Origin of the sequence: Marinifilum fragile (genome assembly GCF_963677365.1) — a bacterium.
Taxonomy (GTDB): domain Bacteria; phylum Bacteroidota; class Bacteroidia; order Bacteroidales; family Marinifilaceae; genus Marinifilum; species Marinifilum fragile.
The window spans coordinates 4,671,392-4,729,062 of record NZ_OY781962.1 but is presented as its reverse complement, the minus strand read 5'-3'; the positions used below and the strand labels follow the sequence as shown (position 1 = coordinate 4,729,062).

41 protein-coding genes and 1 riboswitch (2 of these 42 running past the window's edge) are annotated in these 57,671 nt (G+C 35.6%); of the genes, 17 read left to right on the top strand and 24 right to left on the bottom strand.

The features are described 5' to 3' along the window. The 3 genes from ACKPCA_RS19220 to ACKPCA_RS19210 all read left to right on the top strand — a co-directional run. A protein-coding gene (locus ACKPCA_RS19220; protein WP_321280542.1) for a 3-hydroxyacyl-CoA dehydrogenase/enoyl-CoA hydratase family protein crosses the window boundary here: on the top strand, positions 1–67 show its final stretch. Its footprint begins 2,333 nt before the window's first position; 67 of the gene's 2,400 nt are visible here — the last part of the coding sequence; its start codon lies beyond the left edge, outside the window; its stop codon occupies positions 65–67. A 47-nt stretch (positions 68–114) separates the two neighbouring features. After that, positions 115–1,290 (top strand): acetyl-CoA C-acyltransferase, encoded by a 1,176-nt coding sequence (locus tag ACKPCA_RS19215; protein WP_321280540.1) that lies wholly within the window; start codon positions 115–117, stop codon positions 1,288–1,290. 104 nt (positions 1,291–1,394) lie between these two features. Further along, positions 1,395–3,179, top strand: coding sequence for an acyl-CoA dehydrogenase family protein (locus tag ACKPCA_RS19210; RefSeq protein WP_321280539.1), 1,785 nt, complete (start codon positions 1,395–1,397; stop codon positions 3,177–3,179). Positions 3,180–3,356: 177 nt separating this feature from the next. Here ACKPCA_RS19210 and ACKPCA_RS19205 read toward each other — a convergent pair whose 3' ends face one another. Continuing rightward, entirely contained in the window at positions 3,357–4,376 is a 1,020-nt protein-coding gene (locus ACKPCA_RS19205) for a hypothetical protein (protein ID WP_321280538.1), read from the bottom strand. Positions 4,377–4,763: 387 nt separating this feature from the next. Next, complete coding sequence (locus ACKPCA_RS19200; protein WP_321280537.1) at positions 4,764–5,135, bottom strand: DUF6249 domain-containing protein; 372 nt, start codon at positions 5,133–5,135, stop codon at positions 4,764–4,766. A 364-nt stretch (positions 5,136–5,499) separates the two neighbouring features. Between ACKPCA_RS19200 and ACKPCA_RS19195 the strand changes: the two genes are divergently transcribed. Together ACKPCA_RS19195 and ACKPCA_RS19190 are read left to right on the top strand one after the other, a co-directional pair. After that, on the top strand, positions 5,500–6,063 hold the full coding sequence (locus ACKPCA_RS19195) for an RNA polymerase sigma factor (RefSeq protein ID WP_321280535.1): 564 nt from the start codon (positions 5,500–5,502) through the stop codon (positions 6,061–6,063). A gap of 5 nt (positions 6,064–6,068) precedes the next feature. After that, positions 6,069–6,443, top strand: coding sequence for a hypothetical protein (locus tag ACKPCA_RS19190; protein WP_321280534.1), 375 nt, complete (start codon positions 6,069–6,071; stop codon positions 6,441–6,443). Between the two features lie 111 nt (positions 6,444–6,554). On the opposite strand, the gene ACKPCA_RS19185 is transcribed toward ACKPCA_RS19190, so the two are convergent. Further along, positions 6,555–6,902 carry a hypothetical protein gene (locus ACKPCA_RS19185; RefSeq protein ID WP_321280533.1) on the bottom strand — a complete coding sequence of 116 codons (348 nt, stop codon included), beginning with the start codon at positions 6,900–6,902 and terminating at the stop codon, positions 6,555–6,557. A gap of 196 nt (positions 6,903–7,098) precedes the next feature. Beyond that, positions 7,099–10,389 (bottom strand): WD40/YVTN/BNR-like repeat-containing protein, encoded by a 3,291-nt coding sequence (locus tag ACKPCA_RS19180; protein ID WP_321280531.1) that lies wholly within the window; start codon positions 10,387–10,389, stop codon positions 7,099–7,101. 289 nt (positions 10,390–10,678) lie between these two features. On the opposite strand from ACKPCA_RS19180, the gene ACKPCA_RS19175 reads away from it, so the two are divergent. Next, positions 10,679–11,128 carry a hypothetical protein gene (locus ACKPCA_RS19175; RefSeq protein WP_054714586.1) on the top strand — a complete coding sequence of 150 codons (450 nt, stop codon included), beginning with the start codon at positions 10,679–10,681 and terminating at the stop codon, positions 11,126–11,128. 61 nt (positions 11,129–11,189) lie between these two features. Here the strand turns inward: ACKPCA_RS19175 and ACKPCA_RS19170 are convergent, their stop codons facing one another. After that, positions 11,190–12,125 (bottom strand): glucosaminidase domain-containing protein, encoded by a 936-nt coding sequence (locus tag ACKPCA_RS19170; protein WP_321280529.1) that lies wholly within the window; start codon positions 12,123–12,125, stop codon positions 11,190–11,192. Between the two features lie 257 nt (positions 12,126–12,382). Between ACKPCA_RS19170 and ACKPCA_RS19165 the strand changes: the two genes are divergently transcribed. Next, positions 12,383–12,868 (top strand): cytidine deaminase, encoded by a 486-nt coding sequence (locus ACKPCA_RS19165; RefSeq protein ID WP_321280528.1) that lies wholly within the window; start codon positions 12,383–12,385, stop codon positions 12,866–12,868. 34 nt (positions 12,869–12,902) lie between these two features. Here ACKPCA_RS19165 and ACKPCA_RS19160 read toward each other — a convergent pair whose 3' ends face one another. Together ACKPCA_RS19160 and panB are read right to left on the bottom strand one after the other, a co-directional pair. Then, positions 12,903–13,604 carry an RluA family pseudouridine synthase gene (locus tag ACKPCA_RS19160; RefSeq protein ID WP_054714580.1) on the bottom strand — a complete coding sequence of 234 codons (702 nt, stop codon included), beginning with the start codon at positions 13,602–13,604 and terminating at the stop codon, positions 12,903–12,905. 38 nt (positions 13,605–13,642) lie between these two features. Beyond that, positions 13,643–14,461, bottom strand: a complete 819-nt coding sequence (panB, locus tag ACKPCA_RS19155) for a 3-methyl-2-oxobutanoate hydroxymethyltransferase (protein ID WP_054714577.1) — start codon at positions 14,459–14,461, stop codon at positions 13,643–13,645. 355 nt (positions 14,462–14,816) lie between these two features. Between panB and dnaK the strand changes: the two genes are divergently transcribed. Then, entirely contained in the window at positions 14,817–16,721 is a 1,905-nt protein-coding gene (dnaK, locus tag ACKPCA_RS19150) for a molecular chaperone DnaK (RefSeq protein ID WP_321280525.1), read from the top strand. 88 nt (positions 16,722–16,809) lie between these two features. Here the strand turns inward: dnaK and ACKPCA_RS19145 are convergent, their stop codons facing one another. After that, positions 16,810–17,493 carry a hypothetical protein gene (locus tag ACKPCA_RS19145; protein ID WP_321280523.1) on the bottom strand — a complete coding sequence of 228 codons (684 nt, stop codon included), beginning with the start codon at positions 17,491–17,493 and terminating at the stop codon, positions 16,810–16,812. A 371-nt stretch (positions 17,494–17,864) separates the two neighbouring features. Between ACKPCA_RS19145 and ACKPCA_RS19140 the strand changes: the two genes are divergently transcribed. Genes ACKPCA_RS19140 through ACKPCA_RS19120 form a run of 5 tightly spaced genes read left to right on the top strand, consistent with a single transcriptional unit; the run spans position 17,865 to position 23,603 of the window. Then, the gene (locus ACKPCA_RS19140) at positions 17,865–18,674 is read left to right on the top strand and encodes a toxin-antitoxin system YwqK family antitoxin (protein ID WP_321280521.1); all 810 of its coding nucleotides are present in this window, start codon (positions 17,865–17,867) and stop codon (positions 18,672–18,674) included. A 17-nt stretch (positions 18,675–18,691) separates the two neighbouring features. Further along, positions 18,692–20,083: an exodeoxyribonuclease VII large subunit gene (xseA, locus tag ACKPCA_RS19135; protein ID WP_321280517.1), complete on the top strand. Its 1,392-nt coding sequence runs from the start codon at positions 18,692–18,694 to the stop codon at positions 20,081–20,083. Then, positions 20,084–20,284 carry an exodeoxyribonuclease VII small subunit gene (gene xseB / locus ACKPCA_RS19130; RefSeq protein ID WP_120238735.1) on the top strand — a complete coding sequence of 67 codons (201 nt, stop codon included), beginning with the start codon at positions 20,084–20,086 and terminating at the stop codon, positions 20,282–20,284. It begins immediately after the preceding gene. Continuing rightward, positions 20,277–21,701, top strand: a complete 1,425-nt coding sequence (gene dacB, locus ACKPCA_RS19125) for a D-alanyl-D-alanine carboxypeptidase/D-alanyl-D-alanine endopeptidase (RefSeq protein ID WP_321280514.1) — start codon at positions 20,277–20,279, stop codon at positions 21,699–21,701. The genes xseB and dacB overlap by 8 nt, the downstream gene beginning before the upstream one ends. 39 nt (positions 21,702–21,740) lie before the next feature. Further along, on the top strand, positions 21,741–23,603 hold the full coding sequence (locus ACKPCA_RS19120; protein ID WP_321280513.1) for a sensor histidine kinase: 1,863 nt from the start codon (positions 21,741–21,743) through the stop codon (positions 23,601–23,603). 53 nt (positions 23,604–23,656) lie between these two features. Here ACKPCA_RS19120 and ACKPCA_RS19115 read toward each other — a convergent pair whose 3' ends face one another. From ACKPCA_RS19115 to trxA (ACKPCA_RS19090), 6 genes are all read right to left on the bottom strand, one after another. Continuing rightward, positions 23,657–24,922, bottom strand: a complete 1,266-nt coding sequence (locus ACKPCA_RS19115) for a DcaP family trimeric outer membrane transporter (RefSeq protein ID WP_321280511.1) — start codon at positions 24,920–24,922, stop codon at positions 23,657–23,659. A gap of 396 nt (positions 24,923–25,318) precedes the next feature. Next, complete coding sequence (locus tag ACKPCA_RS19110; protein ID WP_321280509.1) at positions 25,319–25,942, bottom strand: thiamine diphosphokinase; 624 nt, start codon at positions 25,940–25,942, stop codon at positions 25,319–25,321. A 40-nt stretch (positions 25,943–25,982) separates the two neighbouring features. Then, a complete protein-coding gene (gene pnuC / locus ACKPCA_RS19105) occupies positions 25,983–26,579 on the bottom strand; it encodes a nicotinamide riboside transporter PnuC (protein WP_321280508.1) in 597 nt (198 codons plus the stop codon). A gap of 51 nt (positions 26,580–26,630) precedes the next feature. Continuing rightward, complete coding sequence (locus ACKPCA_RS19100) at positions 26,631–29,096, bottom strand: TonB-dependent receptor (protein ID WP_321280507.1); 2,466 nt, start codon at positions 29,094–29,096, stop codon at positions 26,631–26,633. A 64-nt stretch (positions 29,097–29,160) separates the two neighbouring features. Next, positions 29,161–29,256, bottom strand: a riboswitch (TPP riboswitch). A 93-nt stretch (positions 29,257–29,349) separates the two neighbouring features. Then, complete coding sequence (gene trxA, locus ACKPCA_RS19095) at positions 29,350–29,790, bottom strand: thioredoxin (RefSeq protein ID WP_083464485.1); 441 nt, start codon at positions 29,788–29,790, stop codon at positions 29,350–29,352. A gap of 187 nt (positions 29,791–29,977) precedes the next feature. Further along, on the bottom strand, positions 29,978–30,340 hold the full coding sequence (gene trxA, locus ACKPCA_RS19090; RefSeq protein WP_054714541.1) for a thioredoxin: 363 nt from the start codon (positions 30,338–30,340) through the stop codon (positions 29,978–29,980). Between the two features lie 210 nt (positions 30,341–30,550). Between trxA (ACKPCA_RS19090) and ACKPCA_RS19085 the strand changes: the two genes are divergently transcribed. Together ACKPCA_RS19085 and ACKPCA_RS19080 are read left to right on the top strand one after the other, a co-directional pair. Then, on the top strand, positions 30,551–31,972 hold the full coding sequence (locus ACKPCA_RS19085; RefSeq protein WP_321280504.1) for a CCA tRNA nucleotidyltransferase: 1,422 nt from the start codon (positions 30,551–30,553) through the stop codon (positions 31,970–31,972). A gap of 134 nt (positions 31,973–32,106) precedes the next feature. Further along, positions 32,107–33,561, top strand: a complete 1,455-nt coding sequence (locus tag ACKPCA_RS19080; RefSeq protein ID WP_321280503.1) for a monomeric [FeFe] hydrogenase — start codon at positions 32,107–32,109, stop codon at positions 33,559–33,561. A gap of 194 nt (positions 33,562–33,755) precedes the next feature. On the opposite strand, the gene ACKPCA_RS19075 is transcribed toward ACKPCA_RS19080, so the two are convergent. From ACKPCA_RS19075 to ACKPCA_RS19030, 10 genes are all read right to left on the bottom strand, one after another. Next, entirely contained in the window at positions 33,756–34,808 is a 1,053-nt protein-coding gene (locus ACKPCA_RS19075; protein WP_321280501.1) for an endonuclease/exonuclease/phosphatase family protein, read from the bottom strand. Further along, the gene (locus ACKPCA_RS19070; protein ID WP_321280499.1) at positions 34,805–36,157 is read right to left on the bottom strand and encodes a hypothetical protein; all 1,353 of its coding nucleotides are present in this window, start codon (positions 36,155–36,157) and stop codon (positions 34,805–34,807) included. The genes ACKPCA_RS19075 and ACKPCA_RS19070 overlap by 4 nt, the downstream gene beginning before the upstream one ends. 77 nt (positions 36,158–36,234) lie before the next feature. After that, positions 36,235–37,296, bottom strand: coding sequence for a PorP/SprF family type IX secretion system membrane protein (locus ACKPCA_RS19065; RefSeq protein WP_321280498.1), 1,062 nt, complete (start codon positions 37,294–37,296; stop codon positions 36,235–36,237). A 36-nt stretch (positions 37,297–37,332) separates the two neighbouring features. After that, positions 37,333–46,881, bottom strand: coding sequence for a T9SS type B sorting domain-containing protein (locus ACKPCA_RS19060; protein ID WP_321280496.1), 9,549 nt, complete (start codon positions 46,879–46,881; stop codon positions 37,333–37,335). Positions 46,882–47,209: 328 nt separating this feature from the next. Further along, positions 47,210–48,454, bottom strand: a complete 1,245-nt coding sequence (locus ACKPCA_RS19055) for a hypothetical protein (protein ID WP_321280495.1) — start codon at positions 48,452–48,454, stop codon at positions 47,210–47,212. Positions 48,455–48,528: 74 nt separating this feature from the next. Next, positions 48,529–48,819 (bottom strand): hypothetical protein, encoded by a 291-nt coding sequence (locus ACKPCA_RS19050; protein ID WP_321280494.1) that lies wholly within the window; start codon positions 48,817–48,819, stop codon positions 48,529–48,531. 27 nt (positions 48,820–48,846) lie between these two features. Next, on the bottom strand, positions 48,847–51,285 hold the full coding sequence (locus tag ACKPCA_RS19045; protein WP_321280493.1) for an FtsX-like permease family protein: 2,439 nt from the start codon (positions 51,283–51,285) through the stop codon (positions 48,847–48,849). Positions 51,286–51,327: 42 nt separating this feature from the next. After that, positions 51,328–52,011, bottom strand: coding sequence for an ABC transporter ATP-binding protein (locus ACKPCA_RS19040; protein ID WP_054714515.1), 684 nt, complete (start codon positions 52,009–52,011; stop codon positions 51,328–51,330). Between the two features lie 18 nt (positions 52,012–52,029). Further along, positions 52,030–54,378 carry an ABC transporter permease gene (locus tag ACKPCA_RS19035; protein WP_321280491.1) on the bottom strand — a complete coding sequence of 783 codons (2,349 nt, stop codon included), beginning with the start codon at positions 54,376–54,378 and terminating at the stop codon, positions 52,030–52,032. A gap of 4 nt (positions 54,379–54,382) precedes the next feature. Beyond that, positions 54,383–55,633 carry an efflux RND transporter periplasmic adaptor subunit gene (locus ACKPCA_RS19030; RefSeq protein ID WP_321280490.1) on the bottom strand — a complete coding sequence of 417 codons (1,251 nt, stop codon included), beginning with the start codon at positions 55,631–55,633 and terminating at the stop codon, positions 54,383–54,385. Between the two features lie 249 nt (positions 55,634–55,882). Between ACKPCA_RS19030 and ACKPCA_RS19025 the strand changes: the two genes are divergently transcribed. Then, a complete protein-coding gene (locus tag ACKPCA_RS19025) occupies positions 55,883–57,262 on the top strand; it encodes a sigma-54-dependent transcriptional regulator (RefSeq protein ID WP_321280488.1) in 1,380 nt (459 codons plus the stop codon). Continuing rightward, positions 57,252–57,671, top strand: partial view of a sensor histidine kinase gene (locus tag ACKPCA_RS19020; protein ID WP_321280486.1) — the 5' portion only. 939 nt of this gene lie beyond the right edge of the window; the window shows 420 of its 1,359 coding nt (coding positions 1–420); its start codon is at positions 57,252–57,254; its stop codon lies beyond the right edge, outside the window. The genes ACKPCA_RS19025 and ACKPCA_RS19020 overlap by 11 nt, the downstream gene beginning before the upstream one ends.

Below are 57,671 nucleotides of genomic sequence, written 5' to 3'. Positions count from 1 at the left end.
TCAACAAAAGAAAACACTGGAAAGAATGCAAAGTTTACTCCAAAAAGGAAAAATTCTTCGAAACTAATTCTTGGTGATTGATAATTGTTTACTGATAACTGAAAATTGAAAAATATGAACGCATATATTGTAGCCGCATATAGAACTGCTGTAGGCAAAGCAAAAAAAGGAAAGCTCCGCTTGATTAGGCCAGATGATATGGCCGCACAAGTAGTACAACACATTCTGGAAAAAATGTCAAGTTTGGATCCTCTGATTATTGAGGATGTAATTGTTGGTAATGCCACACCTGAAGCCGAACAAGGATTAAATATAGGCAGAATGATTTCTTTAATGGGATTGGATAATATTCAAGTCCCTGGAATGACTGTGAACCGTTACTGCTCTTCTGGTCTGGAAGCAATTGCCATTGCTGCATCGAAAATAGAAGCTGGATTGGCCGATTGCATTCTTGCTGGTGGTGTGGAGATGATGTCGCTTATGCCAATGGGTGGCTGGCGATTGGTTCCCAATCTGGGAATAGCAAAATCGAATCCCGATTACTATTGGAACATGGGAATTACAGCAGAAGCCTTGCAGAAAAAGTATAAAATCTCGAGAGAGGATCAAGATGAATTTGCATTTCATTCGCATAGAAAAGCTTTAGAAGCATTGGCAGCGAACCGTTTTGTAGATGAAATTGTTCCCATTACAGTATTGGAGACTTTTGTGAACAGCAAAGAGAAAGCTGATACCAAAGAACATATTGTTGCCACCGATGAAGGCCCAAGAGCTGATACCAGTATAGAAGGCTTGTCGAAATTAAGACCAGTATTCGATCAATATGGTACTGTTACGGCTGGTAATTCTTCGCAAACCTCTGATGGAGCAGCCTTTGTTTTGGTGGTTTCCGAAAAGATGTTGAAACAATTGAATGTAGAACCAATTGCTCGTTTTGTTTCTTATGCAGTAGCCGGTGTAGAGCCAAAACACATGGGCATTGGACCTGTTGAAGCCATTCCTAAAGTATTAAAACGATCAGGAATGAACTTGAATCAAATAGAACAGATCGAATTGAACGAAGCATTTGCAGTTCAAGTCTTATCTGTAATGAGAGAGTTGGATCTAAATCCTGAAATCACCAATGTAAATGGTGGAGCAATTGCTTTAGGACACCCATTGGGATGTACAGGAACAAAACTTTCGGTTCAGCTCTTACACGAAATGAAGAAAAGAAAACAAAAATACGGCATGGTTACCATGTGTGTGGGATCAGGACAAGGGGCCGCCGGTATTTTTGAGATCTTATAAGTTTTGTGAACACCCCTCTGTCCTTTGGACATCTCCCCTAAAGGGGAGTAATAAAAAATGGAGGTAAGACCATTTATAATTCATAACTCATAATTTATTGCCCTATGGAAAAGATAAAAACTGTAAAAGGCGGTCAGTTTCTGGTAAAAGAAACCATGCCACAAGATATTTTTATTCCGGAAGAGATATCGGAAGAACAAAAAATGATCATGGAAACCTGCAGAGATTTTCAGGAAAAAGAAATATTTCCAATGCAGGACAGAATTGATAAACAGGAAGAAGGCTTAATGACTGATTTACTTGATAAAGCTGGTGAATTGGGACTACTTGGAATTGCAATTCCTGAAGAGTATGGTGGATTTGGTCAGGATATGAATACCTCCATGCTGAGTACTGAGGTAATGGGAACCTACAGCTCTTTTGCCGTGGCTTATGCGGCTCATGTGGGAATTGGAACGCTTCCTATCCTCTACTATGGAACACAAGAACAAAAAGAAAAATATTTACCAATGCTTGCCAGTGGCGAATACAAAGGAGCTTATTGTTTGACGGAGCCAGGGGCAGGATCGGATGCCAATTCAGGTAAGAGTAAAGCAAAACTTTCGGAAGATGGTTCGAAATACATTCTCAACGGACAAAAGATGTGGATCACCAATGGTGGTTTTGCTGATATTTACACAGTGTTCGCCAAGATTGATGATGATAAGAACTTAAGTGCTTTCATTGTAGAAAAAGACTTTCCAGGAATTAGTTTAGGACAGGAAGAAAAGAAAATGGGGATTAAAGGTTCTTCAACCTGCATGATGTTCTTCGAAAATTGTGAAATTCCTATTGAAAACCTTCTGGGAGAAAGAGGTGAAGGTTTTAAGATGGCCTTGAATATTTTGAACAATGGAAGAATTAAATTGGCTGCTGCCGTTTTAGGTGCTGGAAAAAAGGTAATTTCCAATTCCATTAACTATGCCAACGAACGCATTCAGTTTGGTACCGAGATTGCCAATTTTGGGGCTATCCAGTATAAAATTGCCGAGCAAGCCATTCGAACCTATGCTATTGAATCCGCCATTTATCGTTGCAGTAACGACATTCAGAACACCAAGCATCATTTGATAGAAGAAGGCATGAGTAAGGAACAAGCATCTGTTCTGGCTCAGAAGGAGTTTGCTGCCGAAGCTGCCATTTTAAAGGTTGCTGCATCCGAGGCTTTGGATTATGTGGTGGATGAAGGCGTGCAGATTTATGGTGGTATGGGATACTCTGCCGAAGCACCAATGGAACGAGCCTATCGCGATGCTCGTATCAACAGAATTTTTGAGGGAACCAACGAAATTAACCGCATGTTGGTAGTAGATTACCTTTTGCGCAAGGCCTTTAAAAATGAATTACCATTGTTGGCTGCTTCTCAATCGGTGGCCAAGGAGTTAATGTCTATTCCTGATTTTGGAGAAGAAGATACCAGTCTGCTTGCCACTGAAACAAAATTGATAAAAGGCTTTAAAAAAGCAGCTTTACTGGTAGCTGGTGCAGCTGCACAAAAGTTCATGCAAAAGCTAAGTAAGGAGCAGGAAATCCTAATAAACATCTCAGATATCATTGCCGACTGCTATCAGGCAGAATCTTTATTGCTGCGCGTTAAAAAGTTGGTAGAAAGCAAAGGAGAAAATGCCTGCAAGGAACAAATTGCCATGTGTAAGGTCTTCTTTTACGATGCAGCCGATCGAATTCATAAAAATGCAAAAGATGCTGCCAATAGCATTTCATCGGGCGATGAACTGCGCATGATGCTTTTGGGATTGAAACGCTTTACCAAACACAGCGGCCTAAACAGCAAAGAAGAACGCCGAATGATTGCCAGGAAATTAATCGAGGAAAATAAGTATTGTTTCTAACTTACAACAACTTGTAAACTATATTCTAACAGAGGCCTTTCAAAAAGTAATATCTGCACAATCAACGAATTCCCCCCTTAAATTCCCTTTAAGGTAAGGATGAAACCGAATTTCAAATCAAATACTGCAAACTTTACTTTTTGAAAGGCCTCTGTTAGTTATTTTTAATCTTACCGATTAATTTTTCATTTGACTTTCGATGCGTTCATTAAGAATTTTTCTTAGAGCCAAATTTGTATGTTCGCATTTCTCAAAATTCTCCTCAATATATTCAACTAGGTTAATTTGTGTATTTTTCTGAACTTTTAGCAATTGTTTGATTTGCTCCATCCCAAATTTTTCTTTCCAATAAATCATCGTCAACTGAGCTAGCGCATACACATCTTTTCGCTTCATATTTGCTTCAACAAAAACAGGTGGATCCAAATATTTTTCGAAACCATCATTTTTTATCATCTCTAAAACATTTTGGGCGGTTATCGATTTTTTAATCATATTACCATTTCCCAAAGCAGTGGCAATACCTTCATCAATAAACGTATTTCCACTCCCAAATTCAAAGGCATAAATATGAACCAACTCGTGAACATGATTAACGGTTTCTACCGCTTTAATTGCTCTATAACGAGCCTTCCCAGCTCCTTTTTCAAATTCGCTAACAATATTTTCAGCTTCGTCCCCAACTAATGCATAGTAATATTTAAAATTATCCAAATCTATCCCAAATTCTTTACTCAGTCTTTCATTCTCTAAAGCAAATTTTTCAGCCTCTTTAAGTGTTTCCTCCGTTAATGGTGAACTGCTCACATAGGTAACATTTTTAATTTTGGTTTTAATCCAGCTAGATGTTAATACTTCAAGCAGCTCATTTTCATCCATTGTCATCACCCAGTTATTGTTAATTTTTTTAAATGCCATCCAGATCTTAAAACCATATATTTTAAAAAATATACGCCCCGAATTCCCATAAATTTCCTGCGAAACCGCACTCATTTCCTTAACAATGTTTGAACCAGGTTTAACAAAGTTATATATGCTTGAAAAATCAATAGGATCAATAAAGCTTCTGGCTTCATCCATTGATGTAGTCTCTATATATTTTTTCCACCTTTCTATTAAAACATTTTCGTTAGCAGCCATCACAGACTGACAGATCCCTATTATCAAAATAGTTAATAATAAAATTTTATTTCGCATGTTCATTTTATTTGTTTGAGGCGCAAATTTAGCAATATCACTTTCATAATTTACAGACATAATGAATATTTTGCATTCCAAGTCAATATTTTTGTTGTCTTGTCTGACTCAGATGCTAAGATTCATAACTCGCAAGGGTATTTCTTTGACTCGGACGCCAATATTGGTTACTCGGACGGGTGTTGAGTTAACTCGGATGGGTATTCTGGTGACTCAAATGGGCATTTGAGTTACTCAGACGGGTATTTTGGTAACAAGACGGTAACTTTATTAACTCGGATCGGTAAATACTGGGCTACCGCGGTTTTTATTTTACTAAATGTTACAAACAAAAAAAAGCTGCTCAAAATGAATTGAACAGCTTCCTTACATTGGGATATTTCTATTTTATTCTTTCGCTTTTTTGCTCATGATCACATAGTACAACAAGAAACCAATGGAAGTAAATACAAAGAAAATTCCGAAAGGCATTGCACTTCTGTAACTTTTAAACTCAGGATTATAAGCTCCCAGCAACTCTAATACGATAAATCCAAGTCCGCCAAAGAATGCTACCAATCCCCATTTTAAGGCTGGATACTGATCATATTGCACTTGTTTTTTCACTTCTATCTCAGTGTTTTGATCTAAAATCTCTGCTCGGTCGAAATGACCAGTTTTAATAATTTTTCTTTTTAGAAAATGTGAAGACAATATTTTTACAAATGTGATGATTGAGAAAAACACCACTGCGGCCATTAATAATTCTCCAATATGCATAATTTCAATTTTAAGTTTTTCAATCTGTTTTGCTTAGTAGACCATGGTGGTTTTAAAAAGGTTGCAGCTTGGGTAATTTTTTTTGAAATATTTTACCTCATCCCCTAGCCCCTTCTCCTGATGGCTAAACCATATACACAAATATAAGTGCACTCTATCATCAATTAAAATCCTTACATTTCTTTATAGACGTTTCCCTTTTTAAGGGAGAGTTTAAAAATTAAACGATTGTATAGTTAATTCTTTGTCCCATTAAAATCATGCAAATTAATACGTCTAAAATTAGCTCCAGAAAGAGCTCTTCAAAAAACATTAAAATTTTCTGCAACCTATTTCTTACCTTGCTTGTCTACTGCAACAGAAGATGAAGGAAACAGAGCTGATAAATCAGATAAATAACGGCAGTCCACAGGCCTTTCGGTTTTTGGTGAAGCAATACGAGCGCCTTGTATTTCATGTTGCGGCACGCTTGCTTAACCAGCAGGAGGATTTGGAGGATATCTGCCAGGAGGTATTTATTAAGGTGCATCAGAAATTGCCTGAATTTAGAGGAGATTCGAAGCTTTCAACATGGATTGCAACCATTGCTTATCGGGTTACCATTAATCATTTGAAAAAACGAAAGCCCGATACCAATATTGATGACAATGAACAAGATTTTTTACATTCGGATATGATAACGGAGGAACATCCGCAAAAAATTGCAGAATCGAATGAATTAAAATTTCACCTTCGAAAAATGATTGATAAATTACCAGTACAATACAAAACTGTTTTAAGTTTGTATCACCTGGAAGAGATGGGCTATAATGAAATAGTTGAAATTACGGGCTTACCCGTTGGAACAGTAAAAAATTACATTTTCAGAGCAAGGAAAATGTTGAAAGAATTGATAGAGAAAAGTGAGTTGGTACAAATTAAATACTAATTGATATGCATAGCTACAGGGGAAAACATACTGAGGAAGAGTTCCAAAATGTGGATCAATTGCTAAAGGAAATTTTGGAGGATGATTTCGAGCTAAATATTCCAATTGATTTTGCTGATAATGTGGTGGAAAAAGTGGAGAAGCGAAAATCAATTAAAGAGGCTTTATTGCGCCACCTGATGATGTCGCTAGGCTTATTTGTGATTATGGCCTTTACCGTTGCTTTCTTGTTCTACTTTGAACTGAAAGAGGCAAGCATTCTTCTTGATTTCGTCATTCAATTTAAATATCCAATTGCCTTTGTATTGTTTATTATTACTGCCATTCAACTGGCCGATTCTTTCCTTTTAAGCAGAACCAAAGATCAGCTTGGAGAATGATTTAATATCAAGTATTAATAAAAGTAGAGACAAGGCACTGCCTTGTCTCTACCCAAAATACAAAAGGGATAAGCCGCAATTGACTTATCCCTTTTTCTATGGCTTTAACTTCTATTTCTCTTTAGTATCATTTGGGTGGTCAGGTTTCTTTTCCTCTTCCTCCTTGGAGTATGGTGCATCGGTTCCCACAATTTTCATATTTCGATAATCATTCGGATTTAAATATATTCCAGTTCGCGTTACATTTGCAATATTTGCATAATTGTAGGTAAGTACTACCATTTCATTATTATCCAAATCGATAATGGTTTGCATTATTGCATGTTCGGTTCCCGATTGAGAAATAAAAAGTGCATTTTTCGGAACATTTACATTGGCAGGTGGAGAAACAATGGTTTGTGTCATCTGACAGGATGCCATCAATATCACTCCCAAACAATAGAAGATTATTTTTTTCATGATTTGATTATATTGATTACAGATTAGTTTATCGTTAAATTCTTCACGGCTAATTTTACCACTAAAACAATGCCAAAAATTACACAATTTTAATTGATTTTATACAAATAAATATTCCATAAAAAGAGACAAGGCAATGCCTTGTCTCTACATTAAAAACAACTGTATTTCAATTTCTATAATCTCTTATTAAGTTTTACTCTACTGTGTAAGTTGGAATTCGTCCTGGTGTCCAAGGAGCACCTTGTTTTTCCAATTCAGCTTCCACCCACTTCATATCATCAGCCAATTTCTGCAATCTCTTCAATGCTGCAGGGAACTCCTCTTTCAATATCTCGAACTGATCTTTCTGAGTTTGCGTAACTCCTGAAGTACTTGCCCAATGGGTGCCAACAATATTGTTGATTCTATTTGAAATTGGAATCTGTGCCGGAGGTATTTCCTCCCAGCTTGCTCTTGCCGGAACACCTTCGAACAAGAATTCAATTTCATTTAACTCGGCTGATAATTCCTCAACTTTTACGGATACATTCGCATCAATTCCTGGAGTTTGTACCAGAGCAGTTTTTATGGCAGCTATTTTGGCTTTATAAGATTCTACCAATTGCATACTTCCCTGAATCGCCTTTAACATACGTGCCACTTTTTGCTGAAATTGCACCAATTCTTCTCGGTTCTCGGCTGGCAATGTTCTATTGTTTAAAGTAACTGCTTTAAATTTCATGCCTTCTGCCAACATTTCGTATTTCCCATTGGTTACCATTCCCATTTCAAGCTGATAGTTGCCTGGCATTACAAACATGCCCGATCTGGCTTTATTAGTAGGCTTAAACTCTTTGTCCTTAACTGGTGAAACCGAAGGAAATTTTAAGTCCCAATTCACGCGATTAATTCCTTTTTTTGCACTTGTACTAATCTTACTTATTTCTTCACCATCCATATCCTTAATGGTGAACAATAGGTAAGGTGCAATTTCTTTCTTCTCATCTTCCAACTCTTTCCAACTTGGTTGAGGAATGAATTCACCTTTCTCAAACAACTCTTTTTCTTTCTTCTGACGAGCCTGCTTCGCTGTTGTTGGTACTTCCTTTAGGTAGTAATTAAATGTAGCACCAAAGGCCGGGTTAGGAGCTGTAAAATAAGTATGCCCCATACTTCCTTTTCCACCTTTCTGAATGTACATTAAAGCATCTTTTATAGGGAATAATTCAGCTTCCTTTTCAATCAATTCTAAATCTACTGATCTCAATGGAGAATAATCATCTAAAATAAAGAAGCCACGACCAAAGCTTGCCGCCACCAAATCGCATTCACGTTCCTGAATGGTTAAATCGCGCACTGCAATGGTTGGAATGCCAGCTTTTAATTGTATCCAATTCTTACCATCATTTCTAGTAAAAAAGATCCCAAACTCAGTTCCCACAAACAGTAAATTCAGATCTTTAAAATCTTGCTCAATGGTATGTACTGTTCCATTTTCTGGCAAATTACCAGCTATATTGGTCCATGTTTTCCCCTTATCAGTACTCTTTAAAAGGTATGGTTTAAAATCATCTCTCTTTCTGTTATCAAAAGATGCATAAACAACATTCTCATCGTGTTTCGAAGGCATAATATCACTCACGTAAGTGTATTGAGGAATTCCAGGGAATGTAGCATGTTTCATCCATGCATTTCCACCTTGTTCACTTACCTGAATTAATCCATCGTCGGTTCCTACGTATAATAGATTCTCATTCTTTGGAGATTCTGCTATAGAAACAATGGTTCCAAACTGCGAAGTGGAAACATGTTTTTTTACGGCATCGGCACTCCAATATTTTCCCATTACCTTAAACGAATCTCGATCTTTACCTGTTGTTAAATCATCACTGATCACTTCCCATGAATTTCCACGATCATTACTTCGGAATACTTTATTGGCAGCAACGTACAATCGAGTATGTTTGTGTGCCGATAAAATCATAGGGGCATTCCAATTCCATTTGTATGCCTTCTCGCCTTTTCTTTCGCGAGGTTTGATGCTAATTCTTTCTCCACTTTGTTTATCGTATCGAAACGAGTTACCATACTGGTATTCACAATAAACAATATTCGGATCCTTTGAATCGATTTGGGCCCAGAAACCATCTCCTCCAAGAATTGGTTCCCATTCGTCGTTGGTTACTCCTTTTCGGCTAATATTTTGAGACGGTCCTCCAAGTGTATTATTGTCTTGAGTTCCACCGTATACATTGTAAAAAGGTAGCGCATTATCTACTTGAACTCTATAAAACTGGGTTACCGATAAATTCGACTTAAATACATAAGTTTCACCTGCATCATAACTTTCGTAGATACCTCCATCGCCACCAATCATGAAATGTTTGGTATCGCAAGGATCAATCCAAAGTGCATGATCATCAACATGGCGATTTTTCAAACCAAGTCGTTTCCAGGTCTTACCACCATCTTCAGTATAATGACTAAAAGTTTCAACGGAGTAAACTTTATCAACATCTACTGGATCGCAGTAAATTTCATTGTAATATTGTCCACTACTTGCATGATCACTCATTTTAGACCATGATTCACCTCTATCTGTAGAGCGATAGAAACCACTTCCTGTAGCCGCCTCAATAATAGCATAAACATAGTTGTGATTTACCGGAGACACAGCAATGCCCATTCCTCCAATATGTCCCTTAGGCAATCCCGACTTTAGTTTGCGCCAATTTTCCCCTCCATCTGTTGATTTGTATATGGCTGATTCTGGTCCCCCATTAATTTTTGCATAAACATGACGACGTCTCTGTTCTGATGTTGCGTACATCACATCAGGATCTACAGGATCGATGATTACATTGTTTACCCCAGTGTTCTCACTGATATTAAGAACTTCTTTCCAGTTCTTACCACCATCGGTTGTTTTGTACAAGCCACGATCACCTCCAGGTCCCCAAGCCGAACCTTCCGCTGCTACAAATACAATATCTGAGTTACGAGGATCGATTACAATTCCTCCAATATGACGCGAATCTTTCAAACCCATATTTTTCCAACTCTTTCCGCCATCCATGGTTTTATATACGCCATCGCCATAACCCAAGGCTCGCTGGTGGTTGTTCTCACCTGTACCAGCCCATACCACATTGCTGTTATTCGGGTCCATAGTTACTACTCCAATCGAGTAAGATCCATACTTATCGAAAACAGGTTCCCAAGTGGTACCGTTGTTAATGGTTTTGAAAATATTTCCACTCGAAACTGCCACATAGTATTCACTATGCTTATTCGGATTAACTGCAAAATCCGAAATTCGCCCCGAAGTAGTCGCAGGACCAATTCCCCTAAATTTTAATCCGCTAACTAAACTTGAATTGATTAAGGAATCTTTTGTCTGTTCGTTAGTCTTTTTCTTTGCCAAAACAGATTGAGTTGGTAGAATTAAGCCTATTAATGCCAAAACTACAAACATCCGCTTTAGGCCACTTTTGAAAGTATTCATATGATTGGTTTTAGGATGAGTTGAAGTGCTATTTGGTTGAAGGTAGTCACTACAACATGTATGTTTTATTATGAATCCTGAATTTATGTGATTCTCAGTTAATTTCCTAACCAAAACATGCTTATCTAACCCAACAATTGTTTCTTTCATTTAAGCAATAGCATCCTTCCCTTCATCTGTTCTCCAACATAGATAAGAAATAGAAAAAAATATACATTTAAGACTTACAAGTCTTTTATTGCCAATAATAGTAATATCTGACTTTTTCGTTAACTAAATTAAGATGATCATGAATATAGAATTTAAAGAACTGGATCTTAAAATTGCCAGGCACATGCAAAAATTATCGATACCGGCAATTAGAATATCTTTTGCTGTAATATTTGTCTGGTTTGGAATATTAAAGCCAATAGGACTATCAGCTGCCATACCATTGGTAAAATCAACAGTTAGCTGGATGCCATTGTTTGATGCTGAAACTTGGGTTGATATTATTGGATGGTGGGAAGTATTGATAGGAGTTTTCTTCTTGTTTAAAAGAAGTACACGCATAGCCATAGGATTATTATTCCTTCAGATGACAGGAACCTTTATGCCCTTATTTATGCTTCCTGAAGTCACATTTCAAGGAGGAAATATTTTACTTCCTACTCTCGAAGGCCAATATGTAATCAAAAACATCATGATTATATCAGCTGCACTCACAATAGGCGGGAGTCTGATCTATTCGAAAAAATAGCTCTACAAAAAAATCCGGTTCTTAAGAACCGGATTTTACTCATATCACTTTTAGTTATTGACTATCTTTTCTTTTTGCGCAACCAAATACGCTCACCTGTCTGTACTTCATAATTTTTCTTCACTCCATTGTACTTGCAAAGTCTCTTTAATTTCACACCATACTGCTGCGAAATATCATACAATGATTCTCCTTCGTTAACGCGATGGAAATTATAGCCTCGGGCAGCTTTATTTCTCTTATTATGAAGATATAATCTTTGATCAACCTGTAAAATGTAATTTCTAGGAAGGTCGTTATAACGAAGTAGCTTTTTACGTTCTACTCCCAAATTCTTTTCAATGCTGTAGAAAGTATCGCCTTTTTTAGTTACGATATAATGAATACCGTTGGCAACTTCCAATCGTGCTCCAAACGGATCAATGCTTAAATCACCATCAATATCTGCCAATTCAGTGTCATCAGGTTTGGTTACAATAAAATCTTTGCCCGCACCTTTTCTATCCAATTTATACAGGTATTCAGCTTCGATAATATTTATCAACTTGTGTGCATATTTAGGATCGGTAGCATAACCTGCTTTTTTTAATCCGTGAGCCCAACGTTTGTAGTCATCCGATCGGTATTTAAACAAAAAGGCATAACGAGAACGAGTTGTCAAAAACTTTGAATGGTCTTTGTAAGAATCGTATGGGTTGGTATATTTTCTAAAGCACTCATTTTTTTTATCATCATCGAATTTCATACTCGGTCCAACCCAATCATGACACTTAATTCCAAAGTGATTATTGGCCTTGCGAGCCAAATCAGAATTTCCATTTTGCGACTCTAATATTCCTTGAGCCATTGTGATACTAGCTGGAATACCTGTGCGTTCCATCTCTCTAATGGCCAAATCCTTATATTTTTGAATGTATTCTTTTCTGGTATAATTTTTTGCGAATACGCTTGAACATGTGGCAAGTACAAGCAGTGTGTATAGGATAATTTTCTTCATCAAATTTAAAGTGAAAGCGATAATAAATGAGAAATCAAAATTTATGTATATCTTCGTTCCGATTTCAAAAACAACCATAAAAATATAACAATCCTGTTATCCATTGATATTTCTGTATCAATTTTTATTCACAAGATATTCCGTTGATAAGCTAACGATGATGTTTTAGTAAATATTATCGAAACTATTGTATATTTATGAGTACGAGTAGTTAGTATATAACCAATTACTTAATACTGCTTACTAATGGCTATAAAATGAAGAAAACACAAATTATAACAACGGTTTACGAATACGATTCGATAGACGACCTTTCAAAAGAAGATCAAGCATTGGTAAAACAAGCCAAAGATGCGGCACATCGCTCCTATGCTCCTTATTCAAAATTTAATGTTGGTGCAGCTTTATTGTTGGATAATGGTGAAATTGTACAAGGTAACAATCAGGAAAACTCTGCTTATCCATCGGGCTTATGTGCAGAACGTGTAGCGGTTTTTTATGCCAATGCCAAATATCCCGATGTGCCTGTTAGAGCCATTGCCATTACCTCTAGAACGAATGGTAGCTTTCTGGAAACTCCTGTACCGCCTTGTGGCTCTTGCCGACAAGTTCTACTGGAAACAGAAGACCGATACAATCAAGCCATAAAAGTGATTCTATGTGGCGAGAATAAAATTCGAATTGTAGAAAGCATTAAGCAATTGTTACCGCTTTTCTTTGATAAAGAAATGCTAAACGAATAAAAAAACGGAAGCCATTGGCTTCCGTTCTTAGTATTTAATCTGCTAATTTTTCAAGTTCTCTCCACAAATTATCATCTTGTGGAACTGGAGCTTTAATTCTAATTGGTTCTTGTTTTACCGGATGAATAAAACCAATTTCTCTGGCATGAAGACCAATACCTCCACCATTTTTAGAACGAGGAGCACCATATTTTAAATCGCCGCGAATTGGCATTCCAACTTTTGAAAGCTGAGCTCTAATTTGATGATGGCGACCTGTATGAAGCTTCACCTCCAATAAGAAATACTTCTGTGAGCGAGTCAACAATTTGTAATCAAGTATTGCCTCTTTCGCACCTTTCTTCTCTTTATCGAATACATTGGTACGATTTTTTTCCTGATTTCTTAACAAATAGTGCTTTAATGTTTCCTCTTCCACTCTCGGACAATTTTGAACAATTGCCCAGTAAATCTTATCAATTTGATCAGCCTTTTGCTGAAACATTTTATTCAAACGTGTCAATGCTTTGCTGGTTTTAGCAAAAATAACAACACCGCTTACAGGTCTGTCAATTCTATGAGGTACTCCAAGGTAAACATCTCCTGGTTTATTGTATTTTCTTTTGATGTAAGCCTTTACTTTTTCACTTAAAGGCTCATCCCCTGTTTGATCGCCTTGTACAATATCACCACATCGCTTGTTTATCGCAATGATATGATTGTCCTCATATAATATCTCTAATCTTTCTCTTGCCATCTATTTTTAATTAATAATTATTGATTAATAATTACAAATTAATACTGTTCTCTCTCGTTAGGGAAATCTTTCGATTTCACGTCTCCAATATAAGTTTCAACCGCTCCCTTAATTTCAGCAAACAAGTTATGATATCTTCTTAAGAAACGTGGAGAAAACTCTTGAGTAATTCCCAGCATGTCATGAATAACCAATACTTGTCCGTCAACACCATTACCAGCACCAATTCCAATAATAGGAATAGATACACTTTCGGCAACTTGTTTTGCCAATTTTGCAGGCACCTTCTCCAAAACAATTGCAAAACATCCTGCTTCCTCCAATAGTTTGGCATCTTCAAGCAATTTTTTTGCTTCTTCTTCCTCTTTGGCACGAACGGCATAGGTACCAAACTTATGAATAGATTGTGGAGTTAATCCCAAATGCCCCATTACAGGAATCCCAGCTGATAGAATTCGGTTAACTGATTCTAATACCTCACTCCCACCTTCCAATTTCACAGCATCAGCACTTGCTTCTTTCATGATTCGAATGGAAGAATTCAACGCTTCTTTTGAATTTCCTTGATAAGTACCAAAAGGCAAATCAACAACAACCAAAGCTCTTTGTACAGCACGAACAACCGACGCTCCATGATAAATCATCTGATCTAAAGTAATAGGCAATGTAGTTTCATGTCCTGCCATAACATTAGATGCCGAATCGCCAACCAATATTACATCTATTCCTGCTCTATCAACAATAGTAGCCATTGAATAGTCGTAAGAAGTTAGCATGGAGATTTTTTCTCCCTTCAATTTCATTTCTGAGAGCACATGTGTTGTCACTCTCTTTACCGATTTTTTATGAATTGACATGATCTTATTTTTTTGAATAATAGATAAGTAAGGTGCAATTATCCCAATTCAGTTTTAATTCATACCATTGATATTTTTTAAATGGTATAAGACTGCAAAGGTAAAAGAAAAAAGTGAATGAGAGATTGAGTAACGAATCATTAATGGTAATCATTTATAATTAATAATTGTGTTCTTCTGTCTTTCTGTCAGTAAAACTGTCATGATTTTAGCTGATAAATTTACAATCTGTGCCAGTTTTACATTCGAAACTATAATTTTTGGAATGGCACACGCTTTGATTATTCCCTATCGGATTTAAAAATGATCCGTGAGTGTATTAGAAAAAAATAAGAACATTAAATAAATACTTAAAATGGGTAAAATTATTGGAATCGACTTAGGAACTACCAACTCTTGTGTATCCGTAATGGAAGGTAACGAGCCTGTAGTAATTCCTAACAGTGAAGGAAAAAGAACAACTCCATCTATTGTAGCTTTTGTTGAAGGTGGTGAAAGAAAAGTAGGTGATCCTGCAAAACGTCAGGCAATCACAAACCCATCTAAAACAATTTTCTCTATCAAGAGATTCATGGGTGAAACTTACGATAAAGTAGGTAAAGAAATAGGACGTGTTCCATACAAAGTAATAAAAGGTGACAACAACACTCCACGTGTTGAAATCGACGATAGAAAATATTCTCCACAGGAAATTTCAGCTATGACTCTTCAGAAAATGAAGAAAACTGCTGAGGATTATCTTGGACAAGAAGTAACTGAAGCTGTAATTACAGTTCCTGCTTACTTTAACGATGCACAGCGTCAAGCAACTAAAGAAGCTGGTGAAATTGCTGGTTTAATTGTTAAGCGTATCATCAATGAACCAACAGCTGCTTCTTTGGCATATGGTCTTGATAAGAAAGATCAGGATATGAAAATTGCGGTATTCGACCTTGGTGGTGGTACTTTCGACATTTCAGTTCTTGAATTGGGTGATGGTGTATTCGAAGTAAAATCAACCAATGGTGATACTCACCTTGGTGGTGATGATTTTGACCAGGTAATTATCGACTGGTTGGCTGATGAATTCAACAAAGAAGAAGGAATCGATTTGCGTCAGGATCCTATGGCTCTTCAGCGTTTGAAAGAAGCTGCTGAAAAAGCTAAAGTTGAATTGTCTAGCTCAACCAGCACTGAAATCAACTTGCCATACATTATGCCAGTAAATGGTATTCCAAAACACTTGGTTAAAACTCTTACCCGTGCACAATTCGAGCAATTGGCTGACAGCTTAATTCAAGCTGTAATTGAGCCATGTAGAGCTGCATTGAAAGATGCTGGTGTATCAGCTTCGGAAATCGACGAAGTAATTTTGGTAGGTGGTTCAACTCGTATCCCTGCTATTCAGAATAAAGTACAGGAATTCTTTGGTAAAGCTCCATCAAAAGGTGTAAACCCTGATGAAGTAGTAGCTGTAGGTGCTGCAATTCAAGGTGGTGTATTAACTGGTGAAGTAAAAGACGTTCTTCTTTTGGATGTTACTCCTCTATCATTAGGTATTGAAACTATGGGTGGTGTAATGACCAAATTGATTGAAGCGAACACTACAATCCCAACCAAGAAGACTGAAACCTTTACAACAGCAGCTGACAACCAGCCATCTGTAGAGATTCACATTCTTCAAGGTGAGAGACCAATGGCACAAGGAAACAAAACAATTGGTCGTTTCCACTTAGATAGCATTCCACCAGCACCACGTGGTATTCCACAAATCGAAGTTACTTTCGACATTGATGCGAATGGTATCTTGAATGTATCTGCTAAAGATAAAGGAACAGGTAAAGAACAAAACATCAGAATTGAAGCTTCTTCAGGATTATCTGATGCTGAAATTGAAAGAATGCGAGAAGAAGCCAAGGCTAACGCAGAAGCTGACAACAAAGCAAAAGAAAGAATCGATACTTTGAATAAAGCTGACGGTATGATTTTCCAGACCGAAAAGCAATTGAAAGAAATTGGTGATAAGTTACCAGCTGACAAAAAGCAGCCAATCGAAGATGCTTTGAACAAATTGAAAGAAGCACACAAAGCTCAGGATGTTGATGCTTGTAACGCTGCTATCGATGAGTTGAACAACGTATTCCAAGCTGCATCTCAAGAGATGTACAACGCACAACAACAGCAAGATGGTCAACCAGGTCCTGATGCTGGTGCACAAGCTGGAGGAAAAGCAAAATCAGACGATGAAGTAACTGATGTTGACTTTGAAGAAGTAAAATAATTGAACTTCAGATATATTAAAAATGGCGATCGAAATTCGATCGCCATTTTTTTGCTTGCTATAATAAGTTTATAAACTAACTGTTATACTAAGCAACTTTATCCGGCACTGAGTGCATCCAGAAAGTCTTCACTTTCATTTTAATATAGTTCAGTTCATACTCAACACACTTCATTGGATCATCCTTTCTGTACAAACTTTGTCCAATTTCCATTACATCCTGCATGGTTGCCCAAAGATGATTTAAACAACGGAAAACTTCCTCCTTCAACAATCCACGTGAATTAAGTAGACGATTTAATTCGATACGATCTAGCTTCAAAACCTGATAAATTGATCTAATTCCATCTATTATGGATTGAGCCACATCTTCGTTTTGAGTTGGAATATTTGCCTCAAGTTGTTGCAAAAGATTTGGTACAATCGACAAAATTGAGCTCAAATTCTTCTTCTCAATAATTTCGACAATATAATCGAATTGTTTAATTCTTGATATCGGAAAATAATCCTGTACCTCCAAAATTAAAGTATTCAAACTTTCTATTTTTCGAAATACACCAATCCTGATATTCTGAATTTTCACCCCTTCAGGCCCACAGCAAACAATTTCTTTTGCTTTTCTGATCTGCTCAGAAAAGCGCGCCTTAAACACCTCATCAAATACAGGATAAACTCTTTGAAAGTCCTCAATATCTCTAGAGAAACTGTCGGAGATGAATTTTGCCGCGATAGGCATTTCATCGAAATTAAAAGGAAAATCCATTGTCTCCATACCACCAATTTTGTTAGTTATGCTTTTGTTATTGTTTCTACTTTTTTTGATTCCATTATTCATTTAAGCTTGATGAAATCAAATCTAAAAATGCATTTTCTCACTTCAACTCAATTGCCTCATCACCACTTCAAATAATACATAATTAGAGAAAATCACATTTAATTCGATTCATAAAATACAAAATATCAACACCATCCAAAAAATATTAGAAATGATGTACAACATATTTTTATTATTAATGATTCGAACTTATTGGTTTTTATGGGAAAAGCTCAAGTTTTTTTTATGGCTGTTATAGTTTTATTAGTTTTGTGTTAGCTTGATTATACAGTAATAATAAAATTGCCAAGAAGACAAAAACGAACAAAATGATAAAAAACTTATTTATTCTACTCTTACTTATAACTCCGATGTTTTCTCCAGCTCAAGAAATCAACCAAACAGACAAAAATGGTTTAAAACAAGGAGTTTGGATTAAAAAATACCCAAATGGAAAAATCAAATACAAAGGCTGTTTTCTTGACAACAAACCAAGTGGACGAATAGAACGCTTTCATACCAATGGCAACCTAAAAGCTGTATTAATTTTTTCTGAAAAAGGCATAAAAGCAAAAGCGGAACTTTACAATGAATCAGCCCAGTTAGTTGCGAAGGGAAATTTTATAAAATCGCAGAAGGATAGCATTTGGAACTATTTTGATAAAAAAGGAAATATTCGAGCAAGTGAATCATTCCAAAATGGCATTAAAAATGGACTTAGTGAGTACCGTTTCAAGAATGGTAAAGTTTCAGAATCTATTCATTTTGTTAATGGAAAAAAACATGGCATATGGAAACGTTTTTTTCAAGATGGTAAAACTTATATCGAAGCTGCATATAAAGAAGGTAAATTGGATGGTGGTTTTCAAGCTTTTTATCCCAATGGCATTATTGAGTTTGGTGGAAATTATCACAACAATAAAAAAGCAGGCAATTGGGATCATTACTCTGAGAAAGGAGATTTGCTTTTTACCATTGAATACAAAAATGGTGTGGCTTTGAATCAGAATGAGCTTGATGAACAACAGATGAAAAAACTGGAGCAAATGGAAACTCAGAAAGAAAAATTAATCCATAGTGATCCTGAAAATTACGTAAACGATCCTGATTCATTCTTGCGTTCTCAAATGAGACGATAAACTCTACAAAGGAAACTATGGCAAACAAAGGAATAAGTTTATTTCAATTAAACAATCAAATTAAAGGAGTTTTAAAGAACTCCTTTGATTCAGACTTGTGGATTGTGGCTGAAATTAGCGAAGTCCGCTATAATCAAAACGGTCACTGTTATTTGGAATTGGTCGAAAAGGATAATGATACAGATCAAATTATTGCCAAAGCCAGGGCAACCATTTGGGCCTATACCTTTAGAATGTTAAAACCTTATTTTGAAACCAGCACGGGTCAAAGATTTTCTGCAGGAATTAAGGTATTAATCAGTGTCAGCATAGAATTTCAGGAAATTTATGGTTACACCTTAAATATTAAAGATATCGATCCTAGTTATACACTAGGAGATATTGCCAAACGAAGAAAAGAGATTCTGAATAGGCTGGAAGAAGAAGGGGTTTTGGAAATGAATAAAGAAATTGATTTCCCGGAAATTCCTAAATGTATTGCCCTTATCTCCTCTCCTACGGCAGCTGGTTACGAAGATTTCACAAATCAATTGGAAAATAATTCTTCCGGGTACAAATTCCATTATAAATTGTTTCCGGCCATTATGCAAGGAAATCAGGCTGAAGAATCAATTATTGCTGCACTAGATCGAATCAATGAATATGAAGATGTATTTGATGTTGTTGTAATAATTCGAGGTGGTGGTTCAACTGCCGATTTAAATTGTTTCGATAGCTATTGGCTGGCTTTTAATATTGCCCAGTTTCCGCTTCCTGTAGTTTCAGGAATTGGACATGAAAGAGATGAAACCATTGTTGATATTGTAGCCAATGTGCGTGTTAAAACACCAACTGCAGCTGCCGAATACCTGATTGACTGCTTTGATGAAAAACAAGCTTATCATGAAAGTTTGCAAGAGGAATTTTATAACGGAATAAACGAAATTCTGCTTGAGGCTACCGAGAATTTGCATTATCTGTCGAACAAGTTTTCGCCCTTGGTTAAAAACATATTGGAACGAAAATCCAATCAGCTTTTGCTTGCAAATGAAAAGCTAATTCATTCAGCAAAACAATTGACAAAATCGCACTCTTTTAATTTGCAGAATTTTAAAACCAAATTGAAATTAGGCTTAGAACATAGACTAAGTAATGAAAAAAATCATGCTACACATCTGCAAAGTAAAATTGGCATTCGAGTTGGTCGATTGCTCGAAAATCAAAAGCATAAATTATCACTACACGAGCAAAGTGTAAAATATCTAAATCCTGAAAATATCCTGCAAAAAGGATATACACTAACTTTAAAGGATGGAAAAATCGTGAAAGACATTTCATCTCTTTCAAAGAACGATATAATTGAAACCAGATTTAAAGATGGTCTGGTTGAGAGTGAAATTCAAAAAGTAAATCCTAAAAAACACAAATAAATGGCCAAGAAAAAGATTAGTTACAGCGAAGCAATTGCCGAAATTGAAGAAACAATCATGTTGATTGAAAATGAAGAACTGGATGTTGATGATTTATCCGAAAAGGTAAAACGAGTTTCAGAATTATTGGTGATTTGTAAGGCAAAATTAAATAACACTGAAAAAGAAGTTGAAAAAATCTTAAAAGAGATCGATGAATAAAATTTTACTCCTTTTTGCATTTGTAGTTTGGGGATTTTCGTGCACTTCCCAAAAAACTACAGATAATAAAATTCAACAATTTGTAGATGATTTTACAGCTGATTCATGCTTCTATTCGGCTGGAATAGGCATTATTATTAAAGATGTTAAAAAGGGGAATATATTGGCTCAACACAACTCGAAAATGGCTTTAACGCCAGCTTCAAGTCAAAAATTGATTACCACTGCAAGCGCATTGGAAATATTAGGTGAAGATTATCAATTTAAAACTCTTATCGAAGCTGATGGGAATATTGAAAATGGAACGCTAAAAAGAAACTTAATTATTAAAGGTGGTGGTGATCCTGCATTGGAATCGAAATATTTTGAATCTCAGCAAAACATTGCCAACAGAATTGTATCAAAACTAAAAACATTAAATATCAACACTATTGATGGCCGTATCTTGGTAGACAACTCTTACTTCGTACCTTCGATCCCGAGAACCTGGATATGGGAAGATATTGGTAATTATTATGGTGCTGTTCCCAATGCCATCAACTACCGTGATAACATGTACACCTTGTTTTTTAAATCAGGACAAGCTGGCAGTAAGACTAAAATTTGGAAAACGGCTCCACGTAATACGGGATTGGATTTCGACAATCAGGTTGTAAGCTCTGAAATCAATCGCGATTTAGCTTACATTTTTGGTGGCAACACAAGTAAATTGCGCAGAATAGAAGGCAGCATCCCTCAGAATAGAGATGATTTCAAGGTAAAGGGAGCTTTTCTTCACCCAGAAATGGCCTTAATTGAAGATCTCAAAGCAGAATTAAAGAATAGTAACATTAGAGTCCTGAATCAAAAAAGTAAGCATAAAACCAATCGTAAAGAGTTATTCGAAATTCTATCTCCAAAAGTGAAAGATATCGTGTACTGGACCAATCAGAAAAGCGTAAATCTTTTTGCCGATCAGTTGTTATTTGAAATCGGACAAAAACAAAACAAAAAAGCCGATTGGGAAACTGGAGTAAGAAGCATAAATGAGTTTTGGAGCACAAAAGGTATTAAAACCAAATATCAAAATTTACTTGATGGCAGTGGCTTATCGCACTTCAATGCAATTTCTGCTGAATTTTTCAGCCAAATCCTGACTTTCATGTATCATAGCAACAATTACGATGCTTTCTTATCATCTCTTCCTGTTGCTGGAAAATCAGGTACCTTAAAATATTTTGGAAAAGACAGTGATATTGCAAACAATTGGATGGCTAAAACCGGATCAATGACAGGTGTAAGAACTTATTGTGGTTACTTAAAAAACTCAAAAGGCAAACCTTACATTGTATGTATTTTAATTAACAATCACCATTGCTCATCTAAGGAACTCAATAATAAATTGCTAAACCTTTTAATTCATATTTATAATTACTAAATTGAATTGATTAACAATACAAATCAATTCTATTTTCTTATGAGAATTAGTATTAATTCGATAATACTTTCACTGCTTGTAATATGTAGTTTGAGTGCCTATTCTTCAGTAAGCAAACACGTATTAATTCTAAACTCATACCACAATGGTCTCAGTTGGACAGATTCAACCTTAAAAAGTATCAAAAGTGAGCTTCTGCCAAATCCAAATACGGCTATCCACATTGAATATATGGATTCAAAAAGATATTTCTCTGAAGGGTATCTGGAACATCTGAAACAATATTACCAATACAAGTATAAGAACCAAAAATTTGATTTAATTATTTCTACCGACAACAATGCCTACGACTTTTTAATCAAAAATCGTGATGAAGTTTTCGGTGAAGTACCTGTTGTTTTTTCAGGTTTAAACTCCTTTATCGATACTCCTAAAGGATATACAGGTGTATTTGAAAATTTTAATGTGTGTGCCACAATTGATTTAATTGAAAATCACCACCCAGATTATTCTAAGATCGTAGTTGTAACAGATTATAGTACCACAGGAAAAAACTTGGTTACCATGCTGGATGAACAAATCCAGGAAATGGGTAAACCAGTTAGGTTTGAAATTTTAAAAGCCAAAAGTTTACAAGATTTAAAAATTCACCTTTCAGAATTACATTCTAATGATGTTGTTCTTTACTTGCTATACAATCGGGATATTGACGGCAATTATTACACTTACGAAAAGGGTTTTTCCGAATGTAAACCCTATTGCAAAGTTCCAATTTACTGTGTTTGGGATTTTTATCTTAATCATGGTGCCATAGGTGGATCTTTAATAACAGGAAGAACTCACGGTAAGCAAGCTGCTCTAATAGCTAAAAAAGTATTATCCGGTACTCCTATCGATGCTATTCCTCCAATGAAATCTGAATATGAGTACATGTTCGATTATAATGAATTGGTAAATTTTAATATCAAGATTAAGGATTTGCCTAAAAATTCCAAACTAATAAATGAGCCCTACAGCCTGATTAAGGAAAATAAGGAAATAGTTATACTTACTTTAACGATATTGATACTTTTAACCATTATTATCATCGTAATGATGATTAATATTCACCTTAAAAAATTAAAAGAACAAAAAGAAAAAGCTCATATGCTGGAAATCACTGCGACAAATGTAAAACTAGAAAAAGCGATAGAGGTTGCAGAAGAATCAAACCGGTTAAAATCTGCTTTCCTGGCCAATATGTCGCATGAAATCCGAACACCTATGAATGCTATATTGGGATTTACAGAACTGCTTTCAGGTGAGAATGTATCAGATGCCAAAAGAAAAAAGTTCATTTCCATCATCCAAAAAAACACCAATGGATTATTACGATTGATTAGCGATATTCTTGATATCTCAAAAATTGAAACCAATCAGTTAAAGCTTGTTTTGGACCGATGTAATATCTCCAAACTTTTCGATTCGATTAAATATGATTATGAAACACTTAAAGAACATAAGGCGAATCACGATCTCAACTTTATTGTAAGTACCCCAGATGCTAATCCAATTTATGAGATTACAACCGATTCGGTTCGATTACAACAAGTGTTTACCAACCTAATTGAAAATTCAATTAAATTTACCCAGGGAGGTGAAATTGAAGTTGGCTATACAGTTAAAGGAAAGTTTATTGAATTCTTTGTAAGAGATACTGGGATTGGCATTCCAGAAGAAAAACAAGCCATTATTTTCGACAGATTCCGACAGGCCGAATTAGATGCGAACACAAGACAATATGGAGGCACAGGTTTAGGCTTGGCAATTAGCAAAAGCTTAATTGAAATGCTAGGAGGTGAAATATGGATGAAATCGAAACCACAAGAAGGAACCACATTTTATTTTACGATTCCTCTATAAACAAGTAAAGACGTAGCATGCTACGTCTCTATCAAATCTTGTAAATATCGTTACTAAAAGAAATAATATACTCCTAATGAATATCTGGTACCACCTATCCACTTGGTATCTTTAACCTTAGCTTTTTCAGTAAGTTTACCGTATGCAGCAGCAGTATACTCTGCTTCAAATTCGAACTTTAAGTTCTTGTATTTTTTACAAACACGTGGAGCCAAACGATATAATTCTCCAATGTCTTTACTTCTTGCATAAACCAAATCTGTTGAGGCAATATCATCCTCGGCACCGTAATTTTTAGAATATCCGGCAAGAAAAGCATATTCCCAGTCGTTTTTCTTGTAAGAAAGCTCAGCCCACGAACCCATTACTTTAATCCCTGTGTATGATGCTTCGTTGGTTACAGGATTCATATCCTTAACAGCATATCCGCCCAACATTAACACATCGGTAAGGTTGGTACCGTAAGTGGTTTGAGCCTTAAAAGTAACCGGATTGAAATTCAACTTGAAATATCCCATCACAGCCCATGATGAAATGGTTTCATCATTTTTCCAATTCTGGATATTTCCCTCATTGTCAACACTTGTACTTTGTAGAGAAGGCTTTAAGTTTTTGAATTCACCACTTACGCCAAACAAGTGTTTCTTCTTCCCTAAATAATAGTGTGCCTGCCCTTGAACAATTGGCATTCCGGCATTTCTTAAATATTTGTTACTTGATCCATCAGGACCAGTACTTGTATAATCTCTTTCCGTTGCAATTGCTGCCAACAGTTTCCAATTACCGGTTTTATGAGTTAATCTCACCTGAGGATTACGAGCAAATGGCTTGAATGGCAAACCTGCATTGGCACCTACAGTAAATGGAAAAACTTCAGCAACAAACAATGGAGACCATGTCTGTCCGATTAAAAGTGAAGTATTTCCCCAATCCAAATTTACAAATGCATGACGCACACGTAAACCATTGGTATCCGATTCACCGTTTCCAATAAACTCAGCTTCAATCATTCCGTTGGTTTTTGCACCCAAAATTTCAGGACCAGTAATCTTGGCATTCACTCTTGATTGGATTACTGCCATATTATATACTCCACCTTCATTAATATCCTCGCCTGCAGCATCTAAGATCTCATTTTTAGGATACAGAAGAATATGTCCTTCACGTGCAGCTACCATTTGACGAGTATCGTAAGTAAATAAAGTGTGTACATATCCACCAAATTTAACAGAAAGTGGTAATTCCTTTTTTTGTGCGTTAAGACCTGAAATGCTTATGAATGAAACAAGAAGCAATAACAGAGTTTTTAATTTTTTCATCGATTTTGTTAGGTTTTAATTTGGCTGCAAATATAAAAATGATTTAAACATCTGCTAATTAGAATTAAAACATATTACCTCAGATTCGCTGAAAAATTGAATGAAAACTTTAACCTCACTGGCTGGGGAGGCTGATAATTCACAGGAATTATTTGCCTCACTCGTGGGGGAGGCACAATTTGCAACAACTTTTTATCCTCGATACTCAGGGAGGGAGAAAATGAGATACTATTTTAGTCTTTCTGCGTAGTAGAACACAAAATTGCGACAAAACTTTAACCTCACTGGCTGGGGAGGCTGACAATTCGCAGGAATTATTAGCCTCACTCGTGGGGGAGGCACAATTTGGAACAACTTTTTATCCTCGATACTCAAAGAGAATGAATATATTATAAACTATTGTCGGTATTCCTGAAATACAATCAATGGTCCTCCTTCAAATTCAATTCTGAAACTGTCACCCATCGATTCATTTAGCGTACCTTGCCACATCCAATCCAATTGCTGATTGGTTAAGGCATATCGCAAATTTGCTGTGGTAATTAGTGTATCTCTGTTTGGTGAGAAAATGGATACTTGTTGTCTGGTAAAGCTATCAAAATTCTTTGAGCGAACTATTGGAGTAAACACACCATAGCTGGTTAGCATTTTAACCCTTATCTTTTTTGCATACTGCGGTAAAAGAAATACATTGCCAATCATATGATCATCGCGCTTACCCGTTGCTCCAACTATAGCTATTTCGTTGTACTTATTGGCAATGCACCATTCAACTGCCTTGGTCAAATCATTGGTATCCTGATTTGAAAAGTGATGAATAATATCCCTATACTTCCATTTCAATTCGGAATCTAAAGAATCCAAATCACCAATAATGGCGAAAGGTTCTAATCCTGCTTTTTCCAGATTGTTAATTGCACCGTCGCAACAAATGATATGTTTTGATTCTTTTAGTTCCTTTAATGGGATTTCGTGAGTAGGAAAGGCTCCGTTTGCCAATATTACAGCTTTCTTTTGCATTCTAGATTGGTGATGATAAAATTTGAGCCTGTAAATTTAATTAATTACCTGAAATAGCCTGAGAACGAAGCATGTCTTTTTTCCATTGCAGATAGCCTACCAAGGCCAATACTGTATAGAAGAAAAACAAAACGGTTGTTGGATAAAGACCTTTATAAATGTATAAACCCATAGAAACAGCATTTACGACAACCCAAACCAGCCACTGCTCTAAAATTTTTCTGGCCAGCATCCATGTTGCAACAATGCTTAAGGCAGTTGTAAAAGCATCCCAATATGGAATTGATGCATCGGTAAAGTTTACCAGTATGTAAGCAATAAAAACATAAATCAACATGCTTGCGCCAAATAGTGTTAGGAACAAAGCGCGACTTAGTCTGACCACAGGAAGCTGATCATCACTTTTATTGGCTCCCCTTGACCAAAGTACCCATCCATAAATACTGATAAAAACATAGTAGAACTGTAGTGACATATCAGCATACAGCTTGGCCACAAAAAACACATAGATATACATTACAGATGTAAGTAAACCTACTGGCCACAACCATTTATTCTGTTTTATTTCAAGGTACAGGAATAATAATCCTGATATGGTTCCTATGATTTCTACAATATTATCAATTATCCAGGTCATATTTTTAATTTAGGTAGAGACGTACGGCCGTACGTCTCTACAAATATTATCTTAAAATCGCAATGTCACACCTGCCAGAACATTTGTTCCTGCCTGTGGATAATAGTATTTCCATGTTTTTTCAACACCTTGCTCATACCAGTTTCCACCATATGCATTATTTTCATATTTGGCATCAAGTACATTGTTAATGCTTAACTGGAAAGCAACTTCTTTCATCCAACTTGGCTTGATACTGTAGTTCAATCTTAGGTTATGAACATGGTAAGCATCCAATTTTCGATCTGCACTCGCAGTATTGTCAAAGTACTGTTCCCCTACATACTTACTTACAAAACTTACATCAAAACCTTTTGCTGGAGTCCATGTTAAAATACTACTTCCAACTTTTTCTGGTGAGTAACTAATGTCAGTATCTCCTAGTTCTTTCCCTTTGTACTCTTCGTTCCAATTTTCATCGTAGTAAGTTGAATACTCTACAAAATCTTTAATTCTATTACGACTCAAAGTAAGGTTGGCATCCCATTTTAAAGTTGGTAAAATCTGAACGCCCCAAATCAACTCAACACCTGCTCTGTAACTCTTATCTACATTTGTCATGATATCGTAACCAACACTATTCTTTTCGCCTGTTGGTACCAACTGGTCTCGATAGTACATGTAGTAAAGGTTAACTCCGAAAGTAGCATTTTTAGATTTATAGTTGTACCCTAGTTCATAATCGAATAATGACTCATCAACAGGATATGAATTTGGATCGCCTTTGGCATCTTTAAAGTTTGCACGAGTTGGCTCACGATGTGCTACACCAAATGATGCATAAGCTGAGTTTCTATCGTTAAGGGTATAATACAATCCCACTTTAGGGTTGAAGAAATCAAATTTATGCTCCTGAACCAATGGCAAAAGATCATCATCCGTACCATCCATATCGTAAGAAATATGACGATACTGAACATCTCCATAAGCATTTAATTTATCGCTTAATTCAACATTCATCTTGGCAAAAACATTGTAATCGGTCTTTTCTCCAGTATTCAAATACCATTGATGTCCATTAGGAACTCCACCTTTTTGAGCCCAAAGAATATTACCGAAGTGATCACCATCATAACGATTCCAAGCACCACCGAAAGATGCATCTACCTTATTCTTACGATAGTTCAATGAGTAAGTAAACCCATAAAAGTCGTTCTTCAACCACTTTTGACGAGTTAAATCAGTTTTGGTAACTTCCTTTCCATCAACAGTAGGATTTGTTAACCCATAAGACTTGTAATCGGTAGTATGATAATCATTATCATCATCTTGAAACTGCTCATAGAAGCCTTTTCCTTTTGTATAATGCAATGCAGCATTCAAATTCAAGTTCGAAGTTAATTCCTGAGAGTAGAATAACTGGTAATGTGTTTGCTTGTAATTATCAGTTTGATTGTCGTAATATCTGGTAACACCATTTTCGTCGGTATATTCTCCTGCAGGATTGTATCTTCTGTCTTCATAATCATTAGGATCATCGGTGTTGATATTTGGGTTTCCCCACCAGCTGATACCTGTTTTCTGGTCACCTGAGATGATGTTGAATTTCAACATGCTTCTTTCAGTATAGTAAGTCCCACTTGCAAAAAATGATTCATGATCAGAAAATGCACGATCAACAAATCCGTCAGACTTTAACTTTGAATAACGAGCATCAAAACTAAATTTTCCATTGATTAATCCTGTTCCAGCTTTGAATGTATTACGGAAAGTATTGAACGATCCTGCAACACTTTGAACTTCGGCATAAGGTTCTGCGTTCACATTTTCTGTTTGGAAGTTAATGGTAGCACCGAAAGCTGCAGCACCATTGGTAGATGTTCCAACTCCACGCTGAATTTGAATGTTATCAACTGATGAAGCAAAGTCTGGCATGTTTACCCAAAATACACCTTGCGATTCTGAATCATTCAATGGCACACCATTAATTGTAACGTTAATACGAGAAGCATCAGTACCACGAATACGTAAAGCTGAATAACCAACACCATTACCTGCTTCTGATGATTCAACCAATGAAGGAGTCAAACTTAACTGGTATGGAATATCCTGACCTGTATTTTGCTTCCTCACCTCTTCTCCACCCAAATTGGTTACTGCTACTGGAGCTTTATTTCCTGCTCTTGTTGCTGCAACCAGAACCTCGTCGGCCATTATGGCAGTTGGATTTAATTTAAAATCTAAATTCTTTGATTCAGTAAGCTTTACAGAACTTTCCTTTGTTTCATAACCCAAAAAAGAGATCACAAATTGGTATTCTCCAGCTTTTAAATTTGTAAACTGATATTCACCATATGAATTGGCAACAGTTCCCAAATAAGTTTCTTTCACTGCAATTGCTGCCCCAGGTAGAGCATTTCCGCTTTTATCGGTAACTTTCCCTTTTAAATTTAATTGTGAAAAACCGATAAAGCATACAAATTGCAATACAATTAACAGAGTTGCTCTGCGCAAGACAGAGTTCATTTGCTTAAACATTGTGTAATAAATTAAAACGTTAATAAAATATTGCAATGAGGTATATATAAGATCAGGTTGGCGAAAAGTTAGCTCGCAATTTTCCTACGCCGGCATTATCCGGATCAGGTGTAAGGGTATGATCTCAGCCAGTTATAATTAGGCACCCCACTGTGATTTGGCGCAAAGATAGTCTGAAAACTAGCAAAAACAAAAAAGTCGGCAAAAAGCCGACTTTCAAAACCTAAACTATTATAATTACTCTAACCTATAATCAATTTGGGGCTTTCACTCCCAAAACGTCATTAATTGCTTTTACAAATGTGGCCTTAGGCAAAGCACCTTGAGCCATTGTTGGTTTACCTTCCATCGGCACAAACAGCAAAGATGGTATACTTCTGATTCCAAATGCAGCTGATACTTTTTGAGCCTTATCGGTGTCTACTTTATAAATCTGAATGGCATCGCCATATTCCTTTTGCAATTCCTTTAGTACAGGAGCAATTCTTTTACAAGGTCCACACCAATCGGCGTAGAAATCAACAATTACAGGCTTATTCCCTTCAAATTTCCAATCGCCACCTTTTTCGTAATCAAATACCATTTCTTTAAAACTATCATCATCTAAATGAATAATTTTAGCATCAGAATTCGATTGTGCGTAACTATTGGTTCCCATAAAAGCAACCAACATTATTATTAAAAATCTCTTCATTTTCTCTTTCTTTTCTAGTGCAAACACCGTTTCAGTTTTAATTCATTATCGCTCTAAAGCTAATAATGATTTGCTTTAAATTGTGTCTGCTCAACGACCGTTAATAACTCTTTAACTTTTCAGTAATCAACGCATATATCAATTCACGATTGATTTTAAAAAGGTTATTCATTTATTGTGATCGCAATTATTTTGCCTCAACCTTTAAAACTTCTGCAAAGGCTTGTTTAAAATTCTCTTTTGATAAGGCTCCCTGTGCCATTTGTGGTTGCCCATCCTTAGGAATGAATAACAATGATGGAATACTTTGAATTCCGAACATTGCTGATAATTCCTGTTCTTTCTCAGTATCTATTTTATAAATATCCAAAGCTTCACCATATTCTGCCTTCAACTCATCTAAAATTGGAGCCACCATTTTACAAGGTCCACACCAATCTGCATAAAAATCTACCAAACATGGTTTGTTGCCTTCAAATTTCCAATCTTTATTTTTTTCGAAATCAAATACTTTTTCTTTGAAAGATTCTTTCGTTAAATGTTCTACCATAACTAACACCTAAATTAATTTATTACTTTATATATCTACAAATCTATATATTTTTATCAAACAATTAACATACCAAAGCCTATTTTTCTATGAATTTTCATAATCCCCTTAATTAATTGTAATTTTGTCAGGAAATTAAACAGTCGGTATGTCATGTATCGACAACACAGTAGTAACAGCCTGATTACAGGCTATATGACTAATAAATAAGTGAGAGAACATTTAAAACATCCTATATTTTCAATCATATCAGAAATTGTAACTGAGGAAAATCTTGAAAGCTATGTAATTGGAGGCTATGTTAGAGATATATTTTTAAAGCGCAATTCAAAAGATATTGATGTTGTTGTAATTGGCAGTGGTATTGAATTGGCTCAAAAAGTTGCAAGCAGAGCTGGTAATCCTAAGGTATCTGTATTTAAAAACTTTGGTACTGCAATGCTAAAATTCAAAGATCTTGAAATAGAATTCGTAGGTGCCAGAAAAGAATCATATAACAGAGACTCTAGAAAACCAATTGTTGAAAATGGCAGTTTAGAAGATGACCAGAAAAGAAGAGATTTTACCATTAATGCGCTAGCATTAAGTCTGCACAAAGATAATTTTGGAGAACTCTTAGATCCATTTGGAGGCATTGATGATTTAAATAGCAAAATCATAAAAACACCAATGGATCCTATGATTACTTTCTCAGATGATCCATTAAGAATGATGCGTGCAATTCGTTTTGCTACACAGCTAAACTTTAAAATTTCCGATGTTACTTTCGAAGCTATCAAAGAGAACAGGGATCGCATTCACATCATCTCTAAAGAGCGTATTATAGAGGAGCTAAATAAAATTGTAATGTCAGCTAAACCATCAATCGGTTTTAAATTGCTTGAAGAATGTGGCTTGTTGAAAATTATATTTCCAGAGTTTCAAAGATTAAAAGGCAGAGAAACCAGAAATGGAATTAGCCATAAAGACAATTTTTATCATACTCTTGAGGTTTTAGATCAGTTGGTACCTCATTCCGACAATTTATGGCTTCGATGGTCGGCTCTGCTGCACGATATAGCCAAACCTAATACCAAAAAATTTGTAAATGGAATTGGTTGGACTTTCCATGCTCACAATTTTGTTGGGGAAAAAATGGTTCCTCGCATTTTTAAGAATATGAAATTGCCTTTGAACGAGAAAATGAAGTTTGTTCAGAAAATGGTACTGCTGCATATGCGCCCTATCGTTTTGGCACAAGAAGTAGTAACCGATTCTGCTGTTAGAAGATTACTTTTTGACGCTGGTGACGACATTGATGAACTCATGAAATTGTGCGAAGCCGACATTACCTCTAAAAACGAAGAGAAGGTTAAACGATTCTTGGATAACTTTCAATTGGTTCGTCAAAAACTAAAAGAGGTTGAAGAAAAAGATGCGGTTCGAAATTTCCAACCTCCAATTGACGGGCAAGAAATTATTGACACATTTAATTTGTCACCATGTAAAACCATTGGAGATATAAAAGTAGCCATAAAAGATGCAATTCTGGATGGAATTATTCCAAACGAAAGGGAAGCAGCCTATAATTTCATGATTGAAAAAGGAAAAGAGCTAGGCCTTGAACCAGTTGGCAAAAAAAAGAATAATTAGTTCGGAAATATTTCCGGACTTTTTTTTTCTGTTATATAACCTATTTCAATTTGTTAAACAGCACTTGATAGACTCGACATAATATCTACTTTTGCGGCAATTAAGCAATCTCACTATTTATAATTATACAACAAATGGCCTACGTTGATAATACAATGATTATCAGAAGAGATCTGTTATCGAAAATGGCAGAACTTTTTAATGAAGGAAAATTTAAAGAAGGATTAGATCGAATTCCTCTAGAAATGGCACCTCGAAGAAAAAAAGATCTTGATAGATGCTGTGTTTTCAAAGAGCGTGTTATCATTAAAGAAAAATTAATTCCTCTTTTGGGATTTGATTTGGAAGATGATCGCGATGAATTAAAAACCCTGGCAGAATACGCAGAAGAAGCTCTGGAGAGAAAGAATCCAATCAACAAAATCCTTACCGTTGTTGATGAAGCTTGTACTTCATGTGTAAAAAACTCATACATAGTTACCAATCTTTGTAAAGGTTGTGTTGCTCATCCTTGTATGATGAACTGTCCTAAAAATGCAATTAGCTGGAATGGAAATGGCCAAGCACAAATTGATCCAATAACATGCATCAACTGTGGTATTTGTATGAACGTGTGTCCATATCACTCAATCATATTTATGCCTGTTCCATGCGAAAATTCATGTCCTGTTGGTGCAATTTCCAAAGATGAGTATGGTATCGAGCAAATCGATGAGGATAAATGTATTGATTGTGGTAAATGTATCACTGCTTGTCCTTTCGGATCAATTATGGAAAATTCACAAATTGTGGATGTAATGAAATCCATAAAAGATGAAGAGACAGAAACCATTGCAATTGTTGCTCCTGCAGTTATTGGTCAATTCAAATCGAGCACAGATACCGTATTGGGTGCTATAAAACAATTAGGCTTTTGTGATGTACTTGAAGTTGCAAAAGGCGCAAATGTAACAACAGAAAAAGAAGCTGATGAGTTATTGGAACGTTTGGAAAACAAAGCTCCATTTATGACTACTTCTTGTTGTCCTGCATATGTTTCGGCAACCGAAAAGCACATTCCTGAAATTCAGAAATATGTTTCGGAAACCAAGAGTCCGATGTACTATGCAGCTGAAATTGCAAGAGAAAAATATCCTAATGCAAAGATTGTATTTATAGGTCCTTGTATTGCCAAGCGTCGCGAAGGAATGAAAGATCCAAATGTTGATTACGTTATGACATTCGAAGAACTTTCAGCTCTATTTCATGGTTGGAATATTGAAATTAGCAAAGAGGAACCTTTACTTTTAGATAAAAGTATTTTGAATCACGGTAGAGCTTATGCAGCCAGCGGAGGTGTTGCTCAATCGGTTCTTGAAGTTAAACCTTACGTGAATATCAAACCTGTAATTGTAAATGGTTTGGATAAGAAAAAGATCAAAATGCTAAAAGCTTTTGGCAAAACGGGTAAAACTAGCGGAAACTTTGTTGAAGTAATGGCTTGCGAAGGCGGCTGTATTGCTGGACCAAGTTCCAATTTCGATCCTAAAACAGGAAGCAAACTTTACGAAAAAAATCTTGCAGCTTTAATTGAAAGTTTAGAAGATTAATATCGATAAAAATATTTCTAGTGCGGTAATGATCAATTACCGCACTAGAAACCTTCAATATCTAGGGCGGAAACTACACAATACCGCACTAGAAACTAAATATTAGCTCACAAGAGATTTTTTAATACTCATTTAGGTTTGAATAGTAGTTCATCCAGAAACTATAAACAACTATTAATGAGAAACAATCTATACTACTTTCTCCAAAGATCAAGAATAATGGGTAAGTGATCGCTAAAACCTCCATGATACTTATACCCCACAAATGTTCGGTAAGGTTTTAGTCCGAAATGAGTTTCATCTTTTTCCAATAAAAAATCGGGTGCAAACACACTCATTCCATCTTTATTGCAATACAAAACGGCAGATTTATTCATCAATGATCCTGATACAATAAACTGATCGAGCATTCCCCACTTCCCTTGGTACTTGTGACTGCCAATACTTCCATTCTTCACAAAAACACTGGCTAAATTATACAATTGCTGATCTTTAATTTCGCCAGCAATTTCTGTCGCTCCCAAAGTTTTAAATATGGATTCATTCTCCGGATAATCGTTAAAATCTCCCATAATAAGAACATTTGCCTTTGGCGATTGCAAATAAATTGAATCTACTTTTTGCCTTACCAATTTTGCAGCGGAAATACGCTTTTGCTCCGATTCAAGCTGTCCTCCCCAACGTGAAGGCCAATGATTTACAAACACATGCAATGTGTCACTGGAGTGTAACTTTGCTTTCACATATAAAATCTCGCGGGTAGTAGATACCTTTTCTCCATCGTAAATTAATTGAATAAAGGAAGTATCTATGGGTTGAAATACTTCAGGTTGATACATCAAAGCAACATCAATCCCTCTTCTATCAGGCGATTCTCTATGAATGATTTGGTAAGCTATTTTACCCAAATGACCATATTTAAAAATCCCATCGAGTACAAAACGATTTTCGATTTCACACAGGCCTATAATATCAGGAAATTCCCATCCACCAGCGGCCATTATTACTTTTGATATTTTATTGACTTTCTGTTGATACTTTTCCCAATTCCAATTCCTTACTCCAGTTGATAAAAACTCATTGTCCAGCTTTAAGCTATCATCAAAACAATCGAAACAATTTTCAACATTGTAAAACATTGCTCTAAAATCACCGCGCTTGTTCTCTTCCCTACCTTCCAAGATAGATTGTGCCGAGCCATAAAAACTCAAAAGGAACACAAAAAAAGCAAGACAAGTTCTTTTCATTCCTGACTATTATTAAACTCAAAAGTTCCCATATCCGGGCTTGAATCAGCAGTCCTTGAGTTATTGAGTAGATCATTTGGATACTCCGTTCCAATCTCAAACTTTCCTGTATTTATACAAGGAGAGATTTCACTAAGCATATAATTTCTTTCTTCAATCGATATGAATTCAGGATCCTCATTATAAATGCAGTCAGAAAATATTGAGGTATATTCTTCTTGGAGCGATTTACTTAGTTTTAAAAGCGTATTTTCTACTTTTAGCCCTGATGTATTACCAACCACAAATTCGTCGCTAAAAGTTCCCCATACAATGCAATTACCAATATTAGACATGTATTCCGAAGAATTCACAATCTTAACAACTGGCTCAGTTCTTATATCAAAACTCCAGGCATTGTATAGTGTAGATTGAAATAAATTAAGCTCACCATTCTCAATTTTTAAACATTCGTTTCCACAATTTACCAACAACAAATCGTGAGCTTGCAGGTTCGCGTTTGTAATTGCAATTCCGTTTTCTGTAAAATTTCTGATTATTCCATATTCCAACTGTAACTCCCCACTGTTCCCTACATATTGAATTCCATTAATACCATCTTCCAGAATAAAATGACTCAATTGATTTGATTTACTACTTTCATGAATGCGAATTCCATTCCATTGGCCAGGTACATTTTTATACAGTTCCTCTAATCGCGAACTACCAAAATAAACAGGCTTTTCGAAGCTTCCTTCCGCTTTTAGTGTTCCTTGTATATCTAAACCTGCATTCTTCCCAAAATATACTGTAGTTCCTTCCTCCAATATAAGTTCAGTATTCTCCATTATTGAAATTTGCTTATTAAGCAAATAAGGCCGTTTTCCTGTCCAATTTTGCGAATTGACTATATCTTCCTCAATTAATACTACATCTTGGCTCCAAGTGCTTAAAATTACCCCTTGAAGATTATTATTTACATTAAACACCAAAACATCTTCGAGCAAAACTGCCTCATCAGTATCTTTTGGCCTTAAATTAACCTCTACAAATACGAAAAGACTGTCATTCGCTCCTATTTCAACATTCGCAAATCTTTCTTCAGCTGTTCCATTTACATTAAGTCGATATGGCGAATTCTCATCTTGTAAATAAATTTCTTGCAGATTTATTTTTTTTGAAGATTTGTTATACACCTTAAACAGCTTGGTAGTGGATCCAAATCCAGTAAAAAGAGTATCAAATTTTAGTGTATCCACCGAAAAACTTACACTAAAATCAGGATCAGTATTTAATCCGTCTTCATTATCGCAAGAGAAAATTGCCAACACAAAGCTTAAGCAGCATAGCAGATATAATATATTGCGCATAGAATTATTGTTTAGGAATTTGAAGATAAAAAAAATCCGGTAGTTCTGTATTCTACCGGATCTAAATTTCTTTTAACTTAAAAGAAAATGTAGTTTTTACTTTTTCGTTTATGACGTTGCGTTTGGGTTTTACTAAAGTTGCGGTCGGCCGCCCTTCTTTCACGCATTCTGTTTTCGCGCTTCATCTTATTCGGAATATCAAAGTTGATTCCCAAAGTGATTTCATGAGTACCATCACTACTATCAGCAATCAGGTTATTGGTATAATGATCGTATGAATATCCAAGGTAATATTGATTGTAGCTTACCCCAATCATTCCCACAATTTGATCATTTGCACGGTAAGATGCTGCCATCCAAAAATGGTTGATATACAATTTCAATGTTACATCGTAATACACATCTGAGTTCAAGGTTTTTCTCACAATTACCGATGGCTCCAAATCTACCAAATCCATTAAATGAAATGTATAACCAGCAGTGCCGTAAAAATGACGCATCATGATATTATCGGTGTAAATGTTATCTCCAAGCTTTACAGAAGATTCGAACAGATGGGCTGCAGAAAAACCTATGAAATAATCATCATTGTATAGATATACTCCAAAATTCGCATCTGGAACATAGGTTACCATATCACCTCCTGTGTAAAGAGGATCATTTACTGGTATATCGCGTCCATCAAACTTATACTGATAGAATACGCCTCCCAATCCAAATGAAAGTTTGGTTCCAGCTTTTCCATAGCGACGTCTGTTTAATTGTAGGTGATATGCATAGGAAAGTTCAATTCCCGTACGCGATATGGCTCCATATTTATCATTGAAAAAATATCCTCCAACACCTACACCACGCTGCTTGTTTCTGCGTGCCAGCGGGTTTCCCATCACGTTACACGTAGTACATTTACCCCCTAAATTTTTGTTAAAACTTAATGCCTGCGTTTCAGGAGCTCCTTCAACCCCAGCCCATTGTTGCCTTAAACTTAATCTTAGTGGCGAATACATTCTACTCCCTGCCATGGCAGGATTTAACAAAAATCCATTCTCTACGTACTGACTGTAAAGAGGTAATTGTTGCGCTTTGACTTGAAAGATTCCAAGCAAGAGAATACCTAATAAAATTAATGCTCTTCTCATTAGATTATAATGGTCAGGTTTTAAAGTTCTAGTTTACTATCTCAGAATGGTTACTGTTCCAATGATTGGTTTTTCATCCTCAACCTCCACTGCGTAATAATACGATCCAATTGGCAGTTTTACACTGCCATCATTACCTCTCCATGGTTCACCTTTATACTCGTTTCCAGTACCTGCAAATTTATACACAGCCTTACCCCAACGATCATAAATCACGATCTTCAGATCTTGGATGAACTCAATTCTCTCTATATCCCAATAATCGTTGTAACCATCAGAATTTGGAGTAAATGCTTTTGGTATTCGTATCCTGCGTTCAAATAAATATTCTACATTTATGATCGTATCCAATGGACAATTATTGGCATCTTTCAATTCCAAGGTATATACACCTCTGTCAATATCTTCAATAGTTTGGGATGTAAATTCTAATAATAAATCATCCTTGAGCCAACTGTACGAATAATCTTTTACTCCACCAGATACATTTACACCAATAGCACCATCCATTGCATCATAAGTAGTTGGTCTAATTACCTCAACTTCTATTGCCAATGGTTCAGGTTCAAATATTTCAACCTCCGAAACATCTGTACATCCCTGAGCATCAACAACTGACACTTCATACTTTCCAAGTTTAAGATCTGTTGCCTCTGCTGTATCCTGCCCATCGGACCAAAGGATAGTATAATCGGGCGTACCGCCAGTTATTTCTACCAATGCTCTTCCCGTTCCATCACCGTGACAATCAACATTATCCACATCGTTAATTTGAGCTATTAATGTGTCTGGCTGATTTAAAGTAAACGAACCACTTTCGCTACAACCGTTATCATCAACAACAGTATAGTCATAAACGCCTCTTGTTAATTCCTCAATTCGCTGGGTAACACTACCATAGTTGTCCCAATCGATAATATAAGGCGCTGTTCCATTACTAATATTTAATTGAATCCAACCGTTTTCCAAACCAAAGCATGTAGGATCTTTACTATCCTCTACTGCGACCAAAAGTCGCTCCGGCTCAGTAATCTCTATTTCAACATCTTCAGATTTACAACCATTTATGTCTGTGATATTTACAGTATATAGACCTGGAGCTAAATTTTCCTGATCCTCCATATTAACATCAACACCAGTTCCAGTCCAAGCATACTCATAACCAGGTGTTCCGCCTTTTGGTTGAATATTAATGTATCCATCATTCATTCCCGGACATGAAATGTTTTTCGTATTCACCTCAATATCCAGTAAATCTGGCTCTTTCACAATTACAGATAGTGTTTGCTCTTCATATCCCGGATCACCACCAGAATCATACACTTTAACATGATAAGTTCCTGCACTTAAATTGTTTATATTCTGGCTGGCACTCCTAAAATGATTATCACCCGACCAACTAAAAGTTAAATTTGCGGGATCACTAGCTCCTTCAACTTCCAGATTAATAGCTCCTTCCGCACCTCCCGGACAAGTAATGTGTGTTACCGATAAAGTATAAAGCAATAATTTTGAAGGTTCATGCACTTTCGTAACATCCTCAATTCTACAACCATTGGCATCTATTACGGCTACTTCGTAAACACCCATTTCAAGTCCATTCACCGATATTGTTCCTGAGGTATTGTCAACTTCTGCATAAGAATAACCTTTCGGCCCAGAAATCAATACCGTATATGGTGCAGTTCCTCCTCCAAAATCTGCTGAAACAGTTCCATCACGCTCCCCTTCAATACTAATATCTGTAGAATTAGCCTTGACACTCAAAACTATGGGCTCCGTAATTTGCTGATTACCAGAAACAGAACATCCTTTTGAAGTTGTAATGGTATAGGTATAGATACCTGGTTCCAGATTCATAATTTTCTTTGCTGAAGATAAAAATCCTTTTCCAAGATCATTGGTCCATACCACGGTATAGTCTGCACCACCAGTATCTACCAATAATTCTATTTGTCCATCAGCTGCCTGGTAACAACTTACATTTTTAAAATTTTTAACACTAACAATAATAGGATCAGCTGGTAAAAGCTCAAATGTTGCATTTGCAGTACTTTCTCCATCACTCACAGAAAGCGAATAAGTTCCTGGTTCTAAACCGGATATATTTTTTCCACTTCCTGAATAACCAGATGGTCCAGACCACGAATACGTATAAGTCCCTGATCCTCCCCTAGCTATCGCTTCCAGTTCACCATCCGACGAACCAATGCACCCCATTCGTTTTACCTCATCAATATAGGCAAACACTTGTCCCGGACTTTCAATAATCACAGACTTTTGAACTGTCGTACAAGATGATGCATCAGTAGCAACAACATTGTAAACTCCTGCTGCCAAATTCTCAATCAAGTAATAATTTTCATCAAAATTATCAGGGCTACTAAAAGTTCCACTTGGTCCTGTTACTGTAAAAGTGTAAGGCATTGTTCCTTCAAATAATTCCAATGCCAAAATTCCCTGATTTGATCCAGCAATTTCAACATGCTGTTCCACAACAACACCTAGCTGAAGACTCAAACCTAGATCTAATTTTACTGTGTCAATTTGTGAACAATTTTTCTTGTCAGAAATTTGCAATGCATATTTTCCCGAAACTAGGTTTTCAATATTTTGCTCATATGATTTGTAGTCATTCGGACCAGTCCATGTATAGGTGTAACCATCATTTCCACCATACGGTGTAACATGAATAATTCCATCTTCAGATTTTTCACAAGAAGGTAAAACGATATCTGCAATTACAAATCCAATTTTGTTTGGTTCCTTTACAGTGATTTCTTTCTCGAATATACACCCATGGGCATCAACGATTCGTAATACGTAATTCTCAGGGGCTAAACTTTTGAATATTCCGGTGCTTTCTTCCACTCCATCAAGGAAATAGCGGTAGTCAGGAGTCCCCTGCCCTCCCACTACAAATATTTCACCCGACTTCTCTCCATGACAATTGGCATCATCCACAACTAATTCTTCTGCAATAAGTTCCGTTGGTTCATTCAGTTCCTGATCCATAGATGTTGTACATCCAACCTTATCGGTAACTGTTAATTTATACAATCCACCAGCTAATCCAGAAATATTAGAATCTGTAGAAGAATATCCATCAGGTCCGATCCATGCATAGGAATAATCAGTAACTCCACCAGTTACAGTTGGAGTAAATTCACCATTTTTATCTCCGAAACATTTGAGATCCAATCCATTCAAATCGACAATCAATTCTGGATTGGAATTTATGGTCACATCTTCTTCTGTAGTTTTACAATTATTTCCATCTTGGACGAAAACTTTATAATCACCAGATGCCAATCCGGTAATATTTTCACTTGCTTGCAAATTGTTGTCCAAATAATAGGATAAGTTTCCTGTCCCTCCCGAAGCATCAATCGAAATTTCTCCTTCATGAACTGTATAACAAGAAAGATCTTTAGTATCGATATTATCTATCAATAATTCATAAGCATCGAAAACATTAACAATTGTATCGAACTCACATTTTTTACCATCAGCAACAGTTACGTAATATTTTCCTGGTTCAAGACCAAAAGCTGTACTTGTCCAATTTGCACTATCATCCGCAGAATCCACATCTTTGCCAGATTCCGCTTTCCAGAAAAATGAATAATCAGGATAATTTCCTGTTGCATTTTTTTTAACTGTTGCAATTACTTGTCCATTACTTTGTCCGAAACATTTTACATTGTTGGCAGTAATTTCTAATGAAACAGTTGAAACTTCTCCCAACGCAACTTCTATTGTGGATTCAATTTTACAATCAGTTCCATCTGCAGCTACCGTATTTTTTCCATAGAAAACTTCAACTTTGTAGAATCCATTTTTATTGACTTCGATTACCGCGTTGGTTTCTCCAATTAATTCGGTATAAGTACCAGCAGTTCCATCAACACTGTAATACCATTGGAAAGTAGTTGAGCTATTAATTGGAAATCCCTTAACATGATCTAACACAGCAATATCGCTACACCACTCTTCTCTTGGTTTATCAAAACTTTCTTCAAACGAAGGTGGATTATCGTCTCCACTAGGATCATTCCATATAACAAAACCAATAGAATTATTATTGTCATAATGATATTTAACTGGATGATCGACAGCACCAGAACCTGTAGTACCCTGAATATCAGTTAACGATGCATTATAAATATTATCGAAAGTATCTGCTGGTTTGTGAAGTATTGCGCGAACTCCAGGTGTACTTGCTTTTAGAAAAACGTAAGAACAACGAACACCTTCCATTTTTAAATCATTCACAACAGTAACTGTTTTTCCTGACTCAATGGTATTGTTCTCGTAACCCAATGTGAATTCAAGATTTAGAAATTCTGTATTTCCAAAAATCTTTCCTTCTTCCATAAATCTTACAGAACCAAAATATCCTTTTTCTGTATCTGCTCCACTTGTAATATTAATAATACCATTATCCACAAAATCTACAAATCCGAAACGAACTTCACCATCGGTTTCACAATAAATACCTCCGCCATTTTCGAAAGTAATGTATGAATCTGTACTTGTGAAAGTTAAACCTCCAGCAGTATTCATTATCATACTCCAACTTGTAATATTATTGGAAGTTACTTTAACAATTGAATTTGTCATATCGAAAGAACGAACTGCATCAGAATCGTGTAATGACAATGATTTAAATTGACTTACAGTAAAATCGAAGCCTTGGGTAGAAACGGAACCTTCATCTATTTCCAAATTTCCAGAAGTAACAAAACCAGTTTGCCAAATCCACGATTGATCTTTTCCTACAAATCGAATATCACCATCCAGATTTTTATTGGCAAAATCAACATTTTTGATATCAGCTAATCCGTCACCAATAAATTCGAAAGTTCCTTGCATGTCCAAAGCCATGCTATTGGCAAGATCCACAGAACCTCCCATTTGTAATTTTGCAGTAACAGAAAAACTTGCGTCCGGATCAATATCATCATTCCATGTCATGCTATGACATTTGGCATCAGCAGTTAACTCTACCAGTTTACTTCCAAAGAATGAGTTAGCTGTAAAGAAAACATCATCATTAATTGTAGGTACACATCCTTCTTCGCTACCATCAATCGCTCTACTCCAGTTTTCATGATTGTTCCAATTATCATCCGCACCATTACCAGTCCAGTACAATGCAATGGGAGCAATTACTCCATCAACAGTCCAACCACTTGTATTTCCTAGATCGAAGGAATTGGTTGCGATGTATTTTATACCGCCAGAAACATCAGCATGAATATCTTTTAACTCCAAGAAATTTCCATTTACATCATTCTTTGCTACAAGAAACGTTTCATTTCCAACACCATCTCTTGTAGAGTGCAGATATATTGGTGCAAAACAACTACCATCAACAAGTAATTTATCTGTTGTAATGGTTCTACCATTCTCAAATTTGTATTCAAAACCTCTTGCCAATTCAAGAGTTCCAAATGAATTTTTCTTTCCTTTTATAATTCCATCACCTTCGAATAACAAATGCGATGCATAAACTTCAAAGCCAGAGAATCCACTATTGAACTCTCCTCCTTTTTCAAATATTATCTCATTAAATGATACATTATTTAAAGCAGATCCTAGCAAAATAATATCAGCATTATCTTTCAAACTGATTGTACTGTTATCAGTTTGTAATTCAAAACCTTGATCATAATTCTCATCTGCTAGATTGATATAAATTGAACGTCCCGAAACATCTTCGCTTCCATTTATTATCAAGTTTGAGTTGGTAATATCCAATCCTCTCGAGTTTATTCCTGCAGGAGTTTCAATTGAGGTTAAACTTTTACATTCAACTAAATTTCCATTCGCAATTAACTTACCATGACGAACAAACAAATCTCCTTCTGTCTGAAAATCAGAGTTCATTGTCCAAACTCCACCTTTTCCATCGAACTCAACAACATTAGGAAATATATAATCAAATGTATTGATAGTTTGTGCCTCAGTTGCTCTGAAATAAAAGTCAACCACTGGTGATAAATCAATATCAAGTTGATCATTTAAAATGAACGAACCGTAAATGTAAACACCTGAAATATCAGTATCTCCCATTACAAAATTAGGTCGTGCGGTTTCAGATCCTGTCCAATCCATTGTTCTGCAACGGATATCACCAGATCCTGTGCGAACATTTTGATCAAATCCAGTGAATGAATTTACATCGAAAAAAACATTATCCTTAGCTGTTGGCACACAACCATCCGCAACTCCACCTGAAGCAGCAGCACCTGAAGATGTTGCCCAATGGTTTGGATCATCCCAATCTCCTTCTCCATTAATCCAAAATAAATCTCTTCCTGTTGGTTCCTCTTCAAATTTCCAACCTGTCGTGTTTCCCAAATCCAATGATGATTTTGCAACAAATACATTGTCTGGGTCCGCATGAACATTTAATAAATTAACAGAGCTAACTTCTATATTGGTAACTCCTGCTTTAGCTCTGAATATAGCAGCGTCAGAACCTGAACCAGAAATATCAATCGTTCCTTCACATGCTCCATTGGCAATAATATTCTCGAATTCAAACTCTTGTCTACTTTCAAACACATAAGTTTTTCCTACTGCCATTTGAATACTTTTGGCCGTAAAACTCAATTTGGATGGAGTTGGTTTTCTGAAATAGGTATTACCTTTAAATACCATTTCATTAAAACTTACATTATCTGCAAAAATATCAACATATGCATTTCCTGTTGGCTCTTCAAAAGTCAGGTTATTAAATGCTAAATCTTCATCGCCAGCAGAAACAATAAACTCTCCTGCCTTTGTCAATCGAACTTCCGAAGTTCCAGAAGAAAGTGTAAATGCTTCTGCAGAAACTTCAAACTTTTCAACTTTAAGAATTGTGGAAGATAAATTCAACGAACGGATATTATCTATACCATAATTAGAGTAAAATTCCTTGCTTTCAATTTCATTTCCATTGGTGGATAACTCACCTTGTTTCAGATCAATCGTACCTGTTGTAATAAGATTTGAAGTGATACTCCAGGAACTAGCTTTCCAACTGCCATCTTCCTGTTCGTTTCCGATGAAATTAAGATCGCTAATTAATTCAACTACACCAATATTAATCGTTTGAGGATCATTTTCAGCTTTAAAGTTTATTTCTCCCGAAAATGAATTTTTTCCTGCTGCCATGCCTGACATATCAAGACTACCAAATACATTTAATGGTTGATCGCCTGAAAAAGTCATATTGCTTGCAGTACTCCAAGTCATATTGTTACACTCTGCAATCCGTCCTTTTAGTGAAATATTGACAGCAAAACTACCTGTAACCTTAGCATCTTCAAAATATACGTTGTCTTTTCTGGTTGGAATACAACCTTTGTCCCAGTTGTCTGCTTCGAACCAATTGTCATCAACATTACCTGTCCAATAAACGTCTCCGCCCAATAAATCATCAGGAAAAACCCAACCGTCATAGCCCGAAACACCAATAGATTCTCTAGCTTCCAAAACATTAGCCATTCCACCAACAACATTCACATCTTCAACTCTGACACGAACAATGTTATTTGAATTTACATCACTATCAATGAATGCTACTCCGCCATCACCTTTAAACGAAATGTTTTCAGAACAAGTACCAACAGCATTTAGGCCATCTATTTCCAAAATTTTCTGAGTACTTCCTGCCTGAAATAAATACTCTTTTCCTGCCGCAAAGGTGATATTATCAAATTGATGATTCCCAGAAAGCTTCGCACTTCCATTAAAAATCAATTCTTTAAAACCAGGATAATCTGATGCATTTTCATTGGTTAAAAACACCTGATTATCTTGAGGATGGAATAGAACTTTTTCATAAGTAATTCCATCGGTATTGTTATTATAAAATTCAGCACCGCTTTGGTAAAGAGTAATTTCTGATCCTGATCCTAAAAAGGTAAACCCTGTTCCCTGAACATGCCAAGCTTTTAAAACTCCTGCATTGATATCAATTTTTGCATTCGCAATATTTAATGTCCTTGGCTCCGATGAATTTGACACAAATCGGTTTACATCAATTGTAAAACTTGCTGCATTTAATGTTCCTGAAATCAAATGTAATTCGTTTGCTACATCCAGTGCTGTACTTAAAGTATAAGTATTCGCTTTTGCATCTACCATTAAGGTTCCTGACATTGTAGCATTTAAAGAAATTGTACCTCCACCTTTCAATGTGGTTTGACCATCAAAATCCCAAATTGCATCTGTAGCCTTTAATGATGCATATATTTCCAGATTTTGATTTCCCTCTAATGTAGATGTTCCTTGAATCTCAAGATCCTTACATTCTGCAGGAACATTAACATTCACAGTAAATCCATTAGGGATAATCGCATTATTATTTCTGGATGGGACACAATCTTTATCCCAGTTCTCATGATTTCCCCAATTGTTATCTCCTCCATTTCCGTTCCACGTATAATCATCTGAAGAAGGAGCGCCAAAAGTCCATCCCGAAGTTGCGCCCAAGTCATACGAATTAAGTGCATTAAAAGGAGCTGCTGTACCTGTTGCAGTTACATTTCTAACCTTTAAGTAATCTAAAGCTACACCATCGGCTGAAATAAATCCTCCTGCAGAACCTCCTGTAATATTTATAAATGCATGACATTGCCCAATTGCAGTAAACAGTATATGAACATTTTGGACATCTTTATCTATAGTATAGGAATAACCCTTTGTAAATTCTAATTCTTGAAAATCATTTGGACCACTTAAACTACCATCTTTCTCAAACCTTAGTTTGTTAAAATTGGCACGTAAACTCGTATTAACAACAGCTCCTGAATTTCCAGAAAATATCACATCGTAAAAATCTATCTTTTCGCTACCTGATGTTTCAATACTTGAGTTCTCTGATAAAACTTTTATTGTGGAATTACCTGCCTCGACATTTAGGTTATCTGTTTGAAAACTAAATACAGACTCTCCAGGTTTATTTAAGTTAATGGTAGCGGAATTCAAGTACAATTCTCTCGAAATGGTTGTATTCGAAATAATTCGTCCGCAATTTACTTCTGCTTCAATACTTAAAGTTCCTTGATTAAATTGGATATCATTATCCAAAATATTTAATGAATTGGTGATTCTCCATCCACCATTATTTTCAAAAATTAAATCACCATCGAATGTGTTCCCACCAAAATCAATTGTATTACCTAATGTATTTGCACGAAAATATAATGGTCGATCAAGGTCGATTACCATTTGATTGCTAAAAGTAACACCACCATATATTACTAAATAGTGAGCTGGATTGGCATCGGTTTTAAGTGTTGGCATATTCTTTACATTTCCCCAATGCATATTTGCACATCGAGCAACACTTGTAATTACAACCTCTGCACCAGGATCAGGAAATGAAAATTCATCGAAGTAAACATTATCATCCTTGTCTGGCAATAAAGCATCAGGATTTACTTTCCCTCCTGGCTGATCACTCCAATGCTGAATATCATTAAAGTTTCCTGAACCTCCAATCCAGTAAAAATCACGTGCTTCCGCAGTAACATAAACAGTATGTAATAATATTAATAGTAAAAAACGTATACCATACCTTTTCATAACAAACAGAATTCTAATCAGTCAAACTCACCAATAGGTTAGATAAAATCAATTATTCTTTTCATGAAAGAACTTCTTGTTTTGACGAGAGAAAAACAAATAAGTTTCAAATTTGGGGAAAAATTTCAACATATTAATTATTACTCCAGATTATTTGTAGATCATTTTTTCACTTTATTCCACTAAGCTGAAAAAGTATTTTTTGATTTATAAAAATCGAACATCTGTAATTCATATAGAATCAAAAGCTTAAAAAACCTGATCATTCTTTCGAACAATCAGGTTTTTCAATAGTTTCAAACGATTATATGTATTTTATCGACTTAATTTAAAAGAACTCTATTTCTTGTATATCTTCCCAATCAAAAATCTTGTAATTATCATTTCCTGTAAAAATTAATATACCTGCATTCTTCCCGGAAACATCAGTTTGGTCGCCTAGAAATAAATTTTGTCCACTTTTCAACTCTACCAAACAATAATTGTATGCTTTCGGAATAATTTTTTTCACATTTCTGAATGGTACCGAAAATTCCAGTTCATCGTTAAAACCATTTAAAATTTCAGAATCCATTGCCTCATCTAAATCGTAAACAATTACACCTTCAAAAGTTTCTCCCTCATTGTTAGTTATCTTACCGTACAACCTTTCCGAGTCATTAAATTCAGAAAAACAAGTCATTGCACTTTGGGGAAGTGGCAATAAATCAAGAGATAAAAAATGCTTCCAGGTAAAATCTATACGTCCAACATTTGGTATTGTAACAATTATTCCCCTGTTATTTCGTGATACGTCATTTGAAGATTTCAACAGTAAACTACGTCCGGACAATAAGGTAATTCTTGAACCATTCTCCTCTTTTTGAATTTTACTGATTTTGGTAAATGGTATATCTATATCACCATCACGACTTACTCCATCCAATTTATCCTGAAGTAGTCTTTCATCATGGTCCCATTGAATGAAGCCTGTAAACTCGCCTATTGTAGTGGTAATTTTACCATAGATCGGTTCTCCAAAATTTTCAACAGGCTGCTTCTCTGGAGAATAAAAATTTACAACATCAATTCTGTTCCAATCTATTTTAAGCAAACCCAGTTCATGATCCATAATCCAAACCTGATTACCAACATCATTAGATCCACCTGATAAGTTTATGAATTTTCCTGTTTTAAGCTCCAAATTAACAGATTCTCTTCCTGTGATAGAAATGGATTTAATATCACCAAATCGACATTCAAATTTTCGATTAAAAGCACTGTAGGATTGCTCATCTCTGTATTCCACTCTATACCACGATGTTCTTCTTTTTCGTTTGTATTCAACTACTCTCTTTTTTTCTTCCTTTATATATTTCAAATATGGATTTTCTATCTTTTCAGAATTAAAAACATCCGTTAAAAATACTTCTTCATCATTCCATCTGATTGGTCCTTCATAAACATCTCCATCAACCGTAGTTATAGAGCCATATAAATAGCAAGGATAATTTTGTGCCTTAATCCCTAAAGCACTCAATAGAATGGTAAAAAACAAAGAAAAAAATAATACAATCTTACTTAGGTATTCCATATTCGCAGCTTTTATTGTTCTGAATCGATTGTATGACGTACAACCTATACATTAGTTACAGCTGCAAGGTAATTTTATTTTTTTCGGAACAAAACTTGAATGTATTTTGAATTTTCGGCAGGTGTAAATATCTGTATCAATTCCCAGGCTGGATCATAATCGGCTATTAATTTCTTAAGCTTGTAAATTTTCATCAAATCCTCTGCAATCCCATCCTCAGGATTAAAATTCGAATCATCACTTACATCCCACAAAAAAGACTCTAGTCGATATTGAACACTTATTTTTCGATTAGCAAATTTTACTTCCACTTCTGCCACCTGTTCATCATCAGTAAACGGAATTGGCACACAAATTTCTCTCATGTTTATTAGGTATTAGGTTAGGTATAATTATTCATATTTAATTGCATTTACCGGATCGGCAGAAGCCGCCCTGTAAGATTGCCACGAAACAGTAAATACGCCAATCACCAAGGATACAACTAGAGTAAGGAAAAATATCCACCAACTAATTTCTATGCGATATGAAAAGTCATTTAGCCACGAATTCATCGCCCAATATGCAATTGGAATAGCAAGAACATTTGCTATAAGAATTAATCGAACAAACTCCTTAGTTAAAAGATTTACCAATTGATTTACCGAAGCACCCAGCACTTTTCGGATACCTAGCTCTTTGGTTCTCTGCTCTGCCATAAATGAAGACAGACCAAACAAACCAAGAGAGGCAATTAAAATGCTCAACAAAGAAAAGATCGAAAATATCCAGGTTAATCTTACTTCAGAATCATAATTCTTTCTCAGCCTTTCATCCAAAAAGAAATAATTGAAGGCCATTTTCGGACTAAATTTATTCCAAACACTTTCAATATACTTTATGCTTTCCTCTCTGTTTTCCTGATTTAGCTTTACATACAAAACTCTTCGATGACTAGGATTTTCACTTACTAAAAAGTTGATTGGTTCTATATTTTCACGCAATGGTCGATAATGAAAGTCAGCAACAACACCTATTACCTCTCCTTTCATGATATTGTCATCATCTTCCTCTCCTTCCAATTCAACACCCAATTGCAACTTTTTACCTACTGCATTTTCATTCCAGTTGAACTTTCTTGCTGCAGCCTGATTCACTATGAATGCGCTAGAGGTATCCGAAGCAATTTTCCTGTCGAATTTTCTCCCTTGCATGATCTTCATCTGCATCATATCCAGATAATCAAAATCAATCACACTAAAATTAAGTACATATTGCTCCATTCCCTCTTCTCCCTCATACAAATGCACCGTTTTTGCTCCATCAAATCCAATAAGAGAGTTTGACGTTGCAACCGAGTTTATATTTGGATTTTTCCGCAATTCATCCTTCAAAGGTTCAATCTTGGTTCGCATTAATGAATCTCTAACAATACTAACCAAAACATCCTCTTTGCTAAAACCCATATCTTTGTTATTCATGTAATTTAGCTGCACTCCAACGATTATAGTTCCACTTATCATTATGGCTGAAACAGTAAATTGTGAAATAACCAAAAGCTTTCGAAGCAATCCTCCCGCTTTTCCTTTTATGGTAGAACCTTTTAAGATAGTAGCTGGATGGAAGGATGACAGGTAAAAAGCAGGATAACTACCAGAAACTATTCCCAATATCAATGCTAGTACTATACTAAACACCAATATTTCCGGAGTTTCGCTAACCGAAAGTGATAAATCTTTATCCACCAAAGAATTAAAAAGTGGCAATATTAACTCAACAACAATTATCGCAATCATCAATGCCAGAAATGTTAGCGATAAACTCTCCATCAGAAACTGACGAATTAAAGTATCGCGATGGGCTCCTACAACTTTTCTAACACCTACTTCTCTAGCTCGCTTTGATGAACGAGCTGTAGCCATATTCATGTAGTTAATCCCAGCAATTGATAAAATAAAAAAGGCTATGGCTGATAATATAAATATGTATTTAACATTTCCTGTAGGTGCATCCCATTGCAGATCTGACTTTAAGTGAATATCGGCAAGTTTTTGAACGATCAGATGATATTCTACCCCCAACTTATCGCCCACCGATTTCATATACTTATTATAATACAAAGGAAATTTAGATTGTAGTGCATCTATATAGGTATTCTCCTTCAACAACAAGAAAGTGTAATTACTAAAATTCCAAAATGTTATTGGTTCAGTACTATTAAACTCCTCTACTCCACGAATAGATTCGAGAGTTTTCATAGAATAAAATCCACGAAATTTAAAGTGACTGTTTCTCGGAATATCTTTCATTACACCAGTAACCGTAAAAGAGTTATTCTCACCAACAATTAAAACTTTTCCTATCGGATCCTCATCACCAAAATACCTCTTGGCCAAAGTTTCATTTAAAACAATGGTATATGGCTCACTAAGTGCCTTATCAGGATCACCCTGAATTAAATTATAGCTAAAAACCTTAAAGACGCTTGAATCAACGTACGCAATTCTTTCTTCATAAAATTCTATGTCGTTATATCGAAACTGCTGTCGCCCCGATCCATGAATTCTAACAAACTCTTCTACTTCAGGAAAATCTTGCTTGAAAGTTGGCCCAAAAGGCATAGATGATGTAGCAACTCTGTCGCGTTTGCCATTAAGCGTAAAATCAGATGCCAGCCTTACAATTCTCTTATGATTTACATTGTACTTATCGTAGGATAATTCCTCTTGTATAAATAGCACAATAAGAATTGCACATACCAATCCCACAGACAATCCAACTACATTGAGGACTGTATAAAACTTATTTCGATTAAAATTTCGAATAATAGTAATTAAGAAATTTTTAAACATATCAATTCCATTAATGAAACAAGTAGATGTGGGCTTGGGGTCTTATAATTTTTGTCTCATATTTTCCGTCACTACATGACCGTCAAACAGTTGAATAATCCTATGGCTTCGATCTGCATCAGATGGAGAGTGAGTAACCATTATAATGGTAGTCCCTTCTTCATTTAGCTGTGTCAAAAGGTTCATAACCTCTTCTCCGTTAGCTGAATCGAGATTCCCAGTAGGCTCATCGGCAAGTATTAATTTAGGATTTGAGATAACAGCTCTTGCGATAGCCACTCTTTGCTGCTGTCCACCAGATAATTGCTGAGGAAAATGTTTTGCTCTGTGTGCAATTTTCATCCTTTCCAAAGCTTCAGTCACTCGTCTTCTTCTCTCAGAACCAGACACTTTCATATAAAGCAAAGGCAGCTCAACATTTTCAAAAACAGTTAACTCATCAATTAGATTAAAACTTTGGAATACAAAACCAATGTTTTCCTTTCGTAGGTTAGTTCTTTGACGCTCTGTATAATTTTCTACCTGATATCCATTAAAATGTAATTCTCCTTCACTTGGATTATCCAGCAAACCAATAATGTTTAATAGTGTAGACTTTCCACATCCCGAAGGCCCCATAATGGCAACAAATTCACCTTCGCTGATCTCTAAATTCACATTATTAAGAGCAGTGGTTTCCACCTCATCTGTTCGGAAAATTTTAATTAAATTTTTAGTTTTAATCATAGCCTTTTTATTTATAATTTATTCGTATTTCAAAATATGTGCAGGAGCAATTTTAACCAAACGTGCTATCTGCTTGTAAATGGTTAGAAATGCAATTAAAAGCGATAGAACCGCTGCCAGAACAAATATTCCAACCCCTATTTCAATTCTGTATGCAAATCCATTTAACCACCATTCCATAGCAAAAAATGATATGATCCACGCAATGGCAATTGATAAAACAATCCACCTTAAAATTTCTTTATATAATAACTGGAATACATTGTCAACATCAGCCCCAAATACTTTTCGTAATGCCACTTCTCTTGCTTTATTTTCTGTGATGAATGAAACCAAACCGAATAATCCAAGACTAGAAATAATAAATGCAATTGCCGTGAATGAGGCAAACAATTTTCCCATTCTTGATTCTGCTTGATAGAAATAATCAAAATCTTCTTCTAACAATCTATAATTGAATGGAATATTTGTAAACTTCCGATTCCAAACTTTTCTTATTTTATTGATTATTGGATCTTTATCTTCACCAACCCGAATTCCTATATACTTAAAAGATTTTGGGTTTCTCATCATTATTAAAGGGTCAACACCAACTTGTAAACTATTAAAATTAAAGTCCTTTACTATTCCAATCACTTCTCCTGTATAATTCCAAAGACTTATTTTTTCGCCTATGGTATAAACCATGCCCATTTTTTCTGCAGCAGACTCATTAATTATGAATTTCAATGTATCTTCTCCAAACTCTTTCGAAAAACCACGCCCTTGTATCACATCCATTTCAAATGTTTCCAGGAAATCAAAATCGACAAATGATAATTGAAACAGGACTTCCTCTGAACCTTCTTCCTTATTAGGCCAATTCACATCCCATGTTGAGTTCAGAAAATTAACCGGCATTTGGTTAGCTGCTGTCACCCAATGCACGCCCGGAATCTTTAACAATTCACTTTTCAGCTCTGAATATTCCTCATAAAAATCATCCAGCATTTCAACATACACTATATTATCCTTGTTATAGCCAACATCAGAATCTTGTAGAAAGTTCAGTTGTTTATATACCACGCAAGTGCAAATAAAAAGTGTAATTGACATGGTAAACTGAATAATTACCAATATTTTTCGTAGCATGGCTGAATCTTGCCTAAACACACCTCTTATCACTTGAATTGGTAAAAAGGATGAAAGGAAAAGTGCTGGATAACTCCCAGATAAAACTCCAGTACTTAAAACAATTAAAACTACTGCGATTAAAAACTTCAGATTTCCTGGATTTAATGTCAGCGTTCTATTGGTAAGATCACTAAAAACAGGCAATAATAACTCAACAAAAACAATAGCTAACCCAAGTGCAATGGTTGTAAACACTATTGACTCGGTTAAAAACAATCCAACCAAACCTCGTCTTTGGGCTCCCACGACCTTTCGAATTGCAACTTCCCTGGCTCTTCGTTCAGAACGGGCAGTAGCCAAATTCATATAATTAAAGCAAGCTATCAAAAGTATTAGTACTGCAACCAATAAAAACACCTGAACATACCAAATTGGACCAGCTTTGTTTTTGCTAATCGAATACAAATGATACTTCTCAAATGCCTGTAAATCTAACTCTACGTTAGAATATGGAATTCGCTGCTGCACATGTTTTCGGATGTTTTCAGCCAAATATTTACTATTGGCTCCATCCTTCAACTTTACAAATGTATGAAATGAGTTTGCTTCCCAATCGTTTAAATCATACTCCCAATACTCTTTAAAAAATTTAAATGGAAGAAAAAAATCGTAATGTATTGAAGAGTTTTCCGGTGCATTTTCTACCACTGCACCTACTACAAATTGATAGTTTGAATTGATCTCAATACTTAATCCGATGGGATCAATATCTCCAAAAAGCTTTTCTGATAATCTTCGGCTTAAAACAATTGTACTTTCATTCTCCAAAGGACTTATATAATCACCATACAAAACTGGGATGGAAAATATTTTAAAAAAATCTGGATCAACAATTTTTCCTCCTGTTTCAACAACGGTTTTTCCATTGGCAGATAATACCAATTGTCCCCATGTACTTACCAATCTCGAAGAATATTCAACTTCCGGATACTCTTCCTTTAAAGATACCGCAAGAGGGCTTGGTGTTGAATACACGGAAAAAACATCCCCATCAGCGTATTTTTGATTTTCATAAACCGTATATATCCTATCTACATCCTTATGATAGGTGTCAAAACTAAGTTCATAATTTACCCAAATCAGTATCAAAAGTGTACAAGTTACTCCTGTAGCCAATCCTAAAATATTAATTATAGAATACGCCTTTTGCTTGTACAAATTACGAATAACAGTATTGAGTAAAATTTTAATCATCGGTTTACTTTAAAAGTAATTTCTCAGATTCGCCATACAGTTCATAACTATTTGTTATTACCTTTTCACCTGGCTCCAAGCCTTCTAAAACCTCATAATATTTCGGATTCTGATTTCCTAACTTAATTTCTCTTCTTACGGCAAATTCTTCCGAAGGATCCACGACAAATATCCACTGTCCACCTGTACTTTGAAAGAATCCTCCTCTTGGAATCAATAATGCTTCTCTTGGTTCTCCTAATTCTATTTTCGTTCTGAAAGTCTGACCAGTTCGTATTCCGTTAGGTAATTCGCTGGCGAATTTCAAATCAATTTCGAATTGACCATTTCTAACCTCTGGATACACCTTTGATACAACCAATTGATATTCTTTCCCATTAAATTTAAAACTTGCATTTAAGCCTTTATTCAATCTAGCAATATAAAGCTCATCAACCATTGCATTGATCTTATAATTATCAAGCACATTTACCTGCCCAAGTCTCTGCCCTTTTGATTTAGACTCTCCAAGTTCAGCATTTAATGCTCCCAACTGACCACTAACAGGTGCTTTTACGTTCAAATTTTGCAATTTTTCTCGTACCAAATCCAGATTATCTTCCATCTTTCTCAAGTTCGATTCCAGTCTTTCAATTTGAATGGTTCTGGAAAGCGAATCGGTCTTTTGGCGCTCCAATAATAAATCTCTTACTTTTTTGTGATAAAAATAATCATCTCTTGATGCCTCAAATTCTTCTTGTGCAATTAGATCTTTTTCGTAAAAAGTTTTGTTTCGAGTATATTGTCTTTTACTCTTCGCTAAATTTAAATCAATATCCAGCAAGTTGCGCTTAATATTTAATCGATCTTGCTCCATACTCAAACGAGTATCTCTTAATCTGTTAACCTGCTCAGTAAAAGCTGCTTCCGAATTCAAAATTTGCAAATTCAATTCCGAATTACTAAGGCGAAGAATAACATCACCTTTTTTCACCATACTTCCTTCCTCCAGTAAAATCTCTTCTACCCGACCTCCCTCAATGGCATCCAGATAAACCGTTGTTATTGGATTTACAGTACCGGTTCTGGCAATGTATTCCTGAAAATAATCGTTTTTTACATCAGCAATCGAAAGTGTTTCTTCATCTACTCTAAAACTTAATCCTGATGTTCCTAAAAATGCTGAGTAGAGAATAACTATGGCAATTACACCAATAGCCAGATACCAATTTTTCTTTTGAAGATACCATGGCTTCTTCTCAATAATTCTATCCATATTTTTTTGACTTGTTATATACCTTTTTCAAACACGTCCAAATAATAACCACTTTCATGCCAAACACAACTTAAAATTGAATTACAACCACTTAAACTAAATCAACACCAAAATCCTGTCCAAAGTTTGAACGAATTTAATACACGAACTGTTCGATTACGTACATCATTTTTTTATTTCTGAAATTTTAGTAATAACTTGAGTCCAGATTTAAACAAAATAAATTGAACCTACAAATTAATAGATATTATGACATCACAAAAAAGCGGAAAAATATTGGCCATTGATGACAATGAGGATATATTGTTTTCACTTAAACTACTTTTGAAGCAGCATGTAGAATTAATACATACTGAATCCGATCCTGAAATGATCCCTAAACTTATGAAGCAAGAAGAATACGATGTTATTCTTTTGGACATGAACTTCACAAAAGATGCGATTAGCGGTCAGGAAGGATATCATTGGCTAAACAAAATAATTGAAATCGACCCGAGAGCTGTAGTTTTGTTTATTACAGCATATGGAGATATCGAAAAATCAGTTAAAGCAATAAAGGCAGGTGCTACTGATTTTATCCTTAAACCTTGGCAAAATGAAAAATTACTAGCTACAATATCTTCTGCTATTAAATTGCGCAAATCCAAAGAAGAAGTTAGCGAACTTAAAACCAAACAAAAGGAATTAAATGCAGTTCTAGATCAACCATTTAATGATTTTATTGGTACATCTCCTGAAATGCAGCAGGTATTTCAAACCATTACCAAAGTTTCTAAAACTGATGCCAATGTATTAATTCTTGGTGAAAATGGAACTGGTAAGGAGTTGGTAGCCCGAGCTCTTCACAGAAACTCGAGTAGAAAAGATGAAGTTTTTGTTAGTGTGGATTTAGGATCAATTAATGAAAACTTATTCGAAAGCGAACTTTTTGGTCATGTTAAAGGTGCATTTACTGATGCCAGAGCTGACAGACCTGGAAGATTCGAAATTGCTTCGGGAGGTACACTTTTCCTTGATGAAATTGGGAATTTAAGTTTGCCAATGCAGGCAAAACTTCTAACCGTTTTAGAAAGAAGAGAGGTAATTAGAGTTGGATCGAACAAACCAATTCCAATCGACATTCGCTTAATTTGTGCTACCAATATGCCTTTAAAACAAATGGCATCCGAAGAGAAGTATCGCCAAGACTTATTATATAGAATAAATACAGTAGAAATTGACCTGCCTCCACTTCGTGAGCGTTATGAAGACATTCCTTTGTTGGCAAATCATTTCCTCGAAATTTATTCGAAGAAGTACAAGAAGAGAATAAGTCCTTTATCAAAAGCTTGTATTAATAAACTATATGATTACGGTTGGCCTGGTAACGTTCGTGAGCTTCAACACCAAATGGAGAGAGCAGTTATCATGGCAGATGACAAAAATCTTGAACCATCAGATTTCCAAATAAGTATGGAAAGAAACCAACAAGATGATGTTGAATTCGATTCCTACAACCTAGAAGAAGTTGAAAAAAATATTATTCAAAAGGTTTTAAAAACGAATAAAGGCAACATATCTAAAGCAGCAGGCGAACTTGGACTAACAAGAACCTCTTTATACCGAAGATTAGAAAAATATGGTTTATAAAAGCTTCCGAATTAACTTTATTATCAGGATTATCGTTCTGTCAGCAACAATATTCCTATTATTTTACCTAGTCGCAAAAAAAAGTTTATACTTTACGGCAAGTCTGACTTTTATTGCCATTATTTATCAAGTTTACGAGATAATTAGGTATGTTGAAAAAACAAATCGTTTACTAAAAAACTTCCTAGAATCCATTCGATATTCAGATTTTACCAGAAATTTTCAGGTACAAGGATTAGGTAGTTCTTTCGACAAATTACAAGAGTCATTTAACGCAGTAATAACGGATTTTCAAAAAATCAGGGCCGAAAAAGAGGAACATTACTTCTATCTGCAAACAGTTATTCAACACATTGGTATCAGCTTAATAGCTTTTCATCGCGATGGAAAAGTTGAGATGATTAACAAT

Coding starts and splice junctions, on each gene's coding strand:
- ACKPCA_RS19215 (WP_321280540.1), top strand. CDS start 115: ATGAACGCATATATTGTAGCCGCATATAGAACTGCTGTAGGCAAAGCA.
- ACKPCA_RS19210 (WP_321280539.1), top strand. CDS start 1,395: ATGGAAAAGATAAAAACTGTAAAAGGCGGTCAGTTTCTGGTAAAAGAA.
- ACKPCA_RS19205 (WP_321280538.1), bottom strand. CDS start 4,376: ATGCGAAATAAAATTTTATTATTAACTATTTTGATAATAGGGATCTGT.
- ACKPCA_RS19200 (WP_321280537.1), bottom strand. CDS start 5,135: ATGCATATTGGAGAATTATTAATGGCCGCAGTGGTGTTTTTCTCAATC.
- ACKPCA_RS19195 (WP_321280535.1), top strand. CDS start 5,500: ATGAAGGAAACAGAGCTGATAAATCAGATAAATAACGGCAGTCCACAG.
- ACKPCA_RS19190 (WP_321280534.1), top strand. CDS start 6,069: ATGCATAGCTACAGGGGAAAACATACTGAGGAAGAGTTCCAAAATGTG.
- ACKPCA_RS19185 (WP_321280533.1), bottom strand. CDS start 6,902: ATGAAAAAAATAATCTTCTATTGTTTGGGAGTGATATTGATGGCATCC.
- ACKPCA_RS19180 (WP_321280531.1), bottom strand. CDS start 10,389: ATGAATACTTTCAAAAGTGGCCTAAAGCGGATGTTTGTAGTTTTGGCA.
- ACKPCA_RS19175 (WP_054714586.1), top strand. CDS start 10,679: ATGAATATAGAATTTAAAGAACTGGATCTTAAAATTGCCAGGCACATG.
- ACKPCA_RS19170 (WP_321280529.1), bottom strand. CDS start 12,125: ATGAAGAAAATTATCCTATACACACTGCTTGTACTTGCCACATGTTCA.
- ACKPCA_RS19165 (WP_321280528.1), top strand. CDS start 12,383: ATGAAGAAAACACAAATTATAACAACGGTTTACGAATACGATTCGATA.
- ACKPCA_RS19160 (WP_054714580.1), bottom strand. CDS start 13,604: ATGGCAAGAGAAAGATTAGAGATATTATATGAGGACAATCATATCATT.
- panB (WP_054714577.1), bottom strand. CDS start 14,461: ATGTCAATTCATAAAAAATCGGTAAAGAGAGTGACAACACATGTGCTC.
- dnaK (WP_321280525.1), top strand. CDS start 14,817: ATGGGTAAAATTATTGGAATCGACTTAGGAACTACCAACTCTTGTGTA.
- ACKPCA_RS19145 (WP_321280523.1), bottom strand. CDS start 17,493: ATGGAGACAATGGATTTTCCTTTTAATTTCGATGAAATGCCTATCGCG.
- ACKPCA_RS19140 (WP_321280521.1), top strand. CDS start 17,865: ATGATAAAAAACTTATTTATTCTACTCTTACTTATAACTCCGATGTTT.
- xseA (WP_321280517.1), top strand. CDS start 18,692: ATGGCAAACAAAGGAATAAGTTTATTTCAATTAAACAATCAAATTAAA.
- xseB (WP_120238735.1), top strand. CDS start 20,084: ATGGCCAAGAAAAAGATTAGTTACAGCGAAGCAATTGCCGAAATTGAA.
- dacB (WP_321280514.1), top strand. CDS start 20,277: ATGAATAAAATTTTACTCCTTTTTGCATTTGTAGTTTGGGGATTTTCG.
- ACKPCA_RS19120 (WP_321280513.1), top strand. CDS start 21,741: ATGAGAATTAGTATTAATTCGATAATACTTTCACTGCTTGTAATATGT.
- ACKPCA_RS19115 (WP_321280511.1), bottom strand. CDS start 24,922: ATGAAAAAATTAAAAACTCTGTTATTGCTTCTTGTTTCATTCATAAGC.
- ACKPCA_RS19110 (WP_321280509.1), bottom strand. CDS start 25,942: ATGCAAAAGAAAGCTGTAATATTGGCAAACGGAGCCTTTCCTACTCAC.
- pnuC (WP_321280508.1), bottom strand. CDS start 26,579: ATGACCTGGATAATTGATAATATTGTAGAAATCATAGGAACCATATCA.
- ACKPCA_RS19100 (WP_321280507.1), bottom strand. CDS start 29,096: ATGTTTAAGCAAATGAACTCTGTCTTGCGCAGAGCAACTCTGTTAATT.
- trxA (WP_083464485.1), bottom strand. CDS start 29,790: ATGAAGAGATTTTTAATAATAATGTTGGTTGCTTTTATGGGAACCAAT.
- trxA (WP_054714541.1), bottom strand. CDS start 30,340: ATGGTAGAACATTTAACGAAAGAATCTTTCAAAGAAAAAGTATTTGAT.
- ACKPCA_RS19080 (WP_321280503.1), top strand. CDS start 32,107: ATGGCCTACGTTGATAATACAATGATTATCAGAAGAGATCTGTTATCG.
- ACKPCA_RS19075 (WP_321280501.1), bottom strand. CDS start 34,808: ATGAAAAGAACTTGTCTTGCTTTTTTTGTGTTCCTTTTGAGTTTTTAT.
- ACKPCA_RS19070 (WP_321280499.1), bottom strand. CDS start 36,157: ATGCGCAATATATTATATCTGCTATGCTGCTTAAGCTTTGTGTTGGCA.
- ACKPCA_RS19065 (WP_321280498.1), bottom strand. CDS start 37,296: ATGAGAAGAGCATTAATTTTATTAGGTATTCTCTTGCTTGGAATCTTT.
- ACKPCA_RS19060 (WP_321280496.1), bottom strand. CDS start 46,881: ATGAAAAGGTATGGTATACGTTTTTTACTATTAATATTATTACATACT.
- ACKPCA_RS19055 (WP_321280495.1), bottom strand. CDS start 48,454: ATGGAATACCTAAGTAAGATTGTATTATTTTTTTCTTTGTTTTTTACC.
- ACKPCA_RS19050 (WP_321280494.1), bottom strand. CDS start 48,819: ATGAGAGAAATTTGTGTGCCAATTCCGTTTACTGATGATGAACAGGTG.
- ACKPCA_RS19045 (WP_321280493.1), bottom strand. CDS start 51,285: ATGTTTAAAAATTTCTTAATTACTATTATTCGAAATTTTAATCGAAAT.
- ACKPCA_RS19040 (WP_054714515.1), bottom strand. CDS start 52,011: ATGATTAAAACTAAAAATTTAATTAAAATTTTCCGAACAGATGAGGTG.
- ACKPCA_RS19035 (WP_321280491.1), bottom strand. CDS start 54,378: ATGATTAAAATTTTACTCAATACTGTTATTCGTAATTTGTACAAGCAA.
- ACKPCA_RS19030 (WP_321280490.1), bottom strand. CDS start 55,633: ATGGATAGAATTATTGAGAAGAAGCCATGGTATCTTCAAAAGAAAAAT.
- ACKPCA_RS19025 (WP_321280488.1), top strand. CDS start 55,883: ATGACATCACAAAAAAGCGGAAAAATATTGGCCATTGATGACAATGAG.